Origin of the sequence: Roseibium sp., assembly GCF_048261595.1 — a bacterium.
Lineage (GTDB): Bacteria > Pseudomonadota > Alphaproteobacteria > Rhizobiales > Stappiaceae > Roseibium.
On sequence record NZ_JBLXFW010000001.1, the window covers coordinates 1,502,051 to 1,559,721 of the forward strand.

General features: G+C 59.3%; 48 protein-coding genes and 1 tRNA gene (2 of these 49 running past the window's edge). 17 read left to right on the forward strand and 32 right to left on the reverse strand.

Annotated elements, in window-relative coordinates; translation table 11 throughout:
* From ACN0SY_RS06755 to ACN0SY_RS06765, 3 genes are all read left to right on the forward strand, one after another.
* A protein-coding gene (locus ACN0SY_RS06755; protein ID WP_417685625.1) for an acyl-CoA dehydrogenase family protein crosses the window boundary here: on the forward strand, positions 1-243 show its final stretch. 912 nt of this gene lie to the left of the window's left edge; 243 of the gene's 1,155 nt are visible here — the last part of the coding sequence; its start codon lies off the left edge, out of view; it ends in the stop codon at positions 241-243.
* Positions 244-407: 164 nt separating this feature from the next.
* Positions 408-1,238 carry a universal stress protein gene (locus tag ACN0SY_RS06760; RefSeq protein ID WP_417685627.1) on the forward strand — a complete coding sequence of 277 codons (831 nt, stop codon included), beginning with the start codon at positions 408-410 and terminating at the stop codon, positions 1,236-1,238.
* Between the two features lie 140 nt (positions 1,239-1,378).
* On the forward strand, positions 1,379-4,111 hold the full coding sequence (locus ACN0SY_RS06765; RefSeq protein ID WP_417685629.1) for a bifunctional acetate--CoA ligase family protein/GNAT family N-acetyltransferase: 2,733 nt from the start codon (positions 1,379-1,381) through the stop codon (positions 4,109-4,111).
* Here ACN0SY_RS06765 and ACN0SY_RS06770 read toward each other — a convergent pair.
* From ACN0SY_RS06770 to ACN0SY_RS06785, 4 genes are all read right to left on the reverse strand, one after another.
* Positions 4,108-5,781 carry a thiamine pyrophosphate-binding protein gene (locus ACN0SY_RS06770; protein ID WP_417685630.1) on the reverse strand — a complete coding sequence of 558 codons (1,674 nt, stop codon included), beginning with the start codon at positions 5,779-5,781 and terminating at the stop codon, positions 4,108-4,110. The genes ACN0SY_RS06765 and ACN0SY_RS06770 overlap by 4 nt on opposite strands.
* Positions 5,782-5,983: 202 nt before the next feature.
* Positions 5,984-6,421: a peptidoglycan-binding protein LysM gene (gene lysM / locus ACN0SY_RS06775; RefSeq protein WP_417685631.1), complete on the reverse strand. Its 438-nt coding sequence runs from the start codon at positions 6,419-6,421 to the stop codon at positions 5,984-5,986.
* Between the two features lie 212 nt (positions 6,422-6,633).
* Entirely contained in the window at positions 6,634-7,092 is a 459-nt protein-coding gene (locus ACN0SY_RS06780; protein WP_417685632.1) for an Hsp20/alpha crystallin family protein, read from the reverse strand.
* 48 nt (positions 7,093-7,140) lie between these two features.
* On the reverse strand, positions 7,141-7,521 hold the full coding sequence (locus ACN0SY_RS06785) for a hypothetical protein (RefSeq protein ID WP_417685633.1): 381 nt from the start codon (positions 7,519-7,521) through the stop codon (positions 7,141-7,143).
* 139 nt (positions 7,522-7,660) lie between these two features.
* On the opposite strand from ACN0SY_RS06785, the gene ACN0SY_RS06790 reads away from it, so the two are divergent.
* A complete protein-coding gene (locus tag ACN0SY_RS06790) occupies positions 7,661-9,250 on the forward strand; it encodes an AAA family ATPase (RefSeq protein WP_417685635.1) in 1,590 nt (529 codons plus the stop codon).
* 9 nt (positions 9,251-9,259) lie between these two features.
* Here the strand turns inward: ACN0SY_RS06790 and ACN0SY_RS06795 are convergent, their stop codons facing one another.
* From ACN0SY_RS06795 to ACN0SY_RS06805, 3 genes are all read right to left on the reverse strand, one after another.
* Positions 9,260-9,580, reverse strand: coding sequence for an AzlD family protein (locus ACN0SY_RS06795; RefSeq protein WP_417685636.1), 321 nt, complete (start codon positions 9,578-9,580; stop codon positions 9,260-9,262).
* On the reverse strand, positions 9,573-10,277 hold the full coding sequence (locus ACN0SY_RS06800; RefSeq protein ID WP_417685637.1) for an AzlC family ABC transporter permease: 705 nt from the start codon (positions 10,275-10,277) through the stop codon (positions 9,573-9,575). Before ACN0SY_RS06800 ends, ACN0SY_RS06795 begins: the two co-directional genes overlap by 8 nt.
* Before the next feature lie 188 nt (positions 10,278-10,465).
* The gene (locus ACN0SY_RS06805; protein ID WP_417685638.1) at positions 10,466-11,293 is read right to left on the reverse strand and encodes a sulfite exporter TauE/SafE family protein; all 828 of its coding nucleotides are present in this window, start codon (positions 11,291-11,293) and stop codon (positions 10,466-10,468) included.
* 194 nt (positions 11,294-11,487) lie between these two features.
* Between ACN0SY_RS06805 and ACN0SY_RS06810 the strand changes: the two genes are divergently transcribed.
* Positions 11,488-12,021, forward strand: a complete 534-nt coding sequence (locus ACN0SY_RS06810; RefSeq protein WP_417685639.1) for a DUF3291 domain-containing protein — start codon at positions 11,488-11,490, stop codon at positions 12,019-12,021.
* A 21-nt stretch (positions 12,022-12,042) separates the two neighbouring features.
* Here the strand turns inward: ACN0SY_RS06810 and ACN0SY_RS06815 are convergent.
* The 3 genes from ACN0SY_RS06815 to ACN0SY_RS06825 form a co-directional block, all read right to left on the reverse strand.
* Positions 12,043-12,119, reverse strand: a tRNA-His gene (locus ACN0SY_RS06815).
* A gap of 271 nt (positions 12,120-12,390) precedes the next feature.
* Entirely contained in the window at positions 12,391-12,903 is a 513-nt protein-coding gene (locus tag ACN0SY_RS06820; RefSeq protein WP_417685640.1) for a phasin, read from the reverse strand.
* Positions 12,904-13,160: 257 nt separating this feature from the next.
* Complete coding sequence (locus ACN0SY_RS06825) at positions 13,161-13,547, reverse strand: phasin (protein ID WP_417685642.1); 387 nt, start codon at positions 13,545-13,547, stop codon at positions 13,161-13,163.
* 257 nt (positions 13,548-13,804) lie between these two features.
* Between ACN0SY_RS06825 and ACN0SY_RS06830 the strand changes: the two genes are divergently transcribed.
* From ACN0SY_RS06830 to ftsH, 4 genes are all read left to right on the forward strand, one after another.
* Positions 13,805-18,115: an ATP-binding protein gene (locus ACN0SY_RS06830; protein ID WP_417685644.1), complete on the forward strand. Its 4,311-nt coding sequence runs from the start codon at positions 13,805-13,807 to the stop codon at positions 18,113-18,115.
* A gap of 320 nt (positions 18,116-18,435) precedes the next feature.
* The gene (locus ACN0SY_RS06835) at positions 18,436-19,479 is read left to right on the forward strand and encodes a Fe(3+) ABC transporter substrate-binding protein (RefSeq protein WP_417685646.1); all 1,044 of its coding nucleotides are present in this window, start codon (positions 18,436-18,438) and stop codon (positions 19,477-19,479) included.
* A gap of 135 nt (positions 19,480-19,614) precedes the next feature.
* Complete coding sequence (locus ACN0SY_RS06840; protein WP_417685907.1) at positions 19,615-21,291, forward strand: ABC transporter permease; 1,677 nt, start codon at positions 19,615-19,617, stop codon at positions 21,289-21,291.
* 88 nt (positions 21,292-21,379) lie between these two features.
* Positions 21,380-23,206 (forward strand): ATP-dependent zinc metalloprotease FtsH, encoded by a 1,827-nt coding sequence (gene ftsH, locus ACN0SY_RS06845; RefSeq protein WP_417685647.1) that lies wholly within the window; start codon positions 21,380-21,382, stop codon positions 23,204-23,206.
* Positions 23,207-23,209: 3 nt separating this feature from the next.
* Here ftsH and ACN0SY_RS06850 read toward each other — a convergent pair whose 3' ends face one another.
* Complete coding sequence (locus ACN0SY_RS06850) at positions 23,210-24,961, reverse strand: EAL domain-containing protein (RefSeq protein WP_417685649.1); 1,752 nt, start codon at positions 24,959-24,961, stop codon at positions 23,210-23,212.
* Between the two features lie 153 nt (positions 24,962-25,114).
* Between ACN0SY_RS06850 and ACN0SY_RS06855 the strand changes: the two genes are divergently transcribed.
* Positions 25,115-25,477 (forward strand): hypothetical protein, encoded by a 363-nt coding sequence (locus tag ACN0SY_RS06855; protein ID WP_417685651.1) that lies wholly within the window; start codon positions 25,115-25,117, stop codon positions 25,475-25,477.
* Positions 25,478-25,736: 259 nt separating this feature from the next.
* Here the strand turns inward: ACN0SY_RS06855 and ACN0SY_RS06860 are convergent, their stop codons facing one another.
* Both ACN0SY_RS06860 and ACN0SY_RS06865 read right to left on the reverse strand, forming a co-directional pair.
* Positions 25,737-26,363 carry a CoA transferase subunit B gene (locus ACN0SY_RS06860; protein WP_417685652.1) on the reverse strand — a complete coding sequence of 209 codons (627 nt, stop codon included), beginning with the start codon at positions 26,361-26,363 and terminating at the stop codon, positions 25,737-25,739.
* 19 nt (positions 26,364-26,382) lie between these two features.
* Positions 26,383-27,078, reverse strand: coding sequence for a CoA transferase subunit A (locus ACN0SY_RS06865; protein ID WP_417685654.1), 696 nt, complete (start codon positions 27,076-27,078; stop codon positions 26,383-26,385).
* A gap of 359 nt (positions 27,079-27,437) precedes the next feature.
* Here ACN0SY_RS06865 and ACN0SY_RS06870 point away from each other — a divergent pair, with 359 nt between their 5' ends.
* A complete protein-coding gene (locus tag ACN0SY_RS06870) occupies positions 27,438-27,680 on the forward strand; it encodes a DUF6460 domain-containing protein (protein WP_417685655.1) in 243 nt (80 codons plus the stop codon).
* Between the two features lie 10 nt (positions 27,681-27,690).
* On the opposite strand, the gene ACN0SY_RS06875 is transcribed toward ACN0SY_RS06870, so the two are convergent.
* The 5 genes from ACN0SY_RS06875 to ACN0SY_RS06895 all read right to left on the reverse strand — a co-directional run bounded on the left by ACN0SY_RS06875 (position 27,691) and on the right by ACN0SY_RS06895 (position 33,346).
* Entirely contained in the window at positions 27,691-28,515 is an 825-nt protein-coding gene (locus ACN0SY_RS06875; protein WP_417685657.1) for an ABC transporter permease, read from the reverse strand.
* Complete coding sequence (locus ACN0SY_RS06880) at positions 28,512-29,453, reverse strand: ABC transporter permease subunit (protein WP_417685659.1); 942 nt, start codon at positions 29,451-29,453, stop codon at positions 28,512-28,514. Before ACN0SY_RS06880 ends, ACN0SY_RS06875 begins: the two co-directional genes overlap by 4 nt.
* Positions 29,454-29,466: 13 nt before the next feature.
* The gene (locus ACN0SY_RS06885) at positions 29,467-30,618 is read right to left on the reverse strand and encodes an ABC transporter ATP-binding protein (RefSeq protein WP_417685661.1); all 1,152 of its coding nucleotides are present in this window, start codon (positions 30,616-30,618) and stop codon (positions 29,467-29,469) included.
* 86 nt (positions 30,619-30,704) lie between these two features.
* The gene (locus ACN0SY_RS06890; protein WP_417685909.1) at positions 30,705-31,790 is read right to left on the reverse strand and encodes a polyamine ABC transporter substrate-binding protein; all 1,086 of its coding nucleotides are present in this window, start codon (positions 31,788-31,790) and stop codon (positions 30,705-30,707) included.
* 170 nt (positions 31,791-31,960) lie between these two features.
* The gene (locus ACN0SY_RS06895) at positions 31,961-33,346 is read right to left on the reverse strand and encodes a glutamine synthetase family protein (protein WP_417685663.1); all 1,386 of its coding nucleotides are present in this window, start codon (positions 33,344-33,346) and stop codon (positions 31,961-31,963) included.
* Between the two features lie 174 nt (positions 33,347-33,520).
* On the opposite strand from ACN0SY_RS06895, the gene ACN0SY_RS06900 reads away from it, so the two are divergent.
* From ACN0SY_RS06900 to ACN0SY_RS06910, 3 genes are all read left to right on the forward strand, one after another.
* Positions 33,521-34,246: a GntR family transcriptional regulator gene (locus ACN0SY_RS06900; RefSeq protein ID WP_417685665.1), complete on the forward strand. Its 726-nt coding sequence runs from the start codon at positions 33,521-33,523 to the stop codon at positions 34,244-34,246.
* Between the two features lie 175 nt (positions 34,247-34,421).
* Positions 34,422-35,825 carry a glutamine synthetase family protein gene (locus ACN0SY_RS06905; protein WP_417685667.1) on the forward strand — a complete coding sequence of 468 codons (1,404 nt, stop codon included), beginning with the start codon at positions 34,422-34,424 and terminating at the stop codon, positions 35,823-35,825.
* A gap of 43 nt (positions 35,826-35,868) precedes the next feature.
* Positions 35,869-37,260 carry an aspartate aminotransferase family protein gene (locus ACN0SY_RS06910; protein ID WP_417685669.1) on the forward strand — a complete coding sequence of 464 codons (1,392 nt, stop codon included), beginning with the start codon at positions 35,869-35,871 and terminating at the stop codon, positions 37,258-37,260.
* A 45-nt stretch (positions 37,261-37,305) separates the two neighbouring features.
* On the opposite strand, the gene ACN0SY_RS06915 is transcribed toward ACN0SY_RS06910, so the two are convergent.
* Positions 37,306-37,767, reverse strand: a complete 462-nt coding sequence (locus ACN0SY_RS06915) for a TetR-like C-terminal domain-containing protein (protein WP_417685671.1) — start codon at positions 37,765-37,767, stop codon at positions 37,306-37,308.
* Between the two features lie 266 nt (positions 37,768-38,033).
* Between ACN0SY_RS06915 and ACN0SY_RS06920 the strand changes: the two genes are divergently transcribed.
* On the forward strand, positions 38,034-38,828 hold the full coding sequence (locus tag ACN0SY_RS06920; RefSeq protein WP_417685672.1) for a MipA/OmpV family protein: 795 nt from the start codon (positions 38,034-38,036) through the stop codon (positions 38,826-38,828).
* A 48-nt stretch (positions 38,829-38,876) separates the two neighbouring features.
* Here ACN0SY_RS06920 and ACN0SY_RS06925 read toward each other — a convergent pair whose 3' ends face one another.
* From ACN0SY_RS06925 to cysG, 6 genes are all read right to left on the reverse strand, one after another.
* Positions 38,877-39,629 carry an SDR family oxidoreductase gene (locus ACN0SY_RS06925; RefSeq protein ID WP_417685674.1) on the reverse strand — a complete coding sequence of 251 codons (753 nt, stop codon included), beginning with the start codon at positions 39,627-39,629 and terminating at the stop codon, positions 38,877-38,879.
* 83 nt (positions 39,630-39,712) lie between these two features.
* On the reverse strand, positions 39,713-40,246 hold the full coding sequence (locus tag ACN0SY_RS06930; RefSeq protein ID WP_417685676.1) for a DUF934 domain-containing protein: 534 nt from the start codon (positions 40,244-40,246) through the stop codon (positions 39,713-39,715).
* A gap of 96 nt (positions 40,247-40,342) precedes the next feature.
* A complete protein-coding gene (locus ACN0SY_RS06935; RefSeq protein ID WP_417685677.1) occupies positions 40,343-41,104 on the reverse strand; it encodes a phosphoadenylyl-sulfate reductase in 762 nt (253 codons plus the stop codon).
* On the reverse strand, positions 41,091-42,749 hold the full coding sequence (locus ACN0SY_RS06940) for a nitrite/sulfite reductase (protein WP_417685679.1): 1,659 nt from the start codon (positions 42,747-42,749) through the stop codon (positions 41,091-41,093). The genes ACN0SY_RS06935 and ACN0SY_RS06940 overlap by 14 nt, the downstream gene beginning before the upstream one ends.
* Before the next feature lie 71 nt (positions 42,750-42,820).
* Entirely contained in the window at positions 42,821-43,120 is a 300-nt protein-coding gene (locus ACN0SY_RS06945; RefSeq protein ID WP_417685681.1) for a DUF2849 domain-containing protein, read from the reverse strand.
* Positions 43,121-43,131: 11 nt separating this feature from the next.
* The gene (gene cysG / locus ACN0SY_RS06950) at positions 43,132-44,577 is read right to left on the reverse strand and encodes a siroheme synthase CysG (RefSeq protein ID WP_417685683.1); all 1,446 of its coding nucleotides are present in this window, start codon (positions 44,575-44,577) and stop codon (positions 43,132-43,134) included.
* A 339-nt stretch (positions 44,578-44,916) separates the two neighbouring features.
* Here cysG and ACN0SY_RS06955 point away from each other — a divergent pair, with 339 nt between their 5' ends.
* Positions 44,917-45,999 (forward strand): hypothetical protein, encoded by a 1,083-nt coding sequence (locus ACN0SY_RS06955; RefSeq protein WP_417685685.1) that lies wholly within the window; start codon positions 44,917-44,919, stop codon positions 45,997-45,999.
* A 102-nt stretch (positions 46,000-46,101) separates the two neighbouring features.
* On the opposite strand, the gene ACN0SY_RS06960 is transcribed toward ACN0SY_RS06955, so the two are convergent.
* Together ACN0SY_RS06960 and ACN0SY_RS06965 are read right to left on the reverse strand one after the other, a co-directional pair.
* Positions 46,102-47,826 (reverse strand): methyl-accepting chemotaxis protein, encoded by a 1,725-nt coding sequence (locus ACN0SY_RS06960; RefSeq protein ID WP_417685686.1) that lies wholly within the window; start codon positions 47,824-47,826, stop codon positions 46,102-46,104.
* A 494-nt stretch (positions 47,827-48,320) separates the two neighbouring features.
* Positions 48,321-49,487, reverse strand: coding sequence for an acetyl-CoA acetyltransferase (locus ACN0SY_RS06965; protein WP_417685688.1), 1,167 nt, complete (start codon positions 49,485-49,487; stop codon positions 48,321-48,323).
* 516 nt (positions 49,488-50,003) lie between these two features.
* On the opposite strand from ACN0SY_RS06965, the gene ACN0SY_RS06970 reads away from it, so the two are divergent.
* Positions 50,004-51,665: an alpha-glucosidase family protein gene (locus ACN0SY_RS06970; RefSeq protein WP_417685690.1), complete on the forward strand. Its 1,662-nt coding sequence runs from the start codon at positions 50,004-50,006 to the stop codon at positions 51,663-51,665.
* Between the two features lie 31 nt (positions 51,666-51,696).
* On the opposite strand, the gene ACN0SY_RS06975 is transcribed toward ACN0SY_RS06970, so the two are convergent.
* The 5 genes from ACN0SY_RS06975 to ACN0SY_RS06995 form a co-directional block, all read right to left on the reverse strand.
* Entirely contained in the window at positions 51,697-52,758 is a 1,062-nt protein-coding gene (locus ACN0SY_RS06975) for an ABC transporter ATP-binding protein (RefSeq protein WP_417685692.1), read from the reverse strand.
* 33 nt (positions 52,759-52,791) lie between these two features.
* Entirely contained in the window at positions 52,792-54,081 is a 1,290-nt protein-coding gene (locus ACN0SY_RS06980) for an MGH1-like glycoside hydrolase domain-containing protein (RefSeq protein ID WP_417685694.1), read from the reverse strand.
* Positions 54,082-54,112: 31 nt separating this feature from the next.
* Positions 54,113-55,339, reverse strand: a complete 1,227-nt coding sequence (locus ACN0SY_RS06985) for a carbohydrate ABC transporter permease (RefSeq protein WP_417685696.1) — start codon at positions 55,337-55,339, stop codon at positions 54,113-54,115.
* A complete protein-coding gene (locus tag ACN0SY_RS06990) occupies positions 55,339-56,649 on the reverse strand; it encodes a carbohydrate ABC transporter permease (RefSeq protein ID WP_417685698.1) in 1,311 nt (436 codons plus the stop codon). Before ACN0SY_RS06990 ends, ACN0SY_RS06985 begins: the two co-directional genes overlap by 1 nt.
* Before the next feature lie 112 nt (positions 56,650-56,761).
* Positions 56,762-57,671, reverse strand: partial view of an ABC transporter substrate-binding protein gene (locus tag ACN0SY_RS06995; protein ID WP_417685700.1) — the 3' portion only. 440 nt of this gene lie beyond the right edge of the window; only the last 910 of its 1,350 coding nucleotides appear in the window; its start codon lies beyond the right edge, outside the window; the stop codon is at positions 56,762-56,764.

A 57,671-nucleotide genomic window follows, 5' to 3' on the forward strand; every position in this document is an offset into this window, starting at 1 on the left:
GCAGCAAGCCTCAAGGATGCCGGCCGCCCCTTTGGCCGGGAAGCTTCGATGGCCAAGCTTTTCGCATCTGAAGCAGCCCAAAAGGCAACCTACACAGCGCTCCAATTGCATGGAGGTGCGGGCTATATCAAGGACTACCCGCTGGAGCGTTACGCGCGCGATGCGCGCATCACGACGATCTACGAGGGAACCTCCGAGATCCAGCGCCTGATCATCGCACGAGAGGCAATGAAAGCCGTTTAGAGCCACCGGCATCGGTGGGCGCCACCGCAAGACAGATCACCTTCGGACCAGCGTTACCGGCTTTGACCAGAGTCAAGGCCGGAACCTGAAGCCATAGGTAGGGTTTATTTAAAAGCCCGAACCGGATGGCTGAATGTTCGCGCTTTTCAAGGAGGATCTTGATTATGGCATTGAAAGATATTTTTACGATCGTCGATATGAGTGGTGCACAGCCGGCGGCGAAATATGCGCTCGATCTTGCATCCGCAAATGATGCCCACGTGACCGGCCTTGCCTTGGCATTCGAACCTGTCGTTCCGGCATTCGCCGCCGCGCCGATGCCGGTTGATTACCTCCAGGCAGCACATGAACAGGCCGTCGCGGCGGCAAAGGACGCACAGAGCCAGTTCGAGGAACTCGCGCGGCTGGCAGGCGTCAAATCAGAAAGCCGCCTTGCGGAGGTTCTGACCGGTGGTCCTCTCGAAGGTGTCATGCAGCACTGTCGTACGACCGACATGGTCGTCATCGGACAGACCAATCCCGATTCTCCGGAACCGATGCGCGAACTCCTGATCGAGACCCTTTTGTTCGAAAGCGGCGTTCCGGTCCTCCTGGTTCCCTATATCGGTGCAAAGGAGAGCACTGCGAAGAATGTTGTGATCGGCTGGGATGGCAGTTCGACGGCGACCCGCGCTGTCCATGCCTCACTTCCGTTGCTGCAAAAGGCCGACAAGATTACCGTGCTTGTTATCGACAAGGGTGCCGCCGGTGGGGGACAGCCAGGGGCTGACATTGCAACCTATCTCGCCCGCCACGATCTCAACGTGACGATCGATGTCATCACGAATCCCCAGATCAGCGTGGCAGATACCGTACTCAACTACGTTGCTGACCACACCAACGATCTCGTCGTCATGGGGGGCTATGGCCACAGCCGGATGCGCGAATTTCTCTTTGGGGGCGCGACGCGCGAAATCCTTGCCTCAATGACCGTTCCGGTCCTGATGGCCCATTAACATGACCGAAGGCGCGGTCCGCTCCGGGGCCGCGCCCTCGATACTTCCTGCAAAAACGACTCCCGATCGACGATCCGGGCGAATTCTTCCTTAAGTGTTCCCTGTCAGGGTCTGCCCAACTTCCGCTGGAGGATGACGGCTTGACCATACGCAACCTTGAAGGCTTCTTCTCCCCGCGCTCGCTCGCCTTGATCGGACCCTCACGTCACGGGGACGACGTGGTGCAGAAACTGATGCAAACGCTTGCATCGGCTGGAAGCTCTTTGCCATTCTCGCTCGTCGACCTGCCGGACCTCGGTACTATTCGAGGTGCGGTCCACACGTCGCTCGCTGACATGCCTGCCGGACCGGACCTCGCGATCCTGTTGACGCCGGTCGACGACGCCCCAGCCCTGATTTCACGACTGGCGGAAAAAGGAACGCGTGCCGTTCTTCTCATCTCGCCAGGATTTGAAACCTGGCCAGAGCACCTGCTCCAGGCATGTCGCGAAGCCGCGCGTACGCATAGTCTGCGCCTGATCGGCCCCGGCAGCCTTGGCCTCGCGGTGCCCGCAATGGGTTTGAACGCCCTTCTGAGCTCCGTTCCGCCTGCACCCGGCGACATTGCGCTCGTGTCTCGCTCAGGTGCCGTCTTGAACGCGACGCTGTCCTGGGCGGCCAGCCACAAGACGGGGTTCTCTGCGGTCGTTTCCCTTGGAGACAGGACAGATGTCGATATCAGCGACCTGATCGACTATTTTGCTCAGGACTACCGGACACGCGCCATTCTCCTGCACATGGAAGGGATCTCGCATGCCAGAAAATTCCTGTCCGCGGCGCGGGCTGCAGCCCGGAGCAAACCCGTCATCGTCATTCGGTCGGGTCGAAGCCACGACATGGGTGGCAGCGGACGCACCCACGCAGGCCGCCTGACCACACTGGATCTCAGCTACGAAGCCGCGTTCAGGCGCTCGGGGATGATGCGTGTGAATGATCTCGACGAGATGTTCGAAGCCGTGGAGACACTGTCTCGTGTTCGAGTTCCCAGACTTGAAGCGCTGACGATCCTGTCGAACGGACGCAGCCTCGCGTCGCTAGCGGCCGACCGGCTGAGCGGGCATGCTGGCGCGCTGGCGCATCTTTCCGCGGAAACCTCTGCGAAGCTCGTCGAACACCAGCGACCTCAGACCAGAGCACAGGAACCCGGTCAGCCGGTAATCCTGCGTGAAGACCTTTCTCCAGATGACCTGCGCTCAGCAATAGGTACGGTGCTTTCGGATCCCGCAACCGATGGTGTTCTGGTGTTGCAGGCCCCCACGGCCTTCACCGACCTTGAAACGATTGGGACCGCAATCGCGGACGCGGCAAAAGCCGACCGCAGGCGCACGGGTCGGCGAAAGGTAATCATCGCCGGACTTGTGGGGAACGACGGCTTGGCACGGGCAGCTCTCGACGCGGCGCATGTTCCTTGTTTCGGCAGTCCCGCCGAGGCCGTGCGCGCCGCCATGTACCTGACAAGGGACGCACTTTCACGCGACTTCCTGATGGCGGCCCCCACGTCCCTGCCTTGCGATTTCACCCCTGCTAGCGCGACTGCACGCTCACTCGTCGAACGGGCGCTATCTGAAGGGCGGACCTGGCTGTCGCCGGAAGAGGTCGCCTCCCTGCTGGAAGCATATCAGATCCCCGTCATCGGAACGCGTCTGTGCAGCAGCCCAGCGGCAGCACGAGAACATTCACTCACCGTGTTTCAGTCGACGCGGCGATGCGTCGTCAAACTCATTTCGCCAGACCTCCCATTCAAGTCCCGGATTGATGGGGTCCGGCTGGACCTTGAAGATCCGGAGGCGGTCGAAACGGCGGCAGAGGAGCTGATCGAGCGGACCCGGCTCCGGTATCCCTCGGCAACAATCGCCGGGGTCAGTGTGCATCCCATGCTCGAGGACCGGAACGCTCTCGAGCTCTTCGCCGGTCTTTCAGATAGCCGGGTCTTCGGTCCCTTGCTGGTGTTCGGCGCTGGAGGCACGGCAGTCGAGGATCGGGCCGACATCTCCGCCGAACTTCCCCCCCTCGACCTGAATCTCGCCCATGGCCTGATCCGACGGACGGAAATCTCGAAACTGATCGACGGCTCCGCCTCGCGCCCGATGCTTGACCGCGAAGCCATCGCACTCACGCTCGTGAAAATATCTCAGATGGCCGTCGACATACCGGAGATCCGGGAGCTTGACATCAATCCGCTCATCGTCAGGGAAAGCGGGGTCCTTGCGCTGGATGCACGCGTTAGCCTGGCACGTTCGGAGCGCACACCCGGCCGAGCCGGTGGCTCTCGGCTCGCCATTGCCCCGTATCCGCAGGAGCTCGAAGACACGCTGACGCTGAAAGATGGCTCAACGGTGTTTGTCCGGCCTGTCCGGCCGGAAGACGAAGATCTGTTCAGGCAGTTTTTCGAAGCAGTCGACCCGGAAGATCTGCGCCTGAGGTTCTTTGCACCGGTAAAGGATTTCAGCCACCGCTTCCTCGCACAGCTGACCCAGCTGGACTACGCACGTGCGATGGCCTTTGCCGCCCTCGACAAGGACAGTGGCTGTCTCCTCGGCGTGGTGCGACTGCATGCCGATCCGGACCACAAGACCGGAGAGTATGCCGTCATGGTCCGCTCTGACCTGAAGGGTGCCGGGCTTGGATGGGCGCTGATGAAGCTGATCATCCGCTATGCCAAGGCAGACGGTATCGAGACCGTCAGGGGCGAGGTCCTGAAGGAAAACACAAGCATGCTCGCCATGTGCAAGGCGCTTGGTTTTCAGGTGACCACGTCCCATGACGATCCGGCCATCGCCGATGTGAAACTGCCGGTGACCGCCCTCGATGATACCGACGGTGCGCCCGACTAAGCCTTCAGCCTGGCCTCAGCGGCGGCCCGGATCTGGCTCAGGGAATTGGCTGGCGTGATCGCCTCCGGATCCAGCTTGAGATGAAGCAATGCAGGCTTGCCCGAGGCGCGCGCACGCTCGAACGCGGGACCAAAGGCATCCGTATCCTCGACTGTTTCGGCATGAGCACCATAGGCCCGCGCGAAGGCGGCGAAGTCGGGGTTGACCAACTTGGTGCCGGACGGACGGCCGGGATACTCGCGTTCCTGGTGCATGCGAATGGTGCCGAACATGCCATTGTCGACTGCAACCACGATGATATTGGCGCCTTCCTGGCATGCGGTCCCGAATTCCTGCATGGTCATCTGAAGGCAGCCATCGCCCGCAAAGCAGATGACCTCGCGGTCTGGAAACGCCAGCTTTGCGGCAACTGCTGCAGGAAGGCCGTACCCCATGGATCCGGACGTCGGCGCGGCCTGAGTGCCATATTTGCGGAAGCGATGGAACCGGTGAACCCACGTCGCATAGTTGCCCGCGCCGTTGGTGAAGACCGCATCCTCAGCAACATTGGCCTCGATCCAGTCCATCACACCTGACATCTGCAGCGCTCCCGGAACCTGCGGCCGCGCACCCGACCATGCCAGGTAGTCCTCGTGGGCCTGCCTGGCTCGTCCCTCGTTCTTGAGTTCGGTCGGCGGTTGAAGACCCTCAGCAGCCTTGCAGAAGGCGGTCGGACTGGCGTTGATCGAGAGCGCTGCGCGATACACCCGACCAAGTTCATCAACATCGGGGTGGATGTGAACAAGCGGTTGCGCAGGCTGCGGGATGTCCAGCAGCGTGTAGGACTGGCTCGGCATTTCGGACATGCGACCGCCAACGAGGAGGATCAGATCCGATGACTTGATACGTTCTGCGAGCTTCGGGTTGATGCCGATTCCGACATCGCCGGCGTAATTTGGATGCAGGTTGTCGAACAGCATCTGACGGCGGAAAGAACATGCGACCGGCAGATCAAAGCGCTCGGCGAAACGCGTGAAGGCCGCAACGGCGGCTTCAGACCACCGGCTCCCTCCGAGAATGGCAATCGGCCGCTCTGCCGCCCACAATCGCTTTTGCAGATCAGCCATCTGAGTCAGGCCGGGAAACGTCTCGACCTGCGCCCACGGCTCCGGCTGTCCGACATCCGCGATTTCGACCAGCATATCTTCAGGCAGGGCAAGAACGACCGGGCCCGGACGGCCGGATGTTGCAACGTGATAGGCGCGCGAAATGAACTCCGGGACCCGGTCGGCGTCGTCGATCTCGGCGACCCATTTGACCATGTCTCCAAACATCTGGCGGTAATTGACTTCCTGGAACGCCTCGCGCTCCCGCATGCCCCGCTCGATCTGGCCGATGAACAGGATCATCGGCGTCGAATCCTGCATGGCCACATGAACACCAGCAGCAGCATTGGTCGCGCCCGGACCACGGGTCACCATGCAAATGCCGGGCTTGCCGGTCAGCTTGCCGTAGGCATCGGCCATCATCGCCGCGCCGCCTTCCTGGCGGCAGATGGTGACCGGGATATCGACATCGTGCAGGGCATCAAGGACTGCAAGGTAGCTTTCGCCGGGAACGCAGAAAACCCGCTCCGCACCGTGCAACTCAAGGGCCTCCACCAGAAGTTGCCCACCTGTTTTACCGGCCATATCCATTCCCTGTGCTCATGAAGTCGATCAGACCCAAAGGACCCTTTCATAATTTTTACTGCAAACGGAGGCCCTCCGGCAGTGGGGGCTCACACGTAATTTGGCAATGACATCATTCCATTTTGGACAATCAAAAAACCGGCTGCGGGAAAGCCGCAGCCGGTCATTCATTTCCATGATTTTCAGCGGCCAGCCGGGCCGGTCAGCTCAGCGGGGGAATCCTCAGAACCTGGCCCGGGTAAATCTTGTCCGGATGCGAAAGCATCGGCTTGTTGGCTTCGAAGATAGCCTGGTACTTGGAACCGTCGCCGTAAGCCTCAGCGGACACCTTCCAAAGCGTGTCACCCTTCTTCACGGTGTGGAATTTCGCTTCCGGCTGGGCTTCTGCAACGGTGATTTCTTCTTCAACCTTGGAAATACCGAGAACATTGCCAACGGCAAGGATCAGCTTCTCCCGCGCTTCCTGCGTCGGAGCGGCCCCGGCGACCTTTACCGTATCACCAGAAACCTCGACCTTGACATCGCCATCAAGGCCCAACTCGGCGACTTCGGCCTGGATGGCCTCTGCGCCTGCGGTTTCTGCTTCATCATCGCCGAACAGTTTCTTGCCAGCGTCTTTTACAAAATCAAAAAAACCCATCCCGTTTATCCTATGCACAGCGGGCGAAACACACACCCGAATAGATCGACCCGAAAGTGATACCTGACCGCTGAAACAAAGTTCAAGAACCTTACCTAAGGTCACCACCAGCAGGTGCACGTTGCTAAGACATAAAAGGGGCGCCAGCCAGGCTGACACCCCTTTTATGCGCGTGAGAATTCAATGCCGACTGTGTGCGGCTTGGCGAGCCATCAGCCTTTGCGTTTGACTGCGATCCTGTTGCCCTGCGCAGCCGTCTCCGCGGGACGCGGCAAGACGACCGTCAGAACGCCATTGTCCAGATGAGCATCGACCGCGTCAGGAGCAGGAGCGAAAGGCAGCGTCATGACACGGCGGAACGCGCCATAACTGCGCTCGCTGACGTGACGATCCTTTTCGCTGACCGTCTTGCCGTGCGACTTCTCCCCCTTGAGTGTCAGAGTGTTCCCGGAAACGGAAACATCCATGTCCTTTTCCGCAATCCCAGGCACTTCGGCGGTCAATTCAAGGCCCGTCTCGGTCTCGTTGACATCAATGGCGGGAAAGCCATTGCCGAAACTGGACGCTGACGGCAGTGACCGTCCGAAATCCTGAAAGAGGCGCTCCATCTCCTTCTGCAAGGAGGCGAGGGAGCTACCCGTATCATTCCATAGAGAAGGCATTGAAGGCATGTCGCGTCTCCCTTCTAGAAAACCCCCGCGTCTAGCAAACTGCAGGGCCTACACAGACTGGACGGTCACCACCTGAAAGGTGTGCATTTCACCGTCCTCATCCTTGATGGATACGTATTCCCCCGGTTGGAACGCATGTGCACCAAACCGGTATCCGGCTTCATCGTCGTCATCGCCCTCGATGTCGTAGTGGAAGGCCCAGGATCCGCCCGGACGGTGAATAAGGTGGCCGATCTCTTCCTCTTCACCGCCCCAGAACCGACGGACACGACAATGCGCGCGCTCCTTCTTCCACAAACCGGCATCAATGTGCCCGGTCTCATCGAGCGGAGCGGTAAACTCATACCCGTGCTGAGCCGAACCCTGGGGATGCTCCTTGGTACGCGCCAGATTCAGTCTGATCTTTTTCAGAGCAGGATAGGTGCTCATGGGGTCTTCTCCTTGTATTCTTCTGCGATGACGAGAGTGCCACATTGGCGTCAGCTCTCATTGAGGAAAGTCAAAGGCCTGCGGACCGGTTCCGATCAGTATCGCGAAAGCCGGTCACAGCGACGCTGAAAGGTCACAGATGTCCGAAGAACCCACCCAGAAAGCGGCGCTTGATTATCTGACAGCACTGGCGGCCGAGCAAAGCGGCGACACGTCGCCTGTCAGGGTCGACACACATGCCAATATTGTGCTTCTGGCCGGTGATACGGCCTACAAGGTCAAGCGCGCGGTCAAGTTTCCTTTCCTCGACTATTCAACGCCGGAGAAACGGGCCGAGGCCTGCCGAAGGGAAATCACCCACAACATCAACAACGCGCCGCAAATCTACCGCGAGGCGGTCCCGATCGTCCGCGCCGCGAACGGCACACTGTCTCTCGGCGGAAAAGGCGACCCGGTCGAGTGGGTCGTTATCATGAACCGGTTCGACCAGTCCTTGCAGCTAGATCAGATCGCCGCGAAAGGGCCACTCTCCAACGAACTGTGTGACGCCCTGGCGACGATGCTCGCCAGAGCTCACGAGAATGCACCTCGACATCCCGATGCGAGCCAGGGTTTCGTCGATGAGTTGGCAAGCTACGTCGATCAGAACGAAGCGGCCTTTGCAGAGCATCCTGACCTCTTCCCGCCCGACGAAGCCCTTCGCCTGACGCGCCAGTCCCGGAATGCTCTCGATCGGATCAGGTCGCTCATTCTGAACCGCGGCGCACATGGTCATATCCGCCTGTGTCACGGCGACGCCCACCTTAGGAACATTGTTCTTCTGGACGGGGAACCGGTCCTTTTCGATGCCATCGAGTTTTCGGACGCCATGGCAACAACAGATACACTCTACGACCTTGCCTTTCTGATCATGGATCTGTGGGAGCGCGGCCAGCGCCCCGCCGCAAATCGCATCTTCAACCGCTATCTGGATAAACAAGCAGAGCCCGAACGCATGGCTCAGCTGAATGAAGACGCACTTTGCGCCCTGCCCTTCTACCTGATGATGAGAGCTGCAATACGGGCAAAGATCGCGGCGAGCGCCGCCCGGACACAGCAGAACGAGCGACAAAGGCAGGAACAGGAAGATCAGGCCCGGGCATATTTTGCGCAGGCCCAGGCCTTTCTCGATCCCGACGAACCCGCACTTCTGGCTATCGGCGGCCTTTCCGGAACAGGCAAGACGACGCTTGCTCATGCCCTTGCCCACCGTATCGGCCGCGCGCCCGGAGCCAGGATCTTGCGGACAGATGTGGAACGCAAGAAACGCCTTGGCATTCCCGAAACCGCGAAGGCCCCGCCGGAGGCCTATACACGGGAAGCGTCCGACGCTGTCTATGAAATCCTGGAGAGAAAAATTGCTGCAACGTTGGCGGCCGGACACTCCGCCATTTTCGATGCAGTCTTCGCCGGCGAGGCCGACCGGGAAAAGATCTCGGACGTCGCTTCTAGCGCGGAAGCACGCTTTTGCGGTCTTTGGCTCGAGGCGCCCGAAACCGTCCTGAAGGACCGTGTCAGCGCGCGTCAGGCCGATGCGTCGGACGCGACGCCTGCGGTGATAGATCTTCAGCTCGGATATGAGCTCGGAAAAATGGCCTGGAGAAGAGTGGATGCAGGCGGCGATGCAGCCTCGACGCGTGAGCATGCCGAAACCGCACTCGGCGACCTTATCGCGACAGGCAAGGACTAGGGTATTGCTCTAAAATCCGTAGGCCCGGATGGCAGCTGCGGCAACGACCGCACAGAACACCGCAACGATATCCTTTCGAACCAGCGCCATGACCGCTCCCGACACCACGAGACAGACGGCAACCGGCAGGCCGCCCTCCAAAGCGATCGGCAGGATGGTCGAAACGATGATCGCACCGGGAAGGGATTCCAGCGCACGGCGAACACGCGGTGTCAAAGGGACACGCCCCATCACCCAGTAACCTCCGGCGCGCATGGTGTAGGTTACGAGCGTCATGGAGAGGACGGCGGCAACGAACAAACCGTCGGCAGAAAAGCTGTTCTCAATCATCGAAGAATGCCCCCGCCAGCGCTCCGCTGACCGCGCCGGTCAGAATCCCCCAGTAGCCTCCGAACTCGTACCAGGTCAGGACGGCAATCCCTCCGGCAATCGTCCAGCTCAATGTCTGGCGGCGCCCTTTCCAGAGTGGAACCAGAAGCGCGATGAAAAACGCGGGCATGACGACGTCCAGGCCCCAGGCTTTCGGGTCGCTGACCAGACTGCCAAAGAAGTATCCCGGCATGACCGCAAGCGACCAGACGCACCAGATAAATAATCCGCTGCCTAGAAAAACGCCCCAGTCACGCTCCCCCTTGTCGTATTCACGCAATGCAAGCAGCCAGTTGATATCGGTCAGAAAGAACAAGGCAGGATAGGTCTGCTTGCCCGGCACGCTACCAAGCCACGGGCGAAGGCTGGCACCGATCAGCAGCATGCGCATGTTGACCGCGGCAACGACACCCGTCATCGCCAGAACAACACCCCACGTGATCGGCGCGGAATAGACCTCCATCGCAACGAACTGGGAAGCGCCGGCGAAGACGAATGAATTGATCAGCAGGGTCTCTAGGAACGTCAGTCCCTTCTGAGCCGTGACCGTGCCGAAAACGGCGCCGAAGGCGATTGTCCCTGGCATGAGAGGCAGACAGAGCCGTGCGCCCTTGATGCAGCCGGCATAGGTGAGCGTGGCGGAAGTGCGCTCGGACATTGGTTCCTCTGGCCGCGCATCTGATCATGTCAGACGGCGCAGTATCTCGAAATGAAAGTTGGCCCGGAAAGACGCAAAGGCGCCACAGACGTGGCGCCTCTACAGGCAGAGGACCGAACATGGACCAGATTGCGTCGATCCACCAATGAAAATGCGTGATCGACCCATTCACCGGAGGTCCTGACGCCCTACATCATGAAGTCGTAGATCATCCGAACACCGGTGAAGCCCAGGAACAAGGCGAAGACAAGCTTCAACTTGGACGGGTCGATGGCATGGGCAATCTTCGCACCGAGCGGTGCGGAATAGACGGATGCCGGAATGATCAGAAGGAAACCGACCAGGTTCACGTAGCCAAGCGAGAACGGCGGACGCCCCTCGACGCCAAGTCCGAACCAGATCGACATCAACGTGCCGGGGACAGCAATAATCAGTCCGATGGCAGCAGCAGTGCCAACTGCCTTGCGGATCGGATAGTTGAAAAGGGTCAGGATCGGCACGCCCAGCGTTCCCCCGCCAATGCCCATCATGACGGAAATGCCGCCGATCACGAAGCCGATGGCCTCCTTGATCGGAGTTCCGGGGAGCTTGTCGGCCAGTGCCGCCCCGTCCTTGCGCAGCAGCATGTTAGCCGACACCGCAAGGGCGACCACGCCGAAGACCAATGTCAGCGTGCCACCAGAAATGTTGCCGGCAAGCGAGGCGCCAGCAATGACACCGAGCGCGATCGCCCACCACCAACGCTTCAGGAGATCGACATCCACCCCGCCCCGTTTCCAGTGTGCGCGGGCAGACGAAGTACCGGTGGCCAGAATGGTCGCCAGTGACGTTCCGACGGCCACATGCATCAGTACCGATTGGTCAATACCCAGGGCGTTGAACATGTAATAGAGCACCGGCACAATGACGATGCCTCCGCCCACACCCAGAAGTCCGGCGATAATTCCCGCCACGAGTCCCGTGGCCAGGAGCGCCACGGCCAGCATGCCAAGCGAGATCAGGCTGATGTCTTCCATCGAATGTCCTCCGGACCTTCCGTTCGTGTCATCCTGCAACACTTGCTCGAAGATTTCCGATTTGAACCGTCCTTGCATTTCACAAGTACAGGCGTTGGCGGGTACTCTCTTCGTGCGCGCGCTGTCAGCGTGTGTAATTGCATACAATTTTTATCGCAAGAGGTGTAAATGTCGACAATTTTCAGCAACGAACGATGACGGATTTCGTTCTGGCAGCCTATACCTTCGGTCAGTTTCTCAACCGCGCAGAGTCACCCGCGATCCAGAGCTTCTTCGACATCGAACCTTCGGTCGCGGCGCATCTCGAAGCGTCGCCAGGCTTCATAGCCCGGTCCGGCTATGATAGCGACCCGGGCCCTGAGACATGGGGCAAACAGGTATTTCCCCGCTTCTGGACCGACAACGGAGACGGTTTTGCTCCGTCCACGCTATCGCTCTGGCAGGATATGGAATCCCTGGCGGCTGCGACTTATCACGGTCCCCACGGCGCTGCCTATAAACGCGGTCGGGAATGGAACATTCCGGCAATCGATTGGCCGGGCTACGTGATTTGGTGGGTTCCAAGCAGTCACAAACCGAATTGGGCGGAAGCGGTCGAGCGCCTCGAACACCTGTTCGACCATGGCGCGACGCCTCATGCCTTCACGTTCAAGACGGCATTCGACCCTGACGGCATTGCGGCAAAACTGAACTCCGCACGCGTGAAGTCAATCGCCGGTAAGGCGTGATGCTTTTTTCGATTTGGGAAATGGTACAGACGGGTGGATTCGAACCACCGACCTTCGGAGCCACAATCCGACGCTCTAACCAACTGAGCTACGTCTGCATGTCGCGACACGTTTCGTGTCGAAGTGGCGCGGACCATATGGAGGATGGCCGCCGATTGCAAGGGCGTCTTCTATAGCGCTTTCCGACTGTCCACAAGCGGGAATTTCGCCGAGGAAGAGCTTTTTCACCCACGCCGGTTCCCCTGTGCAAAAATCAAGAGGAACCCGCGTTTTCGCGCGCTAACAACAAAAAACACTCCGGAACACGGGGCTCCGGAGTGTCTGATTTCGCGTTACCGGAATGCGGGCCGGTACCAGGTCCGCGCCAGGTCAGGCGGCCTTGAATTCCTTGAAGGACTTTTCAAAGGCGTCCTTGACCGGAGCCGTCACGTCGGTGCTCAGCTTGGTCGCAAATTCCTGCATGTCCTTCGCCTGAGCGGAGAAGGTGTCGAACTGCTGGCGTGCGAAGGTCGACTGAAGTTCGATCGCTTCGGCAAGCGTCTTCACAGCCATCAGGTCCTTGATGAAGGAGAAGGTGGCGTCGGTGTTGATCTTAGCAGCGTCGACTGCCTTGTGGTTGAACTCGACGGCGCCCTGACGGGAGGTTTCGAACGTATCTTCGATCAGGTCGGTTGCATCTTCGGCAGCGGTCTTCACCTTTGCATAGGCTTCACGCGCGCTGTCGATGCTCTTTTCAGTTGCTTCACGGAACATGGCCGGTACTTCCATATTGGGCATGGAAAATGCCTCGAAATCTGCAAACGGGCTTGCTGCAGCCGACTTGGTCGACTTGGTTGCACGCGCCTTGGGCGCAGCCTTCGCTGCGGTTGTCGTCTCACTCATGATGTCATCTCCTTTTTGGTCGGATGCGATCATCATTGACTTTAAGTGGCCGGTCAGTGGGAGGTTCTGTCCGGCCTGTCGTCATCCGCAATCTCAATATAGGACGACCTCTGCTGCATTGCAATATTATTTTGCAGTGCACAACAAAAAATTGTCAGGCAGACCCTACGTTTCTCACCCAGCGCACTGCAATAAAACAAAAAGGCGCCGACAATCGCCGGCGCCTGTCACATGTTCCCTCGCCGCGACTGCGGCGCTTAGCTCTTCTTCGCAGCCTTGGCAGCATCCTGCGCTGTCTTGGTCGCCGTATTGGAGAGTTCGCGAGCCTGCTCTCCCAGGGATTCCATCTGCTTTCGCAAATAGTCCTGCTGCAGCCCCATCATCTCCTCGACATCCTTGGCGCGAACGAGTTTCTGGGCAAACTGGAAGGCGGCGTCCATATGCTCCTCGGCGAAGGACAGGGTCTTGCGATTGACGTCCGTGGCCCCAGTTTGCACGATCGAGGCCGAATCCTCGGCCGTCTCGACCGCCTTCTGGGTGACATTCATGAAATCGTCGAAAGCCTTGCGCGCCTGATCGACGCTCTTTTCGGCAAAGTCACGCATCTGATCCGGGATCTCGAAACCATTCTTGTCATTTGCCATGGAGAATTTCCTCACAACTGAAACACAGGCCAAGGTAAAGGCACAACGTTTGATCTTGGCAAAAATTCGTAACACGCCATACGGGATACGGCAAATCTGACAAGGCCAGTTAACCACGCCTTCACGGAACGGGGATAGGACGCGCCGTTTACATGGACGCTCAAGCTCAGAACCGGTATTAACAGGATGTTTACCAGGTCCTTACGGGCATCGGGCACAATTCGGATTTGCGACGCAGACCGTCTCGGAGTTTGACGATGGACAACCGCCTGCAGACATTCATGGAGCTCAGTGCAGCGCCGGAGCTGGAGGGACTGTGCGCAGACCCTCGCGCCGCCTGGGTCTGGTCTGCTGACGGTACACGCATCCTCTGGGCCAATGCAGCCGGAGCGAGCTTCTTTTCGGTCCGGAACTGGAGCGGGCTGTCCCAGCTTGATGGCTTGAGCCGCTCACCTGCCCGTCCCCATATCGCACGCATAGCAACGGAAGGCGCGACGGATCGTGCAACGATCGACCGTTTGCGATTCTACCGCGGCCTGCGCGTCATGCTACTCACGTGTCAGTGCCGCCGCATAAACCTTGCCGGCGGTCAGGATGCCGCCCTTATCGTATGTGGCGACAAGGGGCTTGAATTCGGCAAAGATCCTCTTGGTGCCTTCCTCCACCTGATCTGCGATGAGGATCACACCGCCTTCCTGCTTAAGGAAGGCAACCTTTCGAAGACCGACGGCAAGCTGGAGGGCACTCCGGAGTGGCTTGAGCTTCCCGACGGCCAGATGGGCTTGTTCGGGCCGATTGCTCTCGGCAAAGATCTGCATGAGGGCGCAGTCGCACAGGTTTCCTCCAAGTCGCGGATCATCGTGCTGGAGAACCTGCCGCTTGCCACAGACGATCTGGCGGCGTCTCAGGACGGCGTCGGCGATGATGCCAACGGTCTGGCTGATGCTGACCACAACGTAAGTGTCGAGCGCACGGAAACACCGACTGTGCTCGCAGCGCCCGCCGCTTCAGATGATGCCGATACGGATCACGAGATTGCCGACGAGACAATCATACCCTCGGAAGACAGTGGGGATTTGTCCCCTTCGGATGATCAGCCTGTTGCTCTGAATGCCGACGGCGTTTCAGAGCAAGATGCAGGCGACGGCGAAGATCAGGGAAGCCAATGGACACGTGCGCAGGATCTGGCGGAATCTCCGGTAGATGATGCCGGCGGGTTCGGCGATGAAGAGGACGACGGCCTCGGTCCGGACGGCAGCGAACCGGCTGAAGCGGGCATATTGAACGTCCCACCATTGGCCCGTGCTCGAGGCACCGCTGCAACCAGCGAAGCCAACGATTTTCACTTCGTATATCGCCGCCGGCCTGTCCGCTTTGCCTGGAAGATGGATATAGACCAGCGCTTCACGTTCATCTCGGACGAATTCGCGGAAACGCTCGGCCCGGAAGCTGCGGACGTTGTCGGAATGACGTGGTCAGAGGTAGCCGAACAATTCGACCTCGACATTACGGGAAGTATTTCTCGTGCCCTGCAGCGGCGCGACACGTGGAGCGGCAAGACGGTCGACTGGCCGGTCACCGGAGAGGCCTTACGCGTCCCCGTCGACATGGCAGCACTTCCCGCATTTGACCGCGACCGTGAATTCGAAGGCTATCGGGGCTTTGGCGTTTGCCGTACGGCCGACGCGATCGATGATCCCCTTGCACCGCTCATGACAGAGCGTCTTTCGACGATCGGGCACGATAACCAGGAGCCCTCTCTCAGCGAGCCATCGCTAGAGGCTGACGACGAGACGAGAGAAGAAATCGCCGGTGAGACCGGTGAAAATGAAGAGCTGGCAAAAGAGGCCGCACCCCTCCCTGAAGAGGGGCTTTCGGAACCGTTCGGTGATCACGCGGAAAATTCCGATAGCTCTGTAGATGAGAACCTCTCTGCACCAGATGACAGCGACGAAACCGATGTCCTGACCGAGGGAACGTCCGACCTTCCCGAAGAGCCCGTCGAAGAGCAAACTGTTCAAGACAATAGTGGTGAGACGGGTGTCGAGGCGACTGCGCCATCGTCCGTGACCATCGATCTGACCCCGGCGCCGAAGGCTCCGCTGGAGGGCAAGACACTGCTGGGCGCGAGCACCGCCGCCCTGCTTGGCAGCCTGCCCTTCGGCAAGAGGTTTGCCGCCAACAAGCCGGAGATTGCGGTAACACCGAACCTGCCAGCCAACGAGGCCAAGACATCCGAAGCTGGCGACAAGTCCGGCGAGCCGAACGGCGATGAGGCCGATGCAGCCATTGCTGCTGCGCTCGACCAGGCAGCTGATCGATCAGAGGAACTGACCGGTATCTCCGGCAACGCTCCCCTGCACCCGCAAGAGATCGAGACCGCCGTCAAGAGCCTTGCCCGCGACTTTGGCCGCAAGTCGAAGCCGGATCAAAATCCAACTCCCACCGAGGATGCGCACGCATCGCCAGCGATCCAAGACAAGACCGCATCGGCGCTCGCTACCACGGATGGCAGTGACGATGACGGTCAGATCGACCTGGAAGATCTCGTCAACGAAGCCGAAGCCGCTTCAGGCGCTGAAACAGACAAGTCCGTTACGGATGTTGTCGAGACAGCGTCAGAGGAGACGAACGACGAAGTGCCAGACGAAGTCGCCGACGGGGCACTCTTGGACACCGTTTCCGACCATGCGGACGACGAGCGTGAGTTTTTCGAAGAAACGGTTGCGTTCCGCGAAGAGGAGACAGGAACTTCCGCCCCCCAGCTCAGCATCGTTGAAGGTCAGAACGACAACACTGTGCCGGATGGCGCGGCAGAGGTCGTGGAACACCGTGATTTCGGCGATGATGGCAAGGTCGTTTCAATCAACCGCAAACCGCATCTGGTTCCGGTCGACACCTCGCGGCTGTCGAAGCCGGAAAAAGCCGCTTTCCGAAAGATTGCCGAGGCGCTTGGTGCACGCCTCGAAGGCGACATGGATGATGGCGACCTCGATGAGGAACTGAACCGGGAACTGGAAAAAGTCGATCCCTTGCCCGAAGCCGGCCCGATCGACCCGGGTCTCCTGGATCGCCTGCCGATCGGCATTGCCATCGCACATGACCGCGACGTTCTCTATGCAAACGACACACTGCTCGATCTTCTCGGCTACGGTTCGCTGAAGGCACTTGCAGAGGCAGGCGGCCTCGAAGCGGTCTTCGTTGAAGAAGAAGACGAACCGCTTCCAGATGCCGATGGCATGGAAGGGACCGTCGACGATACACTCAAGGTGCGTGTCGCCGGTGGCGGTGTCCGCTGTGTGGATGCGCGCATGCATTCGGTGCCATGGAACGGCGGCCGCGGCCTTATGATTTCCTTCACCGAACGCACTCCTGCCGCACCCCGAAAGGATGCAGCGAAAACCGTCGCCGAATTTGAAGCACCCAAGTCCGACGCGCTGAAGCAGGCCGAAGACCGGATCGCGGAACTCGATACCATTCTCGAGACGGCCACAGATGGCGTACTCGTCCTCGATCGCCACGGTTCCATCACCAAGGTCAACCGATCCGCCGAAGCCCTGTTCGGGGCCAGCCGGTCTGACATGGAAGGTGCCCCGCTGACGGATTTCCTCGCCCCTGAGAGCCACCGGGCGGCAGCGGACTACCTCGACGGCCTTTCGCGCAACGGCGTCGCAAGCATCCTGAATGACGGCCGCGAAGTTCTCGGCCGCGTTGCCTCGGGTGGGCTGATTCCGCTGTTCATGACCATCGGCCGGGTTTCGTCACCGAGCGACGACGCAAAATTCTGCGCGGTGCTGCGTGACATCACCCAGTGGAAGACCGCCGAAGAAGAATTGACCCAGGCCAAGCGCCAGGCAGAAAACGCCAGTTCACAGAAGTCCGACTTCCTGGCCAAGATCAGCCACGAGATCCGCACGCCGCTCAACGCGATCATCGGCTTCTCCGAAGTCATGATGGAAGAACGTTTCGGTGCGATCGGCAATGAGCGGTACAAGGAATACCTGCGAGACATTCGCACGTCCGGCTCGCACATCATGAGCCTCATCAACGACCTTCTCGACCTGTCGAAGATCGAAGCCGGAAAGATGGATCTCCGCTTCTCGGCAGTATCGGCCAATGACGTCATCAATGAATGCGTCGCGCTGATGCAACCGCAGGCGAACCGTGAACGCGTCATCATCCGCGCCAGCTTGCCGGATTCTGTTCCGAGCGTCGTCGCCGATCAGCGCTCGCTTCGCCAGATCGTCCTGAACCTGTTGTCCAACGCCATCAAGTTCAACAAGTCGGGCGGACAGGTGATCGTGTCGTCGTCGCTCGAGGATAGCGGGGAAGTGGTGCTTCGCGTTCGCGACACGGGCACAGGCATGAGCGCCAAGGATCTGGCTGCTGCCCTGGAACCCTTCCGTCAGGTCCATACCGCACGACATGGCGGTGGTACCGGCCTTGGCCTGCCGCTGACCAAGGCCTTGGTCGAGGCAAATCGCGCGGGCTTCCATATCGACTCCACGCCTGACCAGGGCACGCTCGTTGAAATTCGCTTCCCCTCACAAAGAGTGCTCGCGGAATAATCCGGCCTGAGGGCCTCATTCGAGACGACATGGTTCACCCCGCGTATCGCCACGGGACAATCACGCGCATGCGATAACGTTCTTGTGAACATTGCGTGACCGGCGCGTTTTCCGGGTTGATGAGTGATGGTTCTGGAATCTGTAAAAGTTGCTGTTTTCACTAAACTTTTTCGCACAATTTCGGAGTTTTACAGTCAACTTCTTTGAATAATTCTAAACTATTGAATTCATTGACTTGTTATCGACGCCCAATCATATTCCGCGCACTCGATAAAAGCCAATGACGGATCGAACGGGTCCGAAAAACGGGAGTATGAACGATGAAACATTACACTCGCGCTGTTGCGGGTCTGGCTCTTCTTGCCTCCGGCGTCGCTGCTGGCACGCCTGCCCTCGCCGACGGCGAAGTCAACATCTACTCTTACCGCCAACCGTTCCTTATCCAGCCACTACTCGACGCTTTCACCAAGGAAACCGGCATCAAGACCAACGTGGTCTTCTCGGACAAGGGTCTTGGCGAGCGCATTGCAGCTGAGGGTGAGAACTCTCCTGCAGACGTCATGCTCACGGTCGACATCGGTCGCCTTGACGGTGCGAAGCAGCTCGGGATCACCGCGCCGATTTCATCCGACGTTGTCTCCGCCAACATCCCGGCCGAGTTCCGCGATCCGGAAGGCAACTGGATTGGTCTGACCAGCCGCGCACGTATCATTTACGCCTCGAAGGAACGTGTCGAACAGGACACCATCACCTATGAGGAACTCGCCGATCCGAAATGGCGTGGCCGCATCTGCACCCGCTCGGGCCAGCACGACTATACGCTCGGCCTGATCGCCTCGATGATCGCTCATCACGGCGAAGAAAAAGCCGAAGAGTGGCTGGCCGCCGTTCGCGACAACCTCGCCCGCAAGCCGACCGGCAACGACCGTGCGCAGGTCAAGTCGATCTTTGCCGGCGAGTGCGACATTTCCATCGGCAACACCTACTACATGGGTGCGATGGAGACGAACGAGAAAGAGCCTGAGCAGAAGGACTGGGCGGCTTCCGTGAAGATCCTGTTCCCGAACAGCGATGACCGCGGCAGCCACGTGAACCTGTCCGGTGTTGTCATGGCCAAGAATGCGCCGAACCGCGATAACGCTGTGAAGCTGATCGAATTCCTGACGTCTCACGATGCACAGGCGATCTATGCCGAAACCAATTTCGAGTATCCGGTCACTCCGGGTGTGACTGTCTCCGAACGCGTTGCCTCCTGGGGCACGCTCAAGCCGGACACGCTGCCGCTGGCCGATGTGGCCAATTACCGCAAGGCCGCGAGCGAAATGGTTGACCGCGTTGGTTTCGACGAAGGCCCTGCTTCGTAACGCATCAATAGTTCATCATGATCAAGGCGCCGCAAGCTTGCGGCGCCTTTTGCATTTCCGGCGCAGTAGAGCTAACAAGGGCAAAATCCGCGTCGCGTTGCAGGAGAGACAAACCAGGTGCAGCGAAAGCCCCACATGACCTCGGCCGAGCGCCTCTGGCAAGTCGGCTCGCTGGCTGTCGCCGTCCTCGTTCTCCTCCCGCTTGCGGCGATCCTCTGGATTTCGCTGCGCCCGTCCGGAGACATATGGGGACACCTCTTAAGCACTGTGCTGCCACGCTCGCTGGTGACAACGCTGATCCTGATGGCAGGCGTGGGATTGGCCACGACCGTTGCCGGGATCGGAACTGCTTGGCTGACGACGATGTGCCGCTTTCCCGGGCAGCGGTTCTTCGACTGGGCGCTTCTGGTGCCGCTGGCAGTGCCGACCTACATCATCGCCTTTTCATATGTCGAGGTCCTCGACTATACCGGCCCCGTCCAGACAACCATCCGGTCGCTCTTCGGCTTCAAGACATCACGCGACTACTGGTTCCCAGAGATCCGCTCTCTTGGCGGCGCAATCTTCGTCATGAGCGTTGTGCTCTACCCTTACGTCTACCTGACGACCCGGGCGAGCTTCCTCATCCAGTCAGCAGCAACGCTCGATGTTTCCCGGACGCTTGGAGCAACGCCCTGGCGCCTGTTCTTCACGATTGCCCTACCCCTGGCCCGCCCCGCCGCGGCCGTTGGCGTGTCACTCGCCCTCATGGAATGTCTCAACGACATCGGTGCCGTCACTTTCTTCGGCGTGAAGACCCTGACCTTCTCAGTCTATGACACCTGGCTGAACCGCTCGAACCTGGAAGGCGCGGCACAACTCGCCCTTGCCATGCTGGCGATGGTATTTGCGCTTTTGTGGATTGAACGCTTCGGCCGTCGCAAGCAGCGCTTCCACAGCGGCCACAGCAAGCATCGCCAACCCGCCCGGTTCCAGCTTCGTGGCTGGAAGGCTGGCGCGGCAATCGCTCTTTGCGCGGTGCCAATACTTCTCGGCTTCGTCATTCCGGCAACCTTACTCGCAGACCTGGCAAGCCGGCGCCTCGACAGCGTGTTCCAGGAACGCTTCCTGATCGCGATCTGGAACAGCCTCAGCCTTGCGGCAGTTGCTGGCCTGTTGACCGTGGCGGTCAGTCTCGCGCTGGCCTATGCGCTACGCCTGAAGCCGAGCCCGGCGCTCAAGCTCGGCGTCAGGTTTGCCGCCGTCGGCTACGCCATCCCAGGAACGGTCCTCGCCGTCGGGATCCTTATTCCTATGGCTGCGCTCGACAACTTTATCGACGCGCAGATGAAATCCGCCTTCGGATTTGGAACCGGGCTTCTGCTGCTTGGGAGCGGAGCGGGTCTCGTCTATGCCTATATGGTCCGGTTCCTTGCCGTATCCTATGGCCAAGTGGAGGGAGGTTTCGGCAAGATTTCCCCTCATCTCGACATGGCTGCGAGGACGCTCGGGCGAAACGCGACGACCACACTCGGACAGATCCACTTGCCGCTGCTGCGGCCGGTTCTTCTGTCGGCGCTGCTTCTTACCTTTGTCGATTGCATGAAGGAACTGCCGGCAACAATCCTGCTGCGCCCATTCAACTTCGAAACCCTTGCCACGACTGTTTTCGAAGCTGCCTCGCGTGAGGCATTCGAGGAGGCTGCCCTGCCCTCACTCGCGATCGTCATTGTCGGTCTTCTGCCTGTTATCTATCTGGCCCGGACAAGCGCCTCATCCTTCCGGAACAAACGGACCAAGCGCACCCGCCGCAAATCTGCCGCAGCGACATAGGTATTCTTCCAAGGCCTTCGCGCATTGACAGCCGGTGGAGGGAAACGATCAAATCGCCAAGCTTATTTTTATTGGAAGCTTGGGTTCGATGGACAAGAAACAGCAAATCAACATCTGGTACGCCGCCGGCGCTTTTTTCCTCCTGCTGCTGTTTCAAAGCTGGTGGGTCAGCTACAAAACCATCGAGACGATCCCTTACAGCGAATTCGAGCGCTTTCTTCAAGAACGCAAGATCGAAGAGATCGCGGTCAAGGAGAATACGATCGAGGGGAAGTTTCGCCAGCCCCTTGAAGGCGGCAAGCAGTACTTCGTGACGACGCGCGTCGACATGCCCCTTGCGGAGCAGCTCCAGCAATATGACGTGAAGTTCACAGGCGTCATCCAGTCAACCTTCCTGCGCGATCTCCTGTCCTGGATCGTCCCCATGCTCCTGCTCTTCGGGCTCTGGATGTTCTTCATCCGCCGAATAGCGGAAAAGCAGGGCCTTGGCGGCATGATGACCGTCGGCAAGTCTAAGGCGAAGGTTTATGTCGAAACCGGCATCCAGACGACTTTCGATGATGTTGCCGGTGTCGATGAAGCCAAGCGCGAACTCCAGGAAGTTGTCGATTTCCTGCGGGATCCGCAGAGCTACGGCCGGCTGGGCGCGAGAATCCCGAAAGGAATATTGCTGGTCGGCCCTCCAGGTACCGGCAAGACCCTGCTGGCCCGTGCTGTTGCCGGCGAGGCGAACGTGACCTTCTTCTCGATCTCCGGCTCTGAATTCGTCGAGATGTTCGTCGGTGTCGGCGCCGCCCGGGTCCGGGACCTTTTCGAACAGGCCCGGAAAGCTGCTCCGGCAATCATTTTCATCGACGAGCTGGACGCCCTTGGCCGCGCTCGTGGGGCCAATCCCATCCAGACCAACGACGAGAAAGAACAGACGCTCAACCAGCTGCTGACCGAGTTGGACGGGTTCGACACATCGACCGGCACCATTCTCCTGGCGGCAACCAACCGGCCGGAAATCCTGGACCCTGCCCTCTTGCGCGCCGGGCGTTTCGACAGGCAGGTTCTTGTAGATCGTCCCGACAAGATCGGCCGCCGAGCCATCTTGAACGTTCATGTGAAGAAGATCTTGCTCACTCCCGGAACAGACCTCGACCAGGTTGCGCAAATGACCGCCGGCTTCTCCGGAGCGGACCTTGCGACCCTGGTGAACGAAGCTGCGCTTCTGGCCACGCGCAAAAACGCGTCATCAGTGGATCTTGGCCATTTCACAGAAGCCATCGAGCGGGTCGTTGCCGGCCTTGAGAAACGAAGCCGCGTCCTGTCCGACAAGGAGCGCCGCACCGTAGCCTATCATGAGATGGGACATGCCCTCGTCGCCGCAAACCTTGAAGGCGTCGACCCGGTGCACAAGGTGTCCATCATTCCCCGTGGCATCGGCGCACTGGGCTATACGATGCAGCGTCCCACCGACGACCGTTTCCTGCTGTCCACGCGTGATCTCGACAATCGGATGGCGGTTTTGATGGGTGGACGGGCTGCAGAGGAGGTCGTCTTTGGCGAGATTTCGACGGGGGCATCGGACGACCTTCAGCGCGCGACAGAAATCGCGCGCGAAATGGTGGCTCGCTACGGCATGGACCCGGATCTTGGAAACCGCGTCTACTCCGGTCCGCGTCAGAGTTTCCTTGGACAACCTCTCGGCGACGAGAACGCAGTGTCGGAAGAAACCGCTCGCGAAATCGACCTTGCCGTGCGGGCACGTGTCGAGGCGGCCTTCACCAAGGCAAAGACGATCCTGACTGCCCGCAAGCAGGACCTTGATGCCGGTGTCGACATCCTCCTCAAGCACGAGACCCTGACTGAGGCTGATTTTCCTGCCATTCGACCGGCGACGGAACGCGTGTCGGCTGAGGCGACTTGCTAGTGCTCAGGCAACGACCCGCTCAGGGCCGAGTTCCACCAAGTCGGCACCATTCCCGGTGGGCTGAGGGCCGACCTTGGTGGAGACATCACGCCATGCAGCGAATGTACGCGCCGGCATCGGCCTGCCGAAAAGGAACCCTTGCGCGGTCGCACAGCCATTTTCGCCGAGAAACTTCTGTTGCTCCTCGGTTTCGACCCCTTCTGCAACGACATCAAATTGAAGGTTCCTGGCCATCGCCAGAATTGTCTGAATAATCACCCTCTTGCTTTCCTCTTCGCAGAGGCCGGCAATGAAGCTCCGGTCAATCTTGAAGGTGTCAAACGGCAGCTGCTGCAGGTAGGCCAGACTGGAATAGCCGGTGCCGAAATCGTCGATTGCAAAACGGATGCCTGTGTCACGCAAGGGCTTGATGGTTTCATGCAGACCGTCCGGATTGGCCATTGCCACGCTTTCGGTCACTTCCAGCTCGAGCATGTCGGCAGGAAACCCGGTTTCTGACAAGACATCCAAAACCCGAGTGGTGAAATCCGGCTGCTCGAACTGGCGGACTGAAACATTCACCGCAAGCGGGATCCCCAGGCCCTCGTCAAGCCATCTGCGTCCCTGACGGCACGCGATGCGCAGCACTTCCTCGCCAAGCGGCACGATCAGACTCGTTTCTTCAGCAACATCTATAAATGCTCCCGGTCCAAGAAGGCCACGTGACGGGTGTTCCCACCGTGCCAGGGCTTCCGCACCGACGAGCTGCCCTGTCTTGCAGTTCACCTTCGGCTGGTAAAAAACGCGGATTTCGCCATTCTGGAGCGCCGTGCGCAGCTCTGCCTCCAGAACGAGCCGTTCGTGCGTATGATGGTTGCTGTCAATCTCGGAATACAGGCGATGGCCATTGCCGCCTCCGCGTTTCGCAGCATACATGGCGATATCGGCATTCTTGAGGATTTCCGTGAAGTCCGTTCCGTCGTCCGGATAGACAGACACGCCGATGCTGGCCCCGACAGTCAACGCCAGACCATTGACCTCGCAAGGCCTCTCAACTGCGCGCAGCAAGTTGTTGGCGATCGTCCTTATGTCGTCGCCCGTGTCCGTTACCGGAGCAAGAACCGCAAACTCGTCACCTCCAAGGCGCGCAACCTTGGCATTCCGTTCCAGCGGCCCATCACCCTGATCAGCGGCCGCAGTTGCGGGAGCCCTGGACCGGTTCGCAAGGCCGACGCCCACCGCCTGTTCGAAGCGCTCTCCGATTTCCCTTAAGAGCCGATCGCCACAGTCGTGGCCGTAGCTATCGTTGATCCGCTTGAACCGGTCGAGATCAACAAAGAGCACTGCCATTTTCTGGCGCGTGACATCGCTATCAGCCATTAGGGCGAGACAGTACTGGCGGAAGAACTCCCGGTTCGGAAGCCGGGTGACACTGTCGACATAGGCCAGACGATGAATTTCTTCGAGATTGTCCCGGATCCGTCTGACCATGTCGCGATAGGCCCGCGCCAGGACACCAATCTCGTCGCGCCGTTCCACCGGAAAAGGTGCGTCGAAGTTTCCGGCGCTGACCGAATGCGCCGTCTGCGTCAACGTCTTGATTGGGCGAAGAAAACCACTGCCGAAATGAAAGGCGACGGGTATGCAAAACCCGAGTAGAACGACGGCAATTGTCGTGTTCCGGCGCCAGATTGCCCAGATCACACCGGCTGCCTCCGGGCGCGGGGCAGACACAAACGCTGCCCCGAGAATTGTCTCCCCGTCAGCGCTGCGCACGGGAAATGCCATCGTGACAGCAAGCTCACCATCGCGGCTGACTTCGGTTCCTGTCTCAAGCGCCCTGATCAGAAGCTCATCTACCGGAATGTCGTCGAAGTATGTGGTTTGAGGGTTGGAATCCACGGTGATCGCCCGGCCGGGATCGTAGACTTGAACGGAACTTACGATGCCGCTGCCAGCTATGCTTTCGAGTTCCTGTTCAAGGATCAGATAGTGATGGTTGACGAGGTGTGGCACCGCCAGACGGCTGACGGTTGCGCCGACGGATCTCGCGTGTTCGATGATGCGGTTCTCCTCGTCCTGAAGGTCGAGGTAGCTTGCGACGATGATCATCACCATGGCGAGTGCCAGAAACAGGCCGGCGATCAGAAGCACGAACCTGGTCCGCAATCCCGGAACCCAATCGCGCATCATGCGCATGACGGCGATACTTCTCTGATATATCGACCCTTGCACAGTCTGTCCCCCAGGAACCAAGTGACTGTATTATCAGCACATTTTATTGAACCCTGATTGACATCCTAGTAAAAAATACGGATGGGTCGTAAAGCAAGTTCGGCGGATTGCACGGCTAATTACTTCCGGCAGATTTCCGGTGTCTGGCCCCTGAAACATCGTCGTTTTAGTGCTTCCGTCCTTCCTGTGGCTGTTAACCGTTGGACCCACCGCGCACATGTTTTGGACGGTATCTGTCCCGCAATGATACGGATGCACCAACAAAAAAAGCCCGCCATGGGCGGGCCTTTCATTCTCAAGAAGCTTGATCAATCAATTAGATGATCGTCGCCTGGGTCTTTGCCTTGACCTCTTCAAGGGTCACGTCAGGTGCGAGCTCGACGACGGTCAGACCATGAACGGTCACGTCAAACACGCCAAGATTGGAAATGATCCGATCAACGCAACGTACACCCGTCAGCGGCAGGGAACATTCCTTCAGGAGCTTCGGATCGCCTGCCTTCGACGTGTGGTCCATGAGGACGACGACGCGCTTGACACCGGCGACCAGGTCCATTGCGCCGCCCATTCCCTTGACCATCTTGCCGGGGATCATCCAGTTGGCGAGATCGCCTTTTTCGGAGACCTCCATCGCACCGAGAATCGACAGGTCGATATGACCTCCGCGAACCATCCCGAAGCTGTCTGCAGACGAGAAGTAGCTCGTCTGGGGCAGCTCGGTGATCGTCTGCTTGCCGGCGTTGATCAGATCAGCGTCGACTTCGTCTTCGGTCGGGAACGGGCCCATGCCGAGCATGCCGTTTTCCGACTGCAGGGCAACATGGATCCCTTCCGGAATGTAGTTGGAGACGAGCGTGGGGATACCAATCCCGAGGTTGACGTAGAAGCCGTCCTGCAGTTCCTGCGCGGCGCGCTTCGCCATTTCATCGCGTGTCCAGGGCATCTTTATTCTCCTCCGTCCCTCAAGCGTCGCGCGTGGTGCGCTTTTCGATGCGCTTTTCGAACGTGCCGGAAATGATCCGGTCGACGAAAATGCCCGGCGTGTGGATATGATCCGGGTCGAAGGAACCGGTTTCAACGATCTCCTCGACTTCCACGACAGTTGTCTTGCCTGCGGTCGCCATCATCGGGTTGAAGTTACGAGCCGTCTTCCGGTAGATCAGGTTGCCTTCCTTGTCGGCCTTCCAGGCTTTCACAAGAGCAACATCAGCGATCAGACCGGTCTCAAGGATATAGGTCTCGCCGTTGAAATCCTTGTGTTCCTTGCCTTCCGCGATCAGCGTGCCGACGCCGGTCTTGGTGTAGAAGCCCGGAATGCCGGCCCCGCCAGCGCGAATGCGCTCGGCAAGTGTGCCCTGCGGGTTGAACTCCAGCTCGAGTTCACCGTTCAGGTACTGCTTTTCAAAGGTGGCATTCTCACCGACATATGAGGAAATCATCTTCTTGATCTGGCGCGTCTGCAGCAGCAGGCCGAGACCGAAATCATCAACGCCTGCGTTGTTGGAGATCGCCGTGATGTCTTTCGTACCTGTATCGCGCAAGGCGGTGATCAGGTTTTCCGGAATGCCGCACAGGCCAAATCCCCCCGCCATGATGGTCATTCCATCAAAGGCCAGCCCGTCCAGCGCAGCAGCTGCGTCCGGATATATCTTGTTCATTCTACTCTCCCAGAAGATTTTTCCTGCCGGATGGCAGCCACTTGACCGCAGCGCAGCGCATCCGTCAAGGGACAATTGCACTGCACAATAAGCTTCTGACAGGCGACCGCGAATTGAATCGATTTACCTTCTTTGGCAAATCCGCTCGCCGGACCCAACAAACAGCCAGGGGAGCCTTCTTCCGCGATATCAATATGGTATCTAGAGTATTAACCTGATCTCGCGCCGACATCTGGAGGTCCTGGATCGCGGTGCGAACCTGTCCTGTATCAGGCGGGACAGGAAGATTGCGGACGCAGGCAATTCCGATTGCCCCCGCGCATATGGATGGAAAACCGACAAGGCGATTGGGCGGGCGCGTGTATCAGTTCCTGGCGACCATTTTCAAGATTGCGATGATATCCCTGATCGTCGGCGCAGGCCTCTCGTTCATCGACGTGGATGCGGCGGATATCCTTGGCCTGGTCAATCTCACACCGATGGACCTTTGGGTCTACGTCAATCTTGCCATCGACTGGGCCATGCCCAACATGATCCTCGGCGCCTTTATCGTCGTGCCCGTCTGGCTTGTGATCTACCTGTTCAAACCGCCACGGGCTTAAGATACGCCGGTCAGTCACCAGCCCCGAAAGCGGCACGCTCATCGTTGGCACGGGCGACCTGCTGTCGTTTTGTGGCGATTGATGCCGCAATGACGCCGATCGTCACCAAAGTCACAAGGATGGTGCAGACCGCGTTGATTTCCGGCGTCACACCCAGTCGAACCTGCGAGTAGATCTTCATGGGCAAGGTGGTCGCACCCGGACCGGTCGTAAAGCTGGCAATCACCAAGTCGTCCAGCGACAGCGTGAAGGCGAGCATCCAGCCCGCAATGACACCGGGTAGAATGATCGGCAATGTGATGAGGAAGAAGGTCTTCACAGGCGGACAACCGAGATCCTCCGCCGCTTCCTCTATGCTTTTGTCGAAGCCGACCAGCCGGGATTGCACGACCACCGCGACGTAGCACATGGCAAAGGTCGTATGGGCCAGCATGACGGTCCAGAAACCGCGGGCCTGGTCGACGGCAACGAAAAGCAGAAGCAACGACAGGCCGAGGATCACTTCAGGCATGACGAGGGGGGCAAAGATCATCCCCGAGAATAGCGAACGCCCGGCAAATCGCCCCGACCGCACGAGCACCAAAGCTGCCAACGTTCCAAGAACTGTCGCGAGACTGGCAGAGATGAAGGCAACCTTCAGCGTCACCCACGCCGCATCGAGCAGTTGGTCATTTTTCAAAAGCTCCACGTACCATTTGGTCGAGAAACCACCCCAGACAGTCACCAGCCGGGACTCGTTGAACGAAAAGATCACCAGCAGCACGATCGGCAGATACAGAAACGAGAAACCGAGCACCAAAGACGTGACGTTGAACCAGCTTGGACCGTGTCTCATGACTGCCTCTCCGCCAATTTCTGCTGATGGTTCTGGAACAGTACGATCGGCACCACGAGGATCAGGAGCAGGATTACGGCAACCGCCGACGACACCGGCCAGTCCCGGTTGGCGAAGAACTCGACCCAGAGCGTCTTGCCGATCATCAGGGTGTTGGACCCACCGAGCAGATCCGGAATAACGAATTCACCGACGGCGGGAATGAAGACAAGGAAGCAGCCGGCCACGACGCCGGGCAGCGACAACGGCAGGGTGATTTTCCAGAATGCCTTCCACGGCGGGCAACCCAGATCTTCTGCCGCCTCCAGCAAGCTGATGTCCAGTTTCTCCAGGCTTGCGTAAAGCGGCAGAACCAGGAACGGCAGGTAGGAATAGACAATGCCGATATAGACCGCGATCGTCGTGTTCATGATGATCAGAGGCTCATCGATAATGCCCAGCGCAAGCAGCAGCTGGTTCAGCAGCCCTTCGTTCTTCAGGATCCCGATCCAGGCGTATACTCGGATCAGGAAACTCGTCCAGAACGGCAGGATAACAAGCATGAGCAGCGTTGGCCGCCACTCTTTCGGGCTGCGAGCCATTCCGTAGGCGACCGGATAGCCGACGAGCAGGGTAATCAGTGTGGATACGGCCGCGATGCTGACGCTGGACAGATACGATTTCCAGTAGAGGTCATCCTCCGTCAGCCAGACGTAATTGTCGAAGGAAAAGGTCGCCAGGTTATCCTTTATGCCCGCCCATCCGTCCGCCAGATCGAAGGTCGGCAGATAGGGAGGGATTGCGACGGCAACTTCCGAAAGCGAAATCTTGAAGACGATCAGGAACGGCGCCAGAAAGAACAGGAACAACCAGGCATAAGGCAACGCGATCAGAAACCATCCGCCGACCGTGCGTCGCGGCCTGTCGTTTTCGATCACTTCACTCGCAGCTTCGCTCATGATGGTGTCCACCTCAGCCTGTCAGGATTACGCCGGCGTCGCGTTCCCAGGTCAGGACGACCTTGTCGTCCCAGGAGATTGGGCGCTCGACCAGTCTCGTGACATTGGCCACGGTCGACCGCAGGGTCATGCCCTCGTTGACGCGGGAATGGAAAATCGAAACGTCGCCAAGATAGGCGATGTCCCAGACTTCCGCGCCGACGCGGTTCACCCCCGCCACCTCGTCCGACCCGTGAGCGATGCGGATCTTTTCCGGCCGGACTGCATACCAAACGGTGTCGCCAACATTTGCGGTGGTGGTCTGAACGGTGTCGATGACGAACTCCTGCCCCGTCGCCTGCAGGCGTGTTCCTGCCTCCGACGTCTCGAGCACCTTGCCCTCGATCATGTTCACATCGCCGATGAAGTCCGCGACGAACTTCGAGTTCGGCATCTCGTAGATTTCAGCAGGCGTCGCCACCTGGACGATCTTGCCTGCATCCATGACCGCGATGCGATCGGCAACTGTCATTGCCTCTTCCTGGTCATGAGTTACGATCAGGAAGGTTGTTTTCAGCTCTTCCTGAATATTCATCAGCTCGAACTGTGTTTCCTCGCGCAGCTTTCGGTCGAGCGCTCCAAGCGGCTCGTCAAGCAGCAGAACCTTGGGCTTCTTTGCCAGCGACCGCGCAAGCGCAACACGCTGGCGCTGACCTCCAGACAGTTGGTGCGGTTTGCGCTTGGCGAATTTTTCAAGCTTGGTCAAGCGCAGCATTTCCGCCACACGCGCCTCTATCTCCGCCTTGGGCATCTTGTCCTGCTTAAGGCCGAAGGCGATGTTCGCCTCGACGCTCATGTGCGGGAACAGAGCATATGACTGGAACATCATGTTCGCCGGCCGCCGATAGGGCGGCACACCGGCAAGGTCCTGCCCATCCAGGAAGATCTGGCCTTCCGTCGGGTTCTCGAAGCCTGCCAGCATCCGCATCATCGTGGTCTTGCCGCAGCCGGACCCGCCCAACAGGGCAAAGAACTCGCGCTCGTAAATCTTCAGGCTGAGGTTGTCGACAGCCGTGAAGTCGCCAAAGCGCTTCGTGACGTTGCGAAACTCAATGAATGGCTTGGCTGCCGGATCATCCCAGGGCGCAAATGAACGCCGCACCGGTCCAACTGGTTTCTTGACCAAATCCTACACCCCACCCAAAAGCACCGAGGAGATCCGGGCCCCCCCACAGCGGGCCCGGACAATATTGGAGCACTCCAGAGAGCGTATTACTGGCCGCTCTTGACCTTGGTCCATACCCGGTTCTGAACGCGAGAAACCTTCGCGGGCTTGGTCGTGGTCGTGTAGAGCTTCTGGACGGTGGCTTCATCCGGGTAGATCGCCGGATCCTTGAGGACTTCCTCGTCGATCAGCTCCTGGCTGTCCTTGTTGCCGTTGGCGTAGAAGATGTAGTTCGACGCTTTCGCAGCCACTTCCGGACGCATGATGAAGTTCAGGAACTCGTGTGCCTCTTCGACATGCGGCGCGTCCGCCGGGATCGCCATGTTGTCGAACCACATCAGGGCGCCTTCCTTTGGAATGACGTATTCAACCCTCACGCCGTTCCCGGCTTCAGCTGCGCGGTCACGTGCCTGAAGAATGTCGCCGGACCAGCCCACCGCCAGACAGATGTCGCCGTTCGCCAGCGCATTGATGTACTCGGACGAGTGGAACTTGCGGATATAGGGACGAACCGAAAGCAGCAGTTCGCCGGCCTTTTCGATGTCGGCCGGTTCATTGGAATCGGGGTCGAGGCCCAGGTAGTTGAGTGCTGCGGGCACCATTTCCTCGGGCGTGTCGAGAACGAAGATACCGCAATCTGCAAACTTCGAGACAACGTCCTGCTTGAAGATCATGTCCCAGCTGCCAATGGGAGCATCCGGCATGATTTCCTTGATCTTCTCGACGCTGTAGCCGATCCCGGTCGTGCCCCACATGTAGTTGATTGCGTGCTCGTTGCCCGGATCATACTTCAGAAGACGATCCTCGATATCCTTCCACATGTGCTTCAGGTTCGGCAGCTTTGACTTGTCCAGCTTCTGGAAAACGCCGGCCTGGATCTGGCGACCGAGAAACGTGCCGGTCGGGACAACGACATCGTAGCCGGTACCGCCTGCGAGCAGTTTCGTTTCGAGGATCTCGTTGCTGTCGAAGACGTCGTAGACAACCTTGATGCCGGTTTCCTTGGTGAAATCTTCAAGGATCGACTCATCGATATAATCGGACCAGTTGTAGACGTTGACTACGCGCTCCTGGGCCAGCGCGGAGCCGGCCATCAGGCCGAGCGCGGCAACCCCAGTCAGGATACCCTTGATCATAATGTTTAACTCCACTCCAGAAGGTAGAACAGCTGCGCCGCTCCATAGGCTTTTTATCTTGTTCCCATGACGGCTCCAATGCCGTCTATCGGGTTTTGAACCATTGCAACAAATGCGAAGACAATCTGCAACCTGTTCCAGGTTCAAAGGCATTTCAATCGACAACGCTAGAGGTAAGTCTGGCGTTCCAAACTCGATATTTCACGGCCGAATTCATTCAGCTCTTCTTTCTTGATTTCCGTCAACACCTTATGCATTTCCGGTCCGACGGCCTCCTTCATCCTTTCAGACGCCTCGAAGGCATCAATGGCCTCGTCCATCCAGGGTGTCAGGCGCTTGTGCTTTTTCTCGTAGGCGTTGCCGACGACCGGTGGTGGTGGCGCCTTCTTTTTCTCCAGCCCTTCAAGCATCCCTGCAAGGACACCAACGAGAACGAAATAGGGATTGGCGTCAGCGCCTGCGATCCTGTGCTCGATACGAGCCGCTTCAGGCGAGCTGGCCGGGACCCGCAGGGCAACCGATCGGTTGTCGAAGCCCCAGCAGATGGAGGTTGGCGCGTAGGATCCAGGCTGCATGCGGCGGAAGCCGTTGAAAGTTGAGGTAAAGAGGAGCAACGCCTCTGGCATCGTGTCCAACAACCCCTGAATCGCATGACCCAGGCGCTCGGATCCCTGGTCGGGGTCCGCAAAGATATTCCCGTTCTTGTCTTCCATCGAAACATGAACATGCATGCCGTTGCCCGGCCATTCAACGAACGGCTTGGCCATGAAGGACGCCTTCAGATTGTGCTTGCGCGCGACCCCTTGCACCAAGCGCCGCAGCAGCACCGCATCGTCGGCCGCCAGAAGCGGATCCTTGCGATGATGAAGATTGAGTTCAAACTGTCCGGGCGCTGCTTCGGAGACAGCTGCATCCGCCGGAATGCCTTGCATGTCGGCGGCGCGGCGCAAATCGTCGACGACCGGAAGCAACGCTTCCAGATCGGACAGCGCATACATGTTCTGGCGCGCCGGACCGAGATGGGTCGAGAAAAGAGGCTTGGGCTGCTCGCTCCAGTCGCCGTCGCTTTCTTCCAGGAGATAGAACTCAAGCTCGAAAGCACAGGTAGCTGACAGACCATAGTCGGCCAGCTTGTCGACCATTCTCTTCAACACGTGACGCGGATCGGACAGGAACGGAACGCCGTCGCGGTCATACATGGACAACAGCACCTGAGCAGTCTTCCGCTCTGTCCACGGAACAAGTTTCAGCGTCTCCGGTATCGGCCAGCAGACCCCGTCCTTGTCGCCGGTCTCGATATGCATTCCGGTGCTCTCGACTTCCCGGCCCCAGACATCAAGTCCAAAGAGCGAGAAGGGAAACGCGACCCCGCCCTCGAACACCTTGCTGACCGCACCACCCGGCAGCCACTTGCCACGCAGAACACCGTTGGTATCGGGAAGCACGACTTCCACCGTGTCCAGGTCCGGGTGTTCGGCGATGAAGGCATCGACATGCTTCTTCCAACCCGGTTCGGCCGGATGTTCGAGGGTCTGATGTGGCAGGTCCACCATTTGGATCCGAGTGCTTTCTTGTTTTCACTGACGGAAGCCATCTGCCCCAGCCAGCGCTTTAGTTGCGCCAATTGTGAAAATGTGATCACGTTCAATTTGGAGTGTCAAGGCGGACATCGAGGCACTCATTGCCCGCTTTGCCGGCAGAGCACCAACCGTTTGAGGTCGCAACGCGTGACGAGGTCAGTCGACAGCCGCTCAAAATCCAGCGTGCCTGCGAACGCAGGTCCAGAGGCCGCTTCCGCCTCAAAAGGACCACGTCGTGGAGCCGCGCGCGCGCAGGTCGACGAGGCCATCCGTTCTGCCCTGATCACCGGACGCTTCATACCCGGCAAGGCGGTGACGCTGCGCGGACTTGCCCAGGAACTTGGCGTGAGCCCAATGCCGGTGCGCGAGGTAATTCAGCGACTGGCTGCCGAACGCGCTCTCGATATCCAGCCGAACGGCCGCGTTCAGGTTCCTGAAATGACACCAACAAGGTTCGATGAGCTTCTGAAAGCAAGGCTCTTGCTGGAACCTCAACTCGCGGAGATGGCGATCGGTCATGTCGGCGAAGTTGATGCCAGGGCACTGGAGGGCATCGATCTGGAGATTGATGCCTGCATCGGCACGGGCGACGCAGAAGCCTACATGCGGCTCAATCACCTTTTCCATTTTCGAATTTACGCGGCCTCGTCTTCATGCATTCTGCTGCCCCTGGTCGAAAGCCTGTGGCTACAGTTCGCCCCTTTCATGCGCACCGTTTACGGGCGCGTGGGCACGGCTAACCTGATCGACTGGCACAAAGAAGCGATACGCGCGATCCGGGAAGGAAACGCCGAAGCCCTGAAGACAGCGGTTGCCGCCGACATTCGAGATGGTATGGGTATTCTTGGCCGAACCGAACTGCCGCAGACCTGACCTTTTCACTCGCGGTGAACCGCAACGAAACGGGATGTCGAAGCGCCAGGACATAAGTTCAGGCCATTGACTTAGCAGTTTTGTGATCACAAAATAGACAAGCATCGATCGCCTCATCCGATCCCCTCGGATCCTGACATCGGACCGACCTGATGCTGCAACCCCGGAGCAGACCGTGAGCAATGACGAAACCGTCCAGCAAGTTTCCCCTAACGGCAGCCTGAGGGGGGTCGACGGCCTGGAGGGTGCGCGCACCTGGCTCCAGGAGCGGAATATTGCTGACATCGAATGCATCGTACCGGACCTGGCAGGCGTCGCCCGCGGCAAGATGATGCCGACCGAGAAATTTTTCTCCGGTTCCGTGATGACCATGCCCGCTTCGATCTTTGCGCAGACAATCTCTGGAAGCTATCCGGAGGACGACGACCGCTTTCAGCACAACCCGACCGATGGGGACCTTTATTTCCGGCCAGACTACGGGACACTCACGTCTGTTCCCTGGGAGGCGGACCCGACGGGGCAGCTGATCCACGACGCCTATACCCGGGAGGGTGACCCGGTCGAGACGGCGCCCCGAAACATCCTCAAGCGGGTCATCAGGCTCTACGAGGACAAGGGCTGGCAGGCCATGGTCGCGCCGGAGATCGAATTCTATCTGGTCCGCCCGAACACCGATCCGGACTATCCGCTGGAGCCGCCGACGGGGCGTTCCGGCCGTCCGGAAGTCGGCCGTCAGTCCTACTCCATCTCCGCGCTCAATGAATTCGACGAGCTGATCGACGACATCTACGACTTGTCGGAACAGCAGGGCCTGGAGATCGACACGCTGATCCACGAGGAAGGCGCAGCGCAGATGGAGATCAACCTGCGCCACGGCGACCCTCTTGAGCTCGCCGACCAGGTCTTCCTGTTCAAGCGGACAATTCGCGAGGCGGCGCTGCGTCACGAGATGTATGCAACCTTCATGTCGAAGCCCATGTCCAATCAGCCGGGCTCGGCCATGCATATTCATCAGTCTGTCATCGACGCGACTACTGGCGAGAACATCTTCTCGGATGCGGACGGGAATGAAACACCTGCGTTCCTGTCGTTCATCGCCGGACACCAGCAGTACCTGCCTTACGTCACCTGCATAATGGCGCCCTTCGTGAACTCCTACCGGCGCTTCTCGCGCAGCTCCACCGCTCCGGTGAACGTGTACTGGGGTTACGACAATCGCACGGTCGGCCTTCGTGTACCCTACTCTCCGCCGCAGGCGCGCCGCCTTGAGAACCGGGTACCGGGCTCGGACGCCAATCCATACCTGGCCATCGCAGCATCGCTTGCCTGCGGCTATCTCGGGATCACCAACAACCTGACGCCTGACGAACCACGTTCGGGGGATTGCAGCCAGTTGCAAAAGGCCCTGCCCCGTGGCCTGCCTGAAGCTGTCGCCCTTTTCGAGAGCAGTGCGGAAATCCGTGAGATCTTCGGCGAAAAGTTCGTCGAGACCTATCGCGCGATCAAGCAGGAAGAATTTGAAACCTTCATGTCGGTCATCAGTCCGTGGGAGCGGGAATATCTGCTTCTGAACGTCTGATCTGCCATCGAACCTTGCTTCTACCACCCAGGAGAGGACCTTTATGCCGGCCGCTTCGAATGTCTACCCAACTGCAGCCCTTCAGGCGACCGATGCCGCCCATCACATCCATCCGTTCACCGATACGAAAGCCCTGAACGCCGAAGGCACTCGGATTATCACCGGGGCGCAGGGCATATGGCTGACGGACTCGGAAGGCAATCGCATCCTCGACGGTATGGCCGGGCTATGGTGCGTGCAGGTTGGCCATGGCCGGCAGGAAATCATCGAAGCCGTTCACAAGCAGATGAGCGAGCTCAGCTACTACAACACCTTCTTCAAGACGACGCATCCGCCTGCGATTGCCCTGTCGCAGAAGCTGGCTGAACTCGCACCGCCGCATATGAACCGGGTTTTCTATTGTTCGTCCGGTTCCGAGGCCAACGACACCGTGTTTCGCATGGTCCGCCACTACTGGGACCAGATGGGCCAACCGGACAAGAAGGTCATCATCGGGCGCTGGAACGGTTACCACGGCTCAACCCTGGCCGGCACCAGCCTTGGTGGCATGAAGGCGATGCACCACCAGGGTGACCTGCCGGTGCCGGGCGTCTATCACATCGACCAGCCCTACTGGTTTGGCGAAGGAGGCGATACGACCCCGGAGGAATTCGGCATCGAGATTGCCCGCCAGCTTGAACAGGCGATCGACGAGATCGGTGAAGACAAGGTCGGCGCCTTTATTGCCGAGCCGATTCAAGGCGCCGGGGGCGTGATCATTCCGCCCGAAACATACTGGCCGGAAATCAAGAGGATCCTGTCCGAGCGCAACATCCTCTTCGTTGCCGACGAAGTCATTTGCGGCTTCGGCCGCCTGGGCACCTGGTTCGGATCGGACTACTATGGCCTGGAGCCGGATCTGATGCCCATCGCCAAGGGCCTGTCTTCCGGATATCTGCCGATTGGCGGCGTCATGGTATCAGACCGAGTTGCCGAGGGCTTGATCGACAAGGGCGGCGAATTCTACCACGGCTATACCTATTCCGGGCACCCGGCCTGTGCCGCGGCAGCACTTGCCAACCTCGAGATCATGCAAAGCGAGAAGATCGTCGAGCGCGTTGCCAACGACATCGGCCCCTATCTCCAGGAACGATGGATCGCCCTCGGCGATCATCCGCTCGTCGGGGAAGCCCGCATGAAGGGCCTCATCGGGGCACTGGAACTGGTTCCTGAAAAGGGCAATCGCAAGAAGGCCTTCGCCGACACTGGAACGGTGGGAACGCTGTGCCGCGACATCTCTTTCCAGAACGGCATGGTCATGCGCGCCGTGCGTGACAGCATGATCATTTCCCCACCGCTGGTCCTGAGCCACGAGGAAGCAGATCAGCTTGTCGCAATCGCACGGAAGACGCTGGACGACACCTACGCGGAACTCAAGCGCCAGGGCAAAGTCTGATATACAAGACGAAACGGCGGAACCCGGCGCATATTTCGGGTTCCGTCAGGCCTCGGGCTCAACGTCTGTGGCGTCCATATAGTCGAACGCCGGCATGACATCTGCCAGTTCCGGGTCCCGGCCAATTTCGGCATTGGACGTGTAGAACTGTCGGTTGACCTTCAGACATGCATAACCATGTACCCAGGTCCAAAGCATCGTTTCGACTGCAACTCGGCCTTCAGCCGAGTGCCTGTCCTTCGCTTCAACCCATTTGCTGACATCGCGCAGGACCGCGTAGGCCTCCCGGCTGGCAGGTAGCAAGTCCGGGAAAATGTCCAGCTGCCGTTCCATCGAAAACATCAGGCGGAACAAATCCGGATTGCCAACTGCAAATTCGACGTAGCCAGTCGCGATCGCAAGAACTTGTGCCCGCCCTTCTTTTGGTGCTGCCGCAACGTGATCGCGCATCGTGGCAGCAAACAGCCTGAAACCTTCGGCCACGATTGCTGCCTGTAGAACTGCCATCGAGGCAAAATGGTTTTTCGGTGCTCCGTGAGAAACGCCAACCCTTGCTGCACAGGCTCTTAACGAGAGCCCGCCCAGCCCTTCTTCGCGCAGAATCTCCAGGCCTGCCTCGATGAGAGCCTGCTTGAGGTTTCCGTGGTGATAGTTCGTGTCGGCCAGTCCCCGGCCCTCCGTAAGTTGACACTGTCAATATTTTCGTTGACGCAATCCCGATCCAAATGTAGACACTGACTATATTGCGTTGTTCAGCCCTACAGGATGGATCCATGTTCGGTAAGTGTTATGTCCGCACTCTTGGCGTTGCAAGTCATGTACTCCTTGCCCTACCGGCAATAGCTGATGAGCAAAGGGACTGGGGGCTTTTTGTCGGTGCAGGGGCCCTTGTCGCCCCGGAATTCCTGGGGTCTTCAGACTATTCGGCACTCCCGGCGCTGATCGGAACGCTGCAGAAGGGACCATTTTACATCAAGCTGACGGGAACTCAGATTACCGCCAACGTGCTGCCGTTCGAATCCGTCTATGCCGGTCCCCTCGTCGCCTACGGAGGCGGGAGGAAAGACCTTTCAGACAGTATTTTGAAGAAACTGCCGGAAGTGGACGAGGAACTCTGGCTGGGTGGCGCATTCGGTGCCGGCTACGATGGACTCATGCTCGAACGCGACAGCATTGGTGCCAGCTTCGAGATCGCCCATGACGTCATGGGAGATAGCGGAACGACCGCCACTTTCGGCCTGGGCTACGAGGTCAATGCGACGGAGCGGCTCGCATTCGGGCTCGATCTTTCTACCACCTACGTCGACGGAAAACACGCCGACGCATACTATTCCGTGACTGCGAGCGGAGCAGCGGCAAGTGGGCTGTCCCAGTATAGCGCTGATTCCGGTTTCAGGGATCTCTCGCTTGATGTGTCGGCACGCTATGCTTTCAGCGAAAGCTGGGGCGTGGGAGCACTGGCCGGCGGGTCAGTGCTCCTCGGCGAGTTTGCCGACAGCCCTATCGTCAAGGAAAGGGGCCAGGCCGAAAGCGGTCGAGCCGGCCTGTTCGTCTGGTATAGATATTAGGACGGAAGCGTTTCCGGCCGGGCATATCCAAACCAATCATGTCGAGCATCACACACAGCGCCCGCCGTCGACTTCCAGGGCGACGCCGGTGATGAACTGGGCTTCATCGGAGACGAGGTAAAGTGCTGCGTTGGCGATGTCGTCCGGCGTTGAAAAGCGGCCGAGCGGGATCGTCGCCTTGAACATGGCGCGCCGCTCGGGCGTATCCTCGCCCATGAAACGGTCGAGCATTGCGGTTTCGCCCGCCACCGGACACAGGGCATTCACCCTGATCTTCTTCGGCGCCAGTTCGACGGCCATCGACTTGGTAGCCGTGATCGCAAACCCCTTGGATGCGTTGTACCAGGTAAGCCCCGGACGCGGCCGAAGACCCGCTGTCGAGGCGGTATTGAGGATCACTCCACCGCCATGAGCCTCCATCACCGGAACCGCGTGCAGGGTGGAGAGATATATCGCCTTGGCATTGACCGCCATGATGCGGTCGAAGTCGTCTTCGCTTACATCCATCAGGCTGCAATTGCGATGGGTATATCCGGCGTTGTTGACGAGAATGTCGAGCCGGCCAAAGCCACTGGTCGCGGCGGCGATCATTGCCTCGACATCTGCCTTGTTCGTGACATCGGCGGTCACGGCAAGCGAGGCATCACCCAATTCATGGGCAAGCCCGCTGACCGCCTCGCCATTGATATCGGCGAGCACGACCCTTGCGCCCTCGGCAATAAAGCGCCGTGCAATCCCTTCGCCAAAGCCGGATCCGGCTCCGGTCACGATGGCGACTTTTCCTTCCAGTCTGTTGCTCATTCCCTTCGCTCCTCCCGTAGCGGAGAAAACGGTAGCCTTGTGATCGGCGGGAGGCAATCAGTCCGGGAGGCTTAGCCTGCAGATTACTCGGCCGCCTGGGAGACTTCGCGAAGCGACTGGCGTGCCCACGGGCGGGTTCCGGCCGGAATTTCCTCGACGGTTCCAACCGGCTGAAGATACTTGGTCACTTCAGGCCATTCGCCGTTGGCAAGAGCCTTCAGAACCTCGGGCTTGGTCAGTTCGAAGCTGGACACGCCGCAACGGCGCATGAGCGGGACCTGGTCGAGGATATAGTCGCCAACCGCGCGAATATCGCCGCCGTAGGCCAGCTGCTCACGAAGAACACGGGCAGCAGAGAAACCACGACCGTCCGTGAACTTGGGAAATTCAACCGCGACGAGACGGAGACTGGAGAGATGATCCTTGAGGCGGGCGACGTCCTCGCCGGCGCAGATCAGGACGGCGATGGAACGTCCCGAGGCGTTCAGGGCATCAGCCTCGGCCAGATAGCGATCCAGGGACAGAAGAAGATTGCCTTCTGCCGGCAGTTCGTCTTCGCCGGATACGCGGATCCATTCCTCGTCGGTGAGGCTGCCGTTTGAAAAGATCTTCGTCATTGCCGTTTCGCGTCCTTCAGTTCCCCAGATGTTTGCGCGGGGATCGCTTGATCTCGTGGCCGGCGCGGGCCTACCGGCCCGCTGCCATTGCGTGACTTATATACCGCTGCCGTCAACTTCCCGGCCATGGCTTGCCAGATGGATGCCACACTCGGTCTTGTCCTGTCCACGCCAGCGGCCCGCGCGCGGGTCCTCGCCCGGCTTGACCTTCGACGTGCACGGCAGACATCCGATCGACGGATAGCCTTGGGCCACCAGCGGATGTGGCGGAAGCTCGCGGGCCTTCGCGTAGGAAATGATATCCGCCGCGCTCCAGTCTGCAAGCGGGTTCACCTTCACCTTGCCGTTCTCCCATTCGAAGAAAGACAGGGACGAACGCGTCGCCGCCTGGTGGCGCTTGCGCCCGGAAATCCAGGCGCCATATCCCTCGAGCGCCACATCCAGCGGCAGCACCTTGCGCACGTGGCAGCACGCGTCAGTGTCGCTCATCCAGAGCATGCCCGAAGGGTCCACCTCCGAGAGATCATCCTTCGCCGGTTTCTGCGATTGAACGTTGGTCAGACCAAGCGCTTCCGCAAGTTGGTCCCGATAGCGCAATGTATCGGGAAACAGCTTTCCGGTATCGACCATCACCACCGGCGTTTCAGGATCGACCTGCGCCACCATATGCAGCAATACGGCAGAGTCCGCCCCGAAGCTTGAAACCATGGCAATGTCGCCAACAAAGCCTTCACGGATCGCAAACGCCAGGATTTCCTGAGCCGTCGCTCCTTCGAATCGGGCGTTCAGCGCAGCAACCTCATCTTCCGGCGACAGCGGTTTGACGCGGGATTTTTCCGTTGCCTCAGCCAGTGCCATATAGCGCCTCCTTGAAGGGTTCGTCACCGAGCCTTCTGTAAACTTCGAGGAAGCTCTCATCGTCGCTGCTCCGCAGGCCGATGTAGGTGTCGACCAGGTTCTCGATGGCATCAACGACTTCCTCGGAAGAGAAGCCACGGCCGACGATCTCGCCGATCGAGGAATTCTCGTTGGCCGAGCCGCCTAGCGTGATCTGGTAGAATTCCTCGCCCTTCTTTTCCAGGCCAAGAATGCCGATGTGACCGACGTGGTGGTGGCCACAGGCGTTGATGCAGCCGGAGATCTTGATCTTCAACTCACCAATCTGGTTCTGACGCTCGGCGTCGCCGAAGCGCTCGGAAATCCGCTGGGCAACCGGGATGGAACGGGCTGTTGCAAGCGCGCAGTAATCCATGCCCGGGCAGGCGATGATGTCGGTGATCAGACCCGAGTTGCCCTCGGCCATGCCATTGGCGACCAGCACGTCGAAAATCGCCGGAACGTCGGACAACCTGACATGCGGAAGGATGACGTTCTGCTCGTGGCTGATGCGGATCTCGTCGTGGCCATACCGCTCTGCCAAATCCGCGATCACGTCCATCTGCGCGTCCGAAGCGTCTCCGGGAATGCCGCCGATCGGCTTCATGGATATGGTCAGGCTGGTGTGGCCCGGAACCCTGTGCGGGTTCAGGTTGTTCAGCGCAAACTGTGCGAAGGCCTTGTCTGAAGCCTGACGCGCCTGGAAACCGGCATCGGTTTCCGGCAGGACTTCCAGCGGAGGCGGTGCGAAGTAAGCCTCAATGCGGCGAACTTCTTCCTCAGGCAGACGCAGAACGCCGTAGCGGATCTTCTCGAATTCCGCCTCGATGTCTGCCTTCAGCTCTTCCAGACCCGTCTCGTGAACGAGGATCTTGATGCGCGCCTTGTACTTGTTGTCGCGACGGCCGTAGCGGTTGTAGACACGCAGGATCGCCTCGGAATAGGCCAGCAGATCCTCTTCAGGCAAATAGTCGCGAACCTTGCGGCCGATCATTGGCGTACGACCCAGGCCGCCACCAACAAACACCACGAAGCCGATATCGCCAGCGTCGTTGCGAGTGAGTTGCAGGCCGATGTCATGCACTTGCACAGCGGCACGGTCATGCGGAGCGCCGGTGATGGCGATCTTGAACTTGCGCGGCAGGAAGGAGAACTCCGGATGCAGCGACGACCACTGGCGCAGAATCTCGGCGTAAGGACGCGGATCTGCGATCTCGTCGGCCGCAGCGCCGGCGAAATGGTCAGCTGTCACGTTGCGAATGCAGTTGCCCGACGTCTGGATGGCGTGCATCTCGACCTCTGCGAGCTCCTCAAGAATGCGCGGAGTGTCCTCCAGCTTCGGCCAGTTGTACTGGATGTTCTGGCGGGTGGTGAAATGGCCATATCCGCGATCATAGGTTCGGGCGATGTGCGCGAGCTTATGCATCTGGCGGCTGTTCAGCGTGCCGTAGGGAATGGCGACACGCAGCATGTAGGCATGGAGCTGGAGATAAAGGCCGTTCATCAGGCGCAGCGGCTTGAACTCTTCCTCGGTCAGCTCACCAGCCAGACGGCGGCGCACCTGGTCCTTGAACTGCTCGGTGCGCTGGGTGACGAAACCCTGGTCGAATTCATCGTAACGGTACATTTTTCTACTCCGTTCCAGGCGCTGCCGGTATTTCAGGCGCTGCCGTTGATTGTGTTCGTGTCCGGCCAGCTTCAGACCACTGCCGGGCGGGCCTGCTTGCCCAGTGCCGGATGCGTTGTCGGGCCGGCAGCCCGGATCACTTCCCGAAGGCGAACCGGTACGATCCGCCCGTCTTCATCCTTCACATCGATCGCATAGGCCTCGACGACTTCACGGTTGGCGACCGACTTTTCGGCGAGCGCCAATGCCGCCGCGACGTCTTCCTTGCCCTCGAGGACCTGGGCCTGCGGCAGAAGCTCAACCCATGCGCCGTCGGCGCCCTGCCAGACGACTTCGCCGTCAAGCAAACGGTTGGCGGTAATGACTTTCATTGCCTCTCTCCTCAGGCAGCAAATTCTTGTTTCAGCGATGCAGCTGCGATCGGCTCGGCCCTTTCAAGGGCAGCATGACCGACAGCCTCGCCAATGATGATCAGGACCGGTCCGTCCACATCGGGACGGGCGCTGATCTCACACAGATCCTTCAGGCATCCGGAGAACTGGCGTTCTTCCGGGTGGCTTGCGTTCTCAATGATCGCAACAGGTGTCTCGGCACGAAGACCGGCGGCAATCAGCTTGTCGGCAACTGCTGCAGCCACGGTACGGCCCATGTAGACGGCAACCGTCGCGCCCTTCAGCGCAAGGCCCGCCCAATCGGGAAGTGTCTCGGACTTGGCATTGTGACCGGTGGCAAAGACAAGCGTCGATGCGACACCGCGCAAGGTCAGCGGCAACTGAGCGGAAGCGGCAGCCGCGAATGCGGCAGTCACACCCGGAACGACCTCGAAACCGATACCCGCTCCACGCAGGGCATCCATTTCTTCTGCCGCCCGCCCGAAGACCATCGGATCACCGGCCTTGAGGCGAACAACCTTTTGGCCGGCGCTTGCCAGCTCGACCAGCAATTCATTTGTGCGGTTCTGGGGAACGGAGTGCGCTCCCTTGCGCTTGCCGACGGAAATGCGCTCCGCATCACGGCGCCCCATTGCCACGACCGCAGCCGGAACCAGTGCATCGTGGACAATCACGTCTGCTTCCTGGAGCAGTCTTTGCGCACGTAGCGTCAGAAGGTCCTCTGCGCCGGGACCGGCCCCAACCAGCCAGACATATCCCGGCTCATCGACAGACCCGTTCAGCAGGCGCTGCGCCTCGGCCCGCGCAGCACTGGTATTGCCAGCATAGACATTCGTCGCGACGCTGCCGGAGAAGAACCGCGCCCAGAACCGGCGGCGTGCGGCGCCATCCGGGATCATCCGGACAGCGGCATTCCGGAAGCTTTCGGCCAGGCCTGCCAGGTCACCGGTCGAACGGGGCAACATGGCTTCGATCCGCGCACGGATGTGACGCGCCAGAACCGGCCCGACGCCCGTGGAGGTGATCGCAACGGCGATCGGCGCGCGATTGACCAGCGCACCGGTATAGAAGTCGCAAAGATGCGGCTTGTCGACGGCATTGGCCGGTACGCCCATGATGCGCGCAGCCTGCACAACAGCCTTGTCCAATGCCTCGTCCTCGCGAGCACTGAACACCAGGGCTGCACCGGTCAGAAGTCCCGGCCGGAAATCCGCGGCCACATGATGGGCGCCGACGGCTTCCATAGCTTCGGCAAGCTCAGGCTCGATTTCCGCGGAGATTACCTCGATGCGGGCATTGGTCTCGCCGAGAAGACGAACCTTGGCAGCTGCCTCACCGCCATGACCAACCACGCATACGCGCAGGCCCGCCACCTTGAAGAAGGTCGGGAAGACATCGAGTCGTCTTCTGGTCTTATCAGCTACAGGCCCTTTCATGGGCGGCTCTCCCGGACAATCGCATCCATGGCAGCAAATCTAGCCATTCGCGCCAAGAAACTGCGGGCACGGCGTTTCAAAGAGACCGGCTTCTGGAGAAAAGGATTTCTCTTGCAGCATGTTGAGGATTCTGCGGCAGCGAATTTGGCGTGAGGCAAGATTCATAGATTCATTTGCCCTCGCAGTACCCGCTTGAGGAATGGCGTACTGCTGGAAACGGTCAGACGTGAACAAATCGTTTTGACAGTGCCTAAGACACGACCGCAGACTTAATCCGTTTTTAGGTGCGTCGTGATACGCCGTTCCGGTTCATGGTGATTATTGGGATTGGGGAATTCCATGATGTTGAAACAGATTTCCGCCATTGTGGGCGCGGGATTACTTGCGATCATTTCGTCACACTCCGCAGACGCCGGAAGTGTCGAGCGTTTCCGCCTCGGCAACTGGAACGGCGATGCCTATGTCGACGACAACACCGGTGCCTTCAGTTCCTGCGTCGCCTCGGCCTCCTATCGAAGCGGCATCTCCATGTCGGTTCAGGTCGACAACAGGTATGACTGGTACATCGGCTTCTCGGCCCCCGGCTGGAACCTCACCGTAGGCCAGGACATTCCGCTCCAGTACAGGATTGATCGCGGCCCCTGGCAGCACGGCACGGCGCGGGTTCAGTACAACACGCTGGCGCGCATGCCGATGCCGGACAATGGCTACATCATTACCCGGTTCCGCCGAGGCCGAACTCTTTACGTCTACGATGGCAAGCAGACCTACGAGTTCCGTCTGACGGGAACCTCCAAGCTGCTGGCCCGCCTTGCCCGCTGCGTAAAGACAAACCTAGCGCGCTACGGCTCGGGAGGCCCGTCGGCCGGCTCGGCTCCGACCCAGCTCGGCAGCGCCCCGTCCGGCCCTGCACCGCTTGGCGGAGAGACCTCGGCAAATGCCACCTTGCAGGTGGAAGCCACCCAGGCGCTCTTCAACCTCATGGGTCAGGCTCGCGTTACCGGTCTCAAACTTCTACCGGAAGACCAGCGCAAGCCGAGCTTCCAGGGCCTTCACGCCGTTGCCGCGGACGACAACCGGACCATCGTCGCGCATATCCTGCAGGCTGGCTCCTACACCAACGAGCAGGAGATCATGGCCCAGATCATCGCGGATTCGGCCAAGGCCTGTGACGGCAGCTTTTCCTCAGGCTCTGAGTGGGTGACCGAAGGCGGCAAATCCATGCTGACCAGCTACGCCCATTGCCAGATGGGCGACGAGGATCTGGTTGAGCGGGCAGCGCTGGTGAACAGAACGGCAGGGGGGCTGTTCGTCTACGGGGTTGCCGATGTCCATATCGGTGGAGGCAATGGCGTTGTAAGCGAGCCGTTGGAACTCAGCGACCCGGACTGGTATGCCGCCGTGGCCGGCGCCGCGAACTGAAGCGGCAGCGTCAACGGCAAAGGAACGCCTCGAAAACAGAAAGGCCGGCAACATCAGTTGCCGGCCTTTCCCTCTTCAATTCCTGACGGATGAATCGCTTGATCAGGCAGCAAAATCCTTGATGAACCGCTCGATCTCACTGGACAGTTCGGATGCGCGATCCGACACAACCTTCACGGCGTCGTCCACTTCCATCGCCGACTGGGTCGACTTGCGGGCGTTGTCCGCAACGTTCAACACATTCCGGTTCGCATCCTGGGTGCCACTGGCAGCCGCCTGAACACCACGAGAAATCTCGTTTGTTGCAGCGCTCTGCTCGGTGACGGCCGCGGCAATCGCCTCGGTTTCCCCGGACACTTCGTTCATGATCCTCGCAATACGCTCGATCGATCCTGCAGCATCGGTCGTCGCGCCCTGGATCGACGCGATCTGTTGCGTGATGCTCTCCGTCGCCTTGGCGGTCTGGTTTGCCAGCGCCTTAACTTCGCTTGCAACGACCGCGAAGCCCTTGCCCGCCTCACCGGCCCGCGCGGCCTCGATGGTCGCATTGAGAGCCAGCAGGTTGGTTTGGTCGGCGATGCTGGAAATCAGCTGAACGACTTCATCGATCTCAGAGGCTGCAGAGGAAAGCGTCGCAACCTTTGATGTCGTTTCGTCTGTTGTGCGAGCTGCCGCAGTGACAACATCCAGCGTAGACGTAACGCGGCGACTGATCTCCTCGATGGAGGCGGTCAACTCCTCCGCGGCCGCTGCAACGGTTTCAACATTGGAGAGCGCCACGCTCGTTGCACCGGCCGCTCCATCAGCTTCCGAAGCAGTGCCGCTTGCAACAGACGTCAGGTTTGCGGCCGTTGCATTGAGCTTTTCCATCGTGCCGTTGACGCTCGTCATCAGGTGCGCAACCTGTCCACGGAACGAATTCACCAGCTCTTCGCGCTTCTGAACCCTTATGTTGCGCTGACGATCTTCGTCTGCCTGCTGCGCAGCAATTTGCTCTCGTTCAGCCGCCTTGTCGCGCAGGACATGCACCGAGTTGGTGATGTCGCCGACCTCGTCACGGCGGTGTGCACCCTTCAATTCCACGCTGTAATCGCCGTCAGTAATTCGCGTTACGGCGTCGGCGATCGCAGTGAGCGGACCGACAACAAAGTGGAGAACCGCATACCCGCCGAGAAGTGTCGCAATAATAGTCACGGCGATCGACGTGTAAATCATGAGATCCGTGGCATGCGCCGAGCTGTTGTAATGTTCTGCCTCTACCTGCAGATTTTCGCGCTCTTCGGTCAGACGGGCGAAATGGGTTGCCATCGCCGCATCAAACGCGGCTTCGAGTTCCGCAGCCGACTTGTGAAACGCCTTCATCAGCTTGTTGCCAGCCGCAGGTCCTTCTGCGACATAGGCGTCGGCCATTTCCTTGCCCAGAGCGTAGAATGGTCCAAAGCGGTCGCGGATTACCCCAATTTCCCTGGCGAGCTGATCATAGCCTTGCCGCACAGAAAGATCGTAAGCCTTCTGTGAATATTCTTCGAACTTTTCGGCATATTTTTTCGCAAGCTCGTATCCCTCATCGAGGCCATCCTGCCCGCGAGAGGCCGATACATCAGTAAGCCATTGCTGTACTTCCACGGTATCGAACCGGCTGTTCTTAAGCACAACCGTCAGATCCATGACATCGCCGGAGAAGCGCAGAGCATCATGCTCCAGCAGTTCCGCGTTGTGTTCCATTTTTTTCAAGAACGTCAATGTCGCCACATTGATTGCAGCGATCAGGACGAAGAAAGTTGCTATGGCAACAGTGACCTTTGCCCGCAGGCTCTGCAGCTTCATGCTGTCTCTCACCTTTGTAACATTATTGCGCGCCTCCCAGATACCGGTACCCACCGTTCTGTAGCGTTGGCCAAAGGTTAATCGTCAAAACTAACCTAGCAGTTAATTCAGACGAATGAGCGGCATTACTTTCGAAAATTTGATTGATCACTCAATATTACCAAGGGTTGTAACCCATACATACATTTAGCCTTGGTAATTATCGCATGCACACCTCTATTCATGACGAATGAAAACAAGCGCGATGAGAAGGGAGCGCAAATGCTCAAGCCCAGAGCCATTTCTCACGGACATCGCCTCTTGTCGGTCCTCCAGATATTTGGCGCCTCCTGAACCGGGCATGCGGCTGTCCGGACAATAAAAAAACCCCCGCGTCGGGAACGCGAGGGCCAATTATCGAATAATTGCATCAATGATATTGATTGATGCTCGTGCGAATCAGGTCAGTCGTGGGGCTCAAGGGCCTCGAAAACCGAACGTTTCGAGTTACCGGATCACTTCATCGCCTGCAGAATCGAGACGTAGTTTGCGACTGCTGCTCCGCCCATGTTGAAGATCCCGCCAATCTCGGCGTTCTTCACCTGGATGTCACCGGCCTGCCCCAGAAGTTGCATCGCCGTCAGGACATGCATGGAGACACCGGTAGCGCCAATGGGGTGCCCCTTCGCCTTGAGGCCACCCGACGGATTGACCGGCAGCTTGCCATCCATCTCCGTCCAACCCTCAAGGATCGCCCGTGCACCCTCGCCTTCCCTGGTCAGGCCCATCGCCTCGTATTCGATCAACTCGGCAATGGTGAAGCAGTCATGAGTTTCCACGAACGACAGGTCTTCAAGACTGAGACCGGCATCTGCGAGCGCACCACCCCAGGCTTTGGAACACCCCTCGAACTTGAGGATATCGCGGCTGGACATGGGCAGGAAGTCCTGAACATGGGCCGTCGAACGGAAGGCAACAGCCTTCTTCATGCCAAGCGCGGTGGCAGGATCTGTCAAAACAAGAGCCGCTGCGCCATCGGACACGAGCGAGCAGTCGGTGCGCTTTAGCGGGCCGGCGACAAACGGGTTCTTCTCGCTTTCCTGGCGGCAGAACTCGTAGCCGAGATCCTTGCGCATCTGAGCGTATGGGTTACCGGTGCCGTTCTTGTGGTTCTTGGCAGCGATGCGGGCAAGGGCGTCGGACTGGTCGCCGTATTTCTGGAAGTAGCTGTCGGCGATCTTGCCGAAAACACCCGCGAAACCGCCCGGAATGTCGCCTTCTTCCTTGAGGTAGGAAGCTCGCAGCAGGTTTTGGCCGATCTGAGGCCCCGGCGTCGTGGTCATCTGCTCGACGCCGACAACAAGAACGAAGCGGGCTTCGCCGGACGAGATGGCACGAACGCCCTGCTGAACCGCAGCAGAGCCAGTGGCGCATGCGTTCTCGACGCGGGTCGCCGGCGTGAAGCGAAGAGCCGGATCCGCCTGGAGAACCAATGCCGCAGTAAAGTCCTGCGCCGAAAATCCGGCGTTGAAGTGGCCGAGCACGATTTCGTCAACATCTTCGGCAGAAATTCCGGCGTCCTCAATCGCTGCGCTCGCCGCCTTCACGATGAGCGATTCAACAGTTTCATCGGAATGCTTGCCGAACGGCAAATGGGACCAGCCCACCATTGCTGCGGTCATGACACTTTTCTCCCAAAAGGCCCACAAACGTCGGGGCAAATGACTGATCATTAAACGTCGGGCCACACCGCCCGACCGCTTGAACGGTCTTCAAATGCCGTGATGGCTCTTCAACGCATTTGGCATTGGCCCACACTGAAACACATATTGACTATAACGTCATTCAAATTTTTATTATCCATTTATTTCAGATATTTATATGATCATCTTTAATGACGGGCACTCCGTTCCGGCGAGCACACTGGCACTGAAATGGCAACGTCATCCGAGTGTCGCCGAACCGTCACGAATGACTGGCAGAATGCGCTTGTTCCGGATGAAGACCTTTTCAATTCGTCATTTATTCAGGTCGGTGCCCTTCTGGGCATCGGCCCTTCTTTGTTCGCAGCAAACCAAAACCAATTGACTGGCTTGTGGTGAGCCGATAGTCATTCAAAGCGCTTTGAGCGACAGATTCTCAATAACATCAATCACGGTTTCGAGGGCATGACATCCGTGGAACCGAAGGGGCCAGCCATGACCGGAACGCAGGTTAAGACGGAAAGCGCCATCGACCGCGGACACAGGGACACCGACTGGTGGCGCGGCGCGGTAATCTACCAGATCTATCCACGCTCCTTCCAGGACAGCAATGGCGACGGAATCGGCGATCTCGCGGGTATCACGCAGCGTCTTGACTACATCGCTTCCCTCGGCGTCGACGCGATCTGGCTGTCGCCCTTCTTCACCTCGCCCATGGCTGACTTCGGTTATGACGTCTCCGACTACGAGGACGTCGACCCGATGTTCGGTACGCTCGCCGATTTCGATGAGATGACGGCAAAGGCCCACGCCCTTGGCCTGAAGGTCATGATCGACCTGGTGATCTCGCACACCTCCGACCAACATGCCTGGTTCAAGGAGAGCCGTGCCTCCCGCGATAATCGCAAGGCCGACTGGTACGTCTGGGCTGACGCCAAACCGGAAGGCTCGCCGCCGAACAACTGGCTGTCCATCTTCGGTGGTCCGGCCTGGGAATGGGACAGCGTCCGCTGCCAGTACTACCTGCACAATTTCCTCGCCAGCCAGCCCGACCTCAACTTCCATAACCCGGACGTTCAGGACGCGGTCCTGTCTGCGGCCCGTTTCTGGCTGGAGCGAGGCGTCGACGGCTTCCGCCTCGACACGGTGAATTTCTATTTCCACGACGCCAACCTGCGCGACAATCCTCCCCTTCCCGAAGGCATGGTGCTCACCGGGGTGGACGCGACCAATCCCTACGCATTCCAGCATCATCTCCACGACAAGACCCAGCCGGAGAACCTTGTTTTCCTGGAGCGGCTTCGATCGCTGCTCGATGAGTATCCGGGCGCGACATCCGTCGGCGAGATCGGCGCCGACCGGGACGTTATCGGGACCACCGCTGCCTATACCGTCGAGGGCAAGCGCATCCATATGGCCTACAGCTTCGATCTGCTGACACCGAAGCGCTCGGCCGCCTTCATCCGCCAGACCGTGGAAGGCATGGAAGCGGGTATCGGCTCGGGCTGGCCGAGCTGGGCGCTTTCCAACCATGATGTCGTGCGTGTCGCCAGCCGCTGGGGCGAAAGCCAGAATCTCGATCTTTTCGCTCCGCTCGCAGTCGCTCTCGTGACGAGCCTTCGCGGAACACCCTGCATCTACCAGGGAGAGGAACTCGGACTGAGCGAAGCCGATGTTCCCTTCGAAAAGCTGCAGGATCCCTATGGCATCCGCTTCTGGCCCAAGTTCAAGGGACGTGACGGCTGTCGCACTCCGATGCCTTGGGATCGCGGCGCTGCGCATGCCGGCTTTTCCGCAGGCGAGCCTTGGCTACCGGTGCCGGCCGACCACGCGGCCCGGTCTGTCAACGCCCAGGACATGGCCGGCGGGTCTGTCCTGGAGCGCGTTCGGACCTTCCTGAACTGGAGGCGCGGCGAACTCACCCTGCAGAAAGGGGACATCCGCTTCATCGACAGCGATGGAGAGACCGTCGTCTTTACCCGAAGCCACCAGAACGAGACCGTGCTCTGCGCCTTCAATCTGTCAGACGAACCGGTGGAACTGAACTGGAACGATGGCCAGCTGTCGGTTCTCGTCGGCAGCGGCTTTGGCGGAAACGCCAAGGCCGGAAAGCTCATGCTCCCCGGCCTTGATGCGCTTTTCGCACGTGTCGGCTAACCTTCTATCACCGGCGAACCGGACGGGTCATTCAACCTCGAATGGCTCGGCCGTCATCTGAGAAGAAATGCATGCGCGTCTCATCGAAGGCGAGGCCGATCCGTTCACCTTCGTTTATCTGACCTGAGCCATCCGTGCGGACAAGGATGGTTTCCAATCCGTCGAGAGCGACATAGAGATAAGTGTCGGCGCCGAGATACTCTGCGACTTCCACGGTTCCCTGAACATGGCCTTCGTCCGGCGCAACCACCGTGATGTGCTCCGGCCGGATCCCGATTTTCTTCGCTTCAGGTTGCGCATCAGCGTGCGGGTAGTGCCCGCCGCCGTGGCCCTTAAGGTCGAACCGGTCGCCACTGACGGAGCACGGCAGGATGTTCATCTTCGGCGAACCGATGAATTGGGCAACGAAGAGGTTGTAGGGCCGCTCATACAATTCACGGGGCGAGCCAACCTGTTCGATCACGCCGCCCTGCAGGACGACGATCTTGTCGGCGAGGGTCATCGCCTCGACCTGGTCGTGGGTGACGTAGATCATCGTCGTGCCCAGCGCCTTGTGGAGGCGGGCAATCTCGAAGCGCATCTCGACACGCAAGGCCGCGTCGAGGTTCGACAAGGGCTCGTCAAACAGGAACGCCTTCGGCTCGCGAACGATGGCACGGCCAATCGCGACGCGCTGGCGCTGCCCGCCCGACAAGGCCTTCGGCCTCCGATCCAGATAGTCATCGAGCTTGAGGACTTCGGCTGCGGCAGAAACCTTGCGTTCGATCTCGGCCTTCGGAACCCCTGCCGTTTTCAGGCCGAAACCGACATTTTCGCGAACCGACATGTGCGGATAGAGCGCGTAGGACTGGAACACCATGGACAGGCCACGGCCCGAGGGAGGTTCGGCTGTCACGTCCTTGCCGTCGATCGCTATCGAGCCGCGGCTGGTCTCTTCCAGCCCCGAAATCAGCCGCAGCAAGGTGGACTTGCCGCAGCCAGACGGGCCGACGAAGATGACAAACTCGCCATCCTCGATTGCCAGATCGATGCCCTTGATGACCTGCAGGTCCCCGAACCACTTCTCGACACCCGAGAGCTGAATTGAACCCATTTCGCTAACCCCTCACCCGCTTCGGCTCGATGCTCATGCTGCCTTGTTGGCCGCAAGGCTTGGTGTTGCCCAGGCCAGCCAGACGGCAGCCGTCCATGAGAAGGACTTGCCACCGGCGCCCGAGCCATCGACCGGGCTGAAGTACTCGGCAAACCCGCTCTTCTCGATCAGGCGCACAGTGTCGTGGCGGATCTTCTCGGCGCGGTTCAGGTCGCCTGCCTCACGCATCCCGCGCGCGGCCATGTAGTTGACGACTGCCCAGACCGGACCACGCCAGTAGCGCTTGTGTTCGAAGCCCTCATGCGCCGGATCGTAGGACGGCAGCATGTATTCGGCGGCACCCGCAATACGGTCGAAATGCGCCTGCATCGGCTCGATCACCTTCGGATCAGTGACGCCGGCGTAGGATGCCAGGAACGATGCACTGGAAACGCCGGTTCCCATGACGTCCGTCCTCAGGTTGCGCGTGACGTAGGCGTTGATGGCCGGATTCCAGAGGCTTTCGAGACCGCGTTCGAGCTGGGCGATCCAGCTTTCGATCTCGGCCTTGTCGTCGTTGAACCCAAGGCGGTCAGCCATGACAAGGAGATCGCGGTTTGCGCGCAGAAGGATCATGGTGATCCCCGGATCGGCAACCAGGAACGGCGTCACCTCAACGGTCTTGCGGGCATCCCAACCCACGGACTTGCCAGCGTTCAGGATCGCCATGTAGCGGTCATAGTCGAGCTTCTTCGGCCGCATCTCCGGGTCCACATGGGAGGTGTCCTTGCGGGTGTACTCGCCAACACCTTCCGTGCCGACCATGGACAGCGGCTCGTCCCAGTCCGGCAGGTTGTCCCGGCCCGACTCCCAGGGGTGCACGATAGCGACCGAGCCATGACCCTTCGGATCACGGTACGTCGCCCACCAGCGGTGCCAGTCCATGAGCTTGGGAAACAGGACCTTCGCGCGGGCAATATTGTCGGCCGCGGAAGACATTTCGAGTAGATCGCGCACCGCGGTCGCGGCCACCGGCGGCTGGGAATGACCGGAGGTCGGGAACGGCTCGGTCTTGGTGCCCCACACGCCCGGCCCCGGGAAATAGCTCGGGTCGTTCTTTCGGAACAGGATATGCGGCACCATGCCGTCGGCCCACTGGCCCTCGAACAGGTTCTCGATCTCGGTCCACGCCCGGTTCAGGTCGAACGTTGCAAAGCCGAAGGCGACGAAGACGGAGTCCCAGTTCCACTGGTACGGATAAAGGCCCTTGGTCGGTATGGTGTAACCACCCAGGTCATTGTCCTTGAGGATCGAAAGCGCGACCGCATCCAGATCGGCAGTCATGATAATGCTCCCTAGTATCTTTGTTGTTTGCTCAGCCCTTGACGCTGCCGGCCGTCAGACCCTGGACGAGGAAACGCTCGAACCAGAGGAAGATGACCAGCACGGGCACCGTTGCGATCACGGCCCCGGCCATCAAATGCTGGCGGGGAACCTCGGAGGAGTTGAGCGCAACGACACCGCGCGACAGGGTGAAAATGTCGGGGTCGTCGAGGAACATGAAGGCGAAGAGGAATTCGTTCCACGCGATCATGAAGACATATAGCGAGACGGAGGCGAGCGCCGGCAACGACAGCGGCAGGGTGATCTTCAGGATCACCCCGATCCGTGACAGACCGTCCATCAGTCCGGCTTCCTCCAGTTCCGCAGGCAGGCCGCGGAAATAACCCTGAAGCATGTAGAGTGCGACGGGGATCGTGGTTGCCGGATAGACGATCAGCAGTCCGGTCAGGCTGTTCCTCAGTCCGAGCTGCGAGAATACGGCGTAGAGTGGAATGACCAGAACGATCGCCGGAACCATGTAGATCAGCAGCACCGAGCGCGACAGCAATGCCCGCCCCGGAAAGCGCAGTCTCGATACCGCGTAAGCGCCGGGCACCGAGAAGAGCAGCGTCAGGATGACGGTTGCCACAGACACGATGGCCGAAACGGTCAGATAGGTGCCGAAATTGTACTGGGTGAAGAGCTCGACATAGGAGCGGAACAGAGCGAACAGGCCCTGTGTCAGATCTATGGACAGGTCGAGCGGATTGGCGAGCAGCGCCTGCTGGCTCTTCAGCGACGTCATGACCATCACGTAGAAGGGCAAGGCCACGACGATGGTGAAAAACACAAAGCCGATGCCCTTGAGCATGCGGATATAGACGACCTCACGTTCGTATCGGGACATTGCACCCAGCGGCACGCCGTTCAGACAGACACTGTTCGCGAAGGCAAGCGCAGCCAGAAACACCAGAATGGCAACACCCTGCCACAGTGAGATCACATCCAGCGGCAAGGCAAAGGGGGCCGCGAAACTGGCCGCCATGACCGCGACAAAAGCGATCAAAAGAGGCGCCAATTGGGTTTGCAGGTTGGCCCGGCTACCGCCGCGCCAGACAAGAATGAGCGCGTGAAGCATACCGGCAAGAGCCGCTGCGCCGATCTGTGGAACAGCGACAGCGCCGGTCACCAGCGTAAGGGTCACGCCGGTGACCATCATGGAGACAGCCCCCCACAGTGCGCCGCAGACGATTGAAATCAGTGTTCCGGAGTATGCCATCACAGCCCCTCCTCCTTCGGCGAGAAGTGAAGGAACAGCGTCGCGAAGGTAACGAGCACCACGAAGACCACGACGGCAACCGCAGCACCTGCACCAAGGTTCGACAGGGCAAAGCCCTGCTCATAGACGTCAACCGTCAGGGTTCGCGTTCCGGCGTTGCCGCCCGTCAGCAGGAAGATGTCGTCGAACTTGTTGAAGGTCCAGATGAAGCGCAGCAGGAACAGCACCGACAGGATGCCCATGAGCTGCGGCAGCGAGATGTACCAGAACTGCTGGAACGGCGTCGCGCCATCCATTTCGGCAGCCTCATACATGTCCGTGTTGACCGACTGCATGCGCGCCAGGATGAACAGGAACGACAGCGGGAAGTAGCGCCAGGCCTCGAAGGCGATGACCGTCGTCAGTGCCAGCGGAAACTCCAGCGGCAGGCCGAAAAGCGAGAACTCGACCGAGCGCTGACCGAAGAAATTGATCGGGCTTTCCGACACACCCATGGTGGTCAGCAGCGCATTGAGTGTCCCGGAGAACGGATCGAACAGAACGACCCAGGTGAAGGCGACCGCGATCACCGGGGAAACATAGGGGAAGAGGAACAGCCCGCGCAGCAGACCACGCCCCTTGAAGGAGGTGTTCAAGAGCTGAGCAGCGAACAGTCCAAGCACAAGCGCGCCACCGGTGCCGAAGATCGTGTAATAGAACGTCACCCGCAGAACGCTCCAGAACTCGCTGGCATCAAAAACCTTGCGGAAGTTGTCGAGCGTGAAGTCGAAGTTCGTCAGGATGTTGTCGGCATCACCAGTGACGACAGCTTCATTGAGACGTCCTGGACGCTCCAGATCGAGGAAAGCGGCCTCGACCTTGCCGGGAATGGCAAGACTGTCGCGCCATTTCGGATCGACGTCGCCAATCGAACAGGTGAGAACATGAGCTGAAACGGTGCAGCCCTCTGGCAGTGCGCCGGGGACAAATCCATCCGGAAGACGATCGGTCAGAACCACGTTGCGGATGGGCTTGTCCTGCGAGGAATTGCGCAAGCGATATTCGAGCTTTGCCTCGTCGCCCGCCGCTTCCGGTTTGCCGCGAACGCGTTCGTTGACGAGTACTTCAGGCGGCCGCAGATCGGCCAATCCGACCGGCTTCACGCTGATCCAGAAGTTTGCGAGCAAGGGTCCAAGCACGATCGCGATGATGATCGCAAATGTCGGAGCAAGCATGAGATAGGCGAGGCGCGCCTCCCGGCGCTGCATCGGCCCGACGCCTTTCGGCGGCATGGCTGAGCGGCTTCTGCCCGCAGTATCAACGGCAGTCATTTGCGGCTTCCGGCTGAAACTTGAAAAGACTCCGGAAGACGGAAATAGCCTTCCGGAGAGTTGGGAGGAAACCAGCATGTGAGGTCACACGCTGGCTCCCATGCGTTCGGAATTACTGAATCTTCGACAATTCGTCGTTCAGCTTGGCGACCGTTGCCGCCGCATCGCGCTCACCGTCGATGAATTCGCGGACCAGACGGTTGATGGCCTGGCTGTTGATGATCTTGGATGCGAGCGAAAGCTGGCCTTCCTTGACGCCCCAGCGGCTGGCCGTGTCGAGACCGCCTACGATGCGCTCGATGGTCGCCGCATCATAGAGATCGGTCAGCGGAGCCTTGCGGTCGACACCAACAGGCAGCGTTGCCCAGCCCTTGGAGAACTTCTCCGGATCCTGAGAGTCGCCGCGGCGGACCGGGAACTTGCCTTCAGGAGCGATCGAGAGCGTCGACAGGTAGCCCTCGTCCATGGAGAACTTGACGAATTCCATGGCCGCATCGGTTTCCGCATCATTGGTGATGCCGAAGTAGCGCACGTCACCCCAGGCTGCGCCGTCCGGATTGGACGGACCGGACAGGGTCGTCACGACACCGGTCTTGGAAGCCAGTTCCTTGGAGGTCGGATCGTCGTTGATGGTCGGCGGAGCGCTGTCACGCAGGCCGGCCAACTCGTCGAGAATGAACGGCGACCAGATGATCATCGCCGCCTTGCCTGCGAAATAGAGTTCGCGGGACTGCTTCCAATAGAGATCGCCTGCTGGCGAGGCCTTCGAAATCGCCTTGTAGAATTCAAGCGCTTCCGCGGTCTTCTTCTCGTCCAGCGCCTTGAAGCCGTTCTCATCGACCGGCGTGACGCCATTGGCCAGAAGAACGTGCTCGAGCACCTGGCTCATGAAGTTCTCGTCGATCTTGGTGGCGGAGACGAAGCCGAACATTTCCGGCGGGTTGTGAAGCTTCTCGACCGCCTTGAGGATCGTGTCGTAGCTGTTCGGGGCTTCCAGTCCGTTCGCTTCGAACAGGTCCTTT

Bases quoted from the DNA above. Each gene is read 5' to 3' on its own strand.
- ACN0SY_RS06820 (WP_417685640.1), bottom strand. From the start codon at position 12,903: ATGAGTGAGACGACAACCGCAGCGAAGGCTGCGCCCAAGGCGCGTGCA.
- ACN0SY_RS06780 (WP_417685632.1), bottom strand. From the start codon at position 7,092: ATGCCTTCAATGCCTTCTCTATGGAATGATACGGGTAGCTCCCTCGCC.
- ftsH (WP_417685647.1), top strand. From the start codon at position 21,380: ATGGACAAGAAACAGCAAATCAACATCTGGTACGCCGCCGGCGCTTTT.
- ACN0SY_RS06835 (WP_417685646.1), top strand. From the start codon at position 18,436: ATGAAACATTACACTCGCGCTGTTGCGGGTCTGGCTCTTCTTGCCTCC.
- ACN0SY_RS06920 (WP_417685672.1), top strand. From the start codon at position 38,034: ATGTTCGGTAAGTGTTATGTCCGCACTCTTGGCGTTGCAAGTCATGTA.
- ACN0SY_RS06875 (WP_417685657.1), bottom strand. From the start codon at position 28,515: ATGAGACACGGTCCAAGCTGGTTCAACGTCACGTCTTTGGTGCTCGGT.
- ACN0SY_RS06830 (WP_417685644.1), top strand. From the start codon at position 13,805: ATGGACAACCGCCTGCAGACATTCATGGAGCTCAGTGCAGCGCCGGAG.
- ACN0SY_RS06935 (WP_417685677.1), bottom strand. From the start codon at position 41,104: ATGGCACTGGCTGAGGCAACGGAAAAATCCCGCGTCAAACCGCTGTCG.
- ACN0SY_RS06840 (WP_417685907.1), top strand. From the start codon at position 19,615: ATGACCTCGGCCGAGCGCCTCTGGCAAGTCGGCTCGCTGGCTGTCGCC.
- ACN0SY_RS06915 (WP_417685671.1), bottom strand. From the start codon at position 37,767: ATGGCAGTTCTACAGGCAGCAATCGTGGCCGAAGGTTTCAGGCTGTTT.
- ACN0SY_RS06865 (WP_417685654.1), bottom strand. From the start codon at position 27,078: ATGAACAAGATATATCCGGACGCAGCTGCTGCGCTGGACGGGCTGGCC.
- ACN0SY_RS06975 (WP_417685692.1), bottom strand. From the start codon at position 52,758: ATGGGTTCAATTCAGCTCTCGGGTGTCGAGAAGTGGTTCGGGGACCTG.
- ACN0SY_RS06955 (WP_417685685.1), top strand. From the start codon at position 44,917: ATGATGTTGAAACAGATTTCCGCCATTGTGGGCGCGGGATTACTTGCG.
- ACN0SY_RS06970 (WP_417685690.1), top strand. From the start codon at position 50,004: ATGACCGGAACGCAGGTTAAGACGGAAAGCGCCATCGACCGCGGACAC.
- ACN0SY_RS06960 (WP_417685686.1), bottom strand. From the start codon at position 47,826: ATGAAGCTGCAGAGCCTGCGGGCAAAGGTCACTGTTGCCATAGCAACT.
- ACN0SY_RS06770 (WP_417685630.1), bottom strand. From the start codon at position 5,781: ATGGCCGGTAAAACAGGTGGGCAACTTCTGGTGGAGGCCCTTGAGTTG.
- ACN0SY_RS06785 (WP_417685633.1), bottom strand. From the start codon at position 7,521: ATGAGCACCTATCCTGCTCTGAAAAAGATCAGACTGAATCTGGCGCGT.
- ACN0SY_RS06760 (WP_417685627.1), top strand. From the start codon at position 408: ATGGCATTGAAAGATATTTTTACGATCGTCGATATGAGTGGTGCACAG.
- ACN0SY_RS06940 (WP_417685679.1), bottom strand. From the start codon at position 42,749: ATGTACCGTTACGATGAATTCGACCAGGGTTTCGTCACCCAGCGCACC.
- ACN0SY_RS06985 (WP_417685696.1), bottom strand. From the start codon at position 55,339: ATGGCATACTCCGGAACACTGATTTCAATCGTCTGCGGCGCACTGTGG.
- ACN0SY_RS06945 (WP_417685681.1), bottom strand. From the start codon at position 43,120: ATGAAAGTCATTACCGCCAACCGTTTGCTTGACGGCGAAGTCGTCTGG.
- lysM (WP_417685631.1), bottom strand. From the start codon at position 6,421: ATGGGTTTTTTTGATTTTGTAAAAGACGCTGGCAAGAAACTGTTCGGC.
- cysG (WP_417685683.1), bottom strand. From the start codon at position 44,577: ATGAAAGGGCCTGTAGCTGATAAGACCAGAAGACGACTCGATGTCTTC.
- ACN0SY_RS06930 (WP_417685676.1), bottom strand. From the start codon at position 40,246: ATGACGAAGATCTTTTCAAACGGCAGCCTCACCGACGAGGAATGGATC.
- ACN0SY_RS06925 (WP_417685674.1), bottom strand. From the start codon at position 39,629: ATGAGCAACAGACTGGAAGGAAAAGTCGCCATCGTGACCGGAGCCGGA.
- ACN0SY_RS06965 (WP_417685688.1), bottom strand. From the start codon at position 49,487: ATGACCGCAGCAATGGTGGGCTGGTCCCATTTGCCGTTCGGCAAGCAT.
- ACN0SY_RS06910 (WP_417685669.1), top strand. From the start codon at position 35,869: ATGCCGGCCGCTTCGAATGTCTACCCAACTGCAGCCCTTCAGGCGACC.
- ACN0SY_RS06795 (WP_417685636.1), bottom strand. From the start codon at position 9,580: ATGATTGAGAACAGCTTTTCTGCCGACGGTTTGTTCGTTGCCGCCGTC.
- ACN0SY_RS06880 (WP_417685659.1), bottom strand. From the start codon at position 29,453: ATGAGCGAAGCTGCGAGTGAAGTGATCGAAAACGACAGGCCGCGACGC.
- ACN0SY_RS06810 (WP_417685639.1), top strand. From the start codon at position 11,488: ATGACGGATTTCGTTCTGGCAGCCTATACCTTCGGTCAGTTTCTCAAC.
- ACN0SY_RS06860 (WP_417685652.1), bottom strand. From the start codon at position 26,363: ATGCCCTGGACACGCGATGAAATGGCGAAGCGCGCCGCGCAGGAACTG.
- ACN0SY_RS06895 (WP_417685663.1), bottom strand. From the start codon at position 33,346: ATGGTGGACCTGCCACATCAGACCCTCGAACATCCGGCCGAACCGGGT.
- ACN0SY_RS06825 (WP_417685642.1), bottom strand. From the start codon at position 13,547: ATGGCAAATGACAAGAATGGTTTCGAGATCCCGGATCAGATGCGTGAC.
- ACN0SY_RS06805 (WP_417685638.1), bottom strand. From the start codon at position 11,293: ATGGAAGACATCAGCCTGATCTCGCTTGGCATGCTGGCCGTGGCGCTC.
- ACN0SY_RS06990 (WP_417685698.1), bottom strand. From the start codon at position 56,649: ATGACTGCCGTTGATACTGCGGGCAGAAGCCGCTCAGCCATGCCGCCG.
- ACN0SY_RS06790 (WP_417685635.1), top strand. From the start codon at position 7,661: ATGTCCGAAGAACCCACCCAGAAAGCGGCGCTTGATTATCTGACAGCA.
- ACN0SY_RS06800 (WP_417685637.1), bottom strand. From the start codon at position 10,277: ATGTCCGAGCGCACTTCCGCCACGCTCACCTATGCCGGCTGCATCAAG.
- ACN0SY_RS06980 (WP_417685694.1), bottom strand. From the start codon at position 54,081: ATGACTGCCGATCTGGATGCGGTCGCGCTTTCGATCCTCAAGGACAAT.